Source organism: Bacillus fungorum, from assembly GCF_002746455.1.
In the GTDB taxonomy this organism is placed as follows: Bacteria; Bacillota; Bacilli; order Bacillales; family Bacillaceae_G; genus Bacillus_A; species Bacillus_A fungorum.
This window is the reverse complement of the sequence record NZ_NWUW01000005.1, coordinates 1-57,671: the sequence shown is the minus strand read 5'-3', so window position 1 is coordinate 57,671 and position 57,671 is coordinate 1. Positions and strand designations below refer to the sequence as shown.

The 57,671-nt window shown below is 38.4% G+C and carries 60 protein-coding genes (1 of these 60 running past the window's edge); 7 read left to right on the top strand and 53 right to left on the bottom strand.

From position 1 onward, the window contains the following. The 11 genes in view from nuoN to nuoA are tightly spaced (at most 29 nt apart) and all read right to left on the bottom strand, a layout consistent with a single transcriptional unit that may run on beyond the window. Positions 1-264: the beginning of an NADH-quinone oxidoreductase subunit NuoN gene (gene nuoN / locus CO726_RS08865; RefSeq protein WP_342750524.1), read on the bottom strand. Its footprint begins 1,251 nt before the window's first position; only the first 264 of its 1,515 coding nucleotides appear in the window; its start codon is at positions 262-264; its stop codon lies beyond the left edge, outside the window. 7 nt (positions 265-271) lie between these two features. Next, positions 272-1,774, bottom strand: a complete 1,503-nt coding sequence (locus tag CO726_RS08860; protein WP_099684004.1) for an NADH-quinone oxidoreductase subunit M — start codon at positions 1,772-1,774, stop codon at positions 272-274. Further along, the gene (gene nuoL / locus CO726_RS08855) at positions 1,771-3,633 is read right to left on the bottom strand and encodes an NADH-quinone oxidoreductase subunit L (RefSeq protein ID WP_099684003.1); all 1,863 of its coding nucleotides are present in this window, start codon (positions 3,631-3,633) and stop codon (positions 1,771-1,773) included. The genes CO726_RS08860 and nuoL overlap by 4 nt, the downstream gene beginning before the upstream one ends. Before the next feature lie 29 nt (positions 3,634-3,662). Further along, positions 3,663-3,977 (bottom strand): NADH-quinone oxidoreductase subunit NuoK, encoded by a 315-nt coding sequence (gene nuoK, locus CO726_RS08850; protein WP_099684002.1) that lies wholly within the window; start codon positions 3,975-3,977, stop codon positions 3,663-3,665. Further along, positions 3,970-4,494: an NADH-quinone oxidoreductase subunit J gene (locus tag CO726_RS08845; protein WP_001012824.1), complete on the bottom strand. Its 525-nt coding sequence runs from the start codon at positions 4,492-4,494 to the stop codon at positions 3,970-3,972. The genes nuoK and CO726_RS08845 overlap by 8 nt, the downstream gene beginning before the upstream one ends. Then, complete coding sequence (gene nuoI, locus CO726_RS08840) at positions 4,491-4,910, bottom strand: NADH-quinone oxidoreductase subunit NuoI (protein ID WP_000677191.1); 420 nt, start codon at positions 4,908-4,910, stop codon at positions 4,491-4,493. Before nuoI ends, CO726_RS08845 begins: the two co-directional genes overlap by 4 nt. 25 nt (positions 4,911-4,935) lie before the next feature. Continuing rightward, positions 4,936-5,937 carry an NADH-quinone oxidoreductase subunit NuoH gene (nuoH, locus tag CO726_RS08835; RefSeq protein ID WP_048370068.1) on the bottom strand — a complete coding sequence of 334 codons (1,002 nt, stop codon included), beginning with the start codon at positions 5,935-5,937 and terminating at the stop codon, positions 4,936-4,938. Further along, positions 5,937-7,037 carry an NADH-quinone oxidoreductase subunit NuoD gene (gene nuoD / locus CO726_RS08830; RefSeq protein ID WP_098761411.1) on the bottom strand — a complete coding sequence of 367 codons (1,101 nt, stop codon included), beginning with the start codon at positions 7,035-7,037 and terminating at the stop codon, positions 5,937-5,939. The genes nuoH and nuoD overlap by 1 nt, the downstream gene beginning before the upstream one ends. 3 nt (positions 7,038-7,040) lie before the next feature. Further along, positions 7,041-8,201 carry an NADH-quinone oxidoreductase subunit C gene (locus tag CO726_RS08825; RefSeq protein ID WP_099684001.1) on the bottom strand — a complete coding sequence of 387 codons (1,161 nt, stop codon included), beginning with the start codon at positions 8,199-8,201 and terminating at the stop codon, positions 7,041-7,043. Next, positions 8,198-8,716: an NADH-quinone oxidoreductase subunit NuoB gene (nuoB, locus tag CO726_RS08820; protein ID WP_000236331.1), complete on the bottom strand. Its 519-nt coding sequence runs from the start codon at positions 8,714-8,716 to the stop codon at positions 8,198-8,200. Before nuoB ends, CO726_RS08825 begins: the two co-directional genes overlap by 4 nt. After that, a complete protein-coding gene (gene nuoA / locus CO726_RS08815) occupies positions 8,707-9,075 on the bottom strand; it encodes an NADH-quinone oxidoreductase subunit NuoA (RefSeq protein WP_098761415.1) in 369 nt (122 codons plus the stop codon). Before nuoA ends, nuoB begins: the two co-directional genes overlap by 10 nt. 289 nt (positions 9,076-9,364) lie before the next feature. On the opposite strand from nuoA, the gene CO726_RS08810 reads away from it, so the two are divergent. Beyond that, positions 9,365-12,094, top strand: coding sequence for a putative bifunctional diguanylate cyclase/phosphodiesterase (locus tag CO726_RS08810; protein WP_099684000.1), 2,730 nt, complete (start codon positions 9,365-9,367; stop codon positions 12,092-12,094). Between the two features lie 66 nt (positions 12,095-12,160). Here the strand turns inward: CO726_RS08810 and CO726_RS08805 are convergent, their stop codons facing one another. The 19 genes from CO726_RS08805 to CO726_RS08710 form a co-directional block, all read right to left on the bottom strand. Beyond that, entirely contained in the window at positions 12,161-12,814 is a 654-nt protein-coding gene (locus CO726_RS08805) for a DUF975 family protein (RefSeq protein WP_098761419.1), read from the bottom strand. Between the two features lie 47 nt (positions 12,815-12,861). Next, the gene (locus tag CO726_RS08800; protein ID WP_099683999.1) at positions 12,862-13,653 is read right to left on the bottom strand and encodes a DUF975 family protein; all 792 of its coding nucleotides are present in this window, start codon (positions 13,651-13,653) and stop codon (positions 12,862-12,864) included. Between the two features lie 132 nt (positions 13,654-13,785). Further along, entirely contained in the window at positions 13,786-14,187 is a 402-nt protein-coding gene (atpC, locus tag CO726_RS08795) for a F0F1 ATP synthase subunit epsilon (protein WP_000847211.1), read from the bottom strand. 20 nt (positions 14,188-14,207) lie between these two features. Continuing rightward, on the bottom strand, positions 14,208-15,614 hold the full coding sequence (gene atpD / locus CO726_RS08790) for a F0F1 ATP synthase subunit beta (protein ID WP_099683998.1): 1,407 nt from the start codon (positions 15,612-15,614) through the stop codon (positions 14,208-14,210). A gap of 241 nt (positions 15,615-15,855) precedes the next feature. Next, a complete protein-coding gene (gene atpG, locus CO726_RS08785) occupies positions 15,856-16,716 on the bottom strand; it encodes a F0F1 ATP synthase subunit gamma (RefSeq protein WP_099683997.1) in 861 nt (286 codons plus the stop codon). A 327-nt stretch (positions 16,717-17,043) separates the two neighbouring features. After that, on the bottom strand, positions 17,044-18,552 hold the full coding sequence (gene atpA / locus CO726_RS08780) for a F0F1 ATP synthase subunit alpha (RefSeq protein WP_098761424.1): 1,509 nt from the start codon (positions 18,550-18,552) through the stop codon (positions 17,044-17,046). An 11-nt stretch (positions 18,553-18,563) separates the two neighbouring features. After that, positions 18,564-19,106 (bottom strand): F0F1 ATP synthase subunit delta, encoded by a 543-nt coding sequence (gene atpH, locus CO726_RS08775; RefSeq protein ID WP_000064683.1) that lies wholly within the window; start codon positions 19,104-19,106, stop codon positions 18,564-18,566. After that, entirely contained in the window at positions 19,103-19,609 is a 507-nt protein-coding gene (atpF, locus tag CO726_RS08770; protein WP_001142618.1) for a F0F1 ATP synthase subunit B, read from the bottom strand. The genes atpH and atpF overlap by 4 nt, the downstream gene beginning before the upstream one ends. Before the next feature lie 128 nt (positions 19,610-19,737). Then, positions 19,738-19,956 (bottom strand): F0F1 ATP synthase subunit C, encoded by a 219-nt coding sequence (atpE, locus tag CO726_RS08765; RefSeq protein ID WP_000052064.1) that lies wholly within the window; start codon positions 19,954-19,956, stop codon positions 19,738-19,740. Positions 19,957-20,012: 56 nt separating this feature from the next. Then, positions 20,013-20,732: a F0F1 ATP synthase subunit A gene (atpB, locus tag CO726_RS08760; protein WP_000399870.1), complete on the bottom strand. Its 720-nt coding sequence runs from the start codon at positions 20,730-20,732 to the stop codon at positions 20,013-20,015. 7 nt (positions 20,733-20,739) lie between these two features. Beyond that, entirely contained in the window at positions 20,740-21,132 is a 393-nt protein-coding gene (locus tag CO726_RS08755; RefSeq protein WP_098761427.1) for an ATP synthase subunit I, read from the bottom strand. After that, positions 21,132-21,356: an AtpZ/AtpI family protein gene (locus tag CO726_RS08750; protein WP_001171223.1), complete on the bottom strand. Its 225-nt coding sequence runs from the start codon at positions 21,354-21,356 to the stop codon at positions 21,132-21,134. Before CO726_RS08750 ends, CO726_RS08755 begins: the two co-directional genes overlap by 1 nt. Positions 21,357-21,382: 26 nt before the next feature. Next, entirely contained in the window at positions 21,383-21,496 is a 114-nt protein-coding gene (locus CO726_RS08745; RefSeq protein ID WP_000232962.1) for a DUF4024 domain-containing protein, read from the bottom strand. A gap of 371 nt (positions 21,497-21,867) precedes the next feature. Then, positions 21,868-22,497 (bottom strand): uracil phosphoribosyltransferase, encoded by a 630-nt coding sequence (gene upp / locus CO726_RS08740; RefSeq protein WP_000517539.1) that lies wholly within the window; start codon positions 22,495-22,497, stop codon positions 21,868-21,870. 272 nt (positions 22,498-22,769) lie between these two features. Continuing rightward, a complete protein-coding gene (glyA, locus tag CO726_RS08735) occupies positions 22,770-24,011 on the bottom strand; it encodes a serine hydroxymethyltransferase (RefSeq protein WP_136699483.1) in 1,242 nt (413 codons plus the stop codon). A 228-nt stretch (positions 24,012-24,239) separates the two neighbouring features. After that, positions 24,240-24,857 (bottom strand): TIGR01440 family protein, encoded by a 618-nt coding sequence (locus CO726_RS08730; RefSeq protein WP_136699481.1) that lies wholly within the window; start codon positions 24,855-24,857, stop codon positions 24,240-24,242. Between the two features lie 21 nt (positions 24,858-24,878). Next, positions 24,879-25,322, bottom strand: coding sequence for a ribose 5-phosphate isomerase B (rpiB, locus tag CO726_RS08725; protein WP_060632958.1), 444 nt, complete (start codon positions 25,320-25,322; stop codon positions 24,879-24,881). Positions 25,323-25,419: 97 nt separating this feature from the next. Next, positions 25,420-25,860, bottom strand: a complete 441-nt coding sequence (locus CO726_RS08720) for a low molecular weight protein arginine phosphatase (protein WP_099683994.1) — start codon at positions 25,858-25,860, stop codon at positions 25,420-25,422. A gap of 247 nt (positions 25,861-26,107) precedes the next feature. After that, on the bottom strand, positions 26,108-26,605 hold the full coding sequence (locus tag CO726_RS08710; RefSeq protein WP_002016294.1) for a PTS sugar transporter subunit IIA: 498 nt from the start codon (positions 26,603-26,605) through the stop codon (positions 26,108-26,110). A gap of 385 nt (positions 26,606-26,990) precedes the next feature. On the opposite strand from CO726_RS08710, the gene CO726_RS08705 reads away from it, so the two are divergent. Both CO726_RS08705 and CO726_RS08700 read left to right on the top strand, forming a co-directional pair. After that, the gene (locus CO726_RS08705) at positions 26,991-27,377 is read left to right on the top strand and encodes a DoxX family protein (RefSeq protein ID WP_098761433.1); all 387 of its coding nucleotides are present in this window, start codon (positions 26,991-26,993) and stop codon (positions 27,375-27,377) included. 159 nt (positions 27,378-27,536) lie between these two features. After that, positions 27,537-28,148 carry a flavin reductase family protein gene (locus CO726_RS08700; RefSeq protein ID WP_099683993.1) on the top strand — a complete coding sequence of 204 codons (612 nt, stop codon included), beginning with the start codon at positions 27,537-27,539 and terminating at the stop codon, positions 28,146-28,148. A 313-nt stretch (positions 28,149-28,461) separates the two neighbouring features. On the opposite strand, the gene CO726_RS08695 is transcribed toward CO726_RS08700, so the two are convergent. The 15 genes from CO726_RS08695 to spo0F form a co-directional block, all read right to left on the bottom strand. Next, entirely contained in the window at positions 28,462-28,740 is a 279-nt protein-coding gene (locus tag CO726_RS08695; protein ID WP_099683992.1) for a DUF3935 domain-containing protein, read from the bottom strand. 84 nt (positions 28,741-28,824) lie between these two features. Further along, on the bottom strand, positions 28,825-28,953 hold the full coding sequence (locus tag CO726_RS32795; protein ID WP_281259836.1) for a hypothetical protein: 129 nt from the start codon (positions 28,951-28,953) through the stop codon (positions 28,825-28,827). A gap of 19 nt (positions 28,954-28,972) precedes the next feature. Further along, on the bottom strand, positions 28,973-29,521 hold the full coding sequence (locus CO726_RS08690; protein ID WP_099683991.1) for a manganese efflux pump MntP: 549 nt from the start codon (positions 29,519-29,521) through the stop codon (positions 28,973-28,975). Positions 29,522-29,598: 77 nt separating this feature from the next. Beyond that, complete coding sequence (locus CO726_RS08685; RefSeq protein ID WP_099683990.1) at positions 29,599-30,639, bottom strand: L-threonylcarbamoyladenylate synthase; 1,041 nt, start codon at positions 30,637-30,639, stop codon at positions 29,599-29,601. Positions 30,640-30,747: 108 nt separating this feature from the next. Further along, entirely contained in the window at positions 30,748-31,206 is a 459-nt protein-coding gene (locus tag CO726_RS08680) for a GNAT family N-acetyltransferase (protein WP_099683989.1), read from the bottom strand. A gap of 49 nt (positions 31,207-31,255) precedes the next feature. Next, positions 31,256-32,119, bottom strand: coding sequence for a stage II sporulation protein R (gene spoIIR / locus CO726_RS08675; RefSeq protein ID WP_099684171.1), 864 nt, complete (start codon positions 32,117-32,119; stop codon positions 31,256-31,258). A gap of 112 nt (positions 32,120-32,231) precedes the next feature. Next, a complete protein-coding gene (gene prmC / locus CO726_RS08670) occupies positions 32,232-33,083 on the bottom strand; it encodes a peptide chain release factor N(5)-glutamine methyltransferase (protein WP_099683988.1) in 852 nt (283 codons plus the stop codon). Beyond that, a complete protein-coding gene (prfA, locus tag CO726_RS08665) occupies positions 33,083-34,150 on the bottom strand; it encodes a peptide chain release factor 1 (RefSeq protein WP_136699512.1) in 1,068 nt (355 codons plus the stop codon). The genes prmC and prfA overlap by 1 nt, the downstream gene beginning before the upstream one ends. Positions 34,151-34,417: 267 nt before the next feature. Further along, complete coding sequence (locus tag CO726_RS08660; RefSeq protein WP_099683987.1) at positions 34,418-35,005, bottom strand: thymidine kinase; 588 nt, start codon at positions 35,003-35,005, stop codon at positions 34,418-34,420. A gap of 108 nt (positions 35,006-35,113) precedes the next feature. Further along, entirely contained in the window at positions 35,114-35,359 is a 246-nt protein-coding gene (locus tag CO726_RS08655; protein ID WP_000643433.1) for a type B 50S ribosomal protein L31, read from the bottom strand. A 518-nt stretch (positions 35,360-35,877) separates the two neighbouring features. Further along, the gene (gene rho, locus CO726_RS08645; RefSeq protein ID WP_001053899.1) at positions 35,878-37,149 is read right to left on the bottom strand and encodes a transcription termination factor Rho; all 1,272 of its coding nucleotides are present in this window, start codon (positions 37,147-37,149) and stop codon (positions 35,878-35,880) included. 273 nt (positions 37,150-37,422) lie between these two features. Further along, a complete protein-coding gene (glpX, locus tag CO726_RS08640; protein WP_000442334.1) occupies positions 37,423-38,388 on the bottom strand; it encodes a class II fructose-bisphosphatase in 966 nt (321 codons plus the stop codon). Between the two features lie 116 nt (positions 38,389-38,504). Then, a complete protein-coding gene (gene murA / locus CO726_RS08635) occupies positions 38,505-39,794 on the bottom strand; it encodes a UDP-N-acetylglucosamine 1-carboxyvinyltransferase (RefSeq protein WP_099683986.1) in 1,290 nt (429 codons plus the stop codon). A 331-nt stretch (positions 39,795-40,125) separates the two neighbouring features. After that, positions 40,126-40,983 (bottom strand): class II fructose-bisphosphate aldolase, encoded by an 858-nt coding sequence (locus tag CO726_RS08630; RefSeq protein WP_001131847.1) that lies wholly within the window; start codon positions 40,981-40,983, stop codon positions 40,126-40,128. Positions 40,984-41,193: 210 nt separating this feature from the next. Then, positions 41,194-41,562 (bottom strand): sporulation initiation phosphotransferase Spo0F, encoded by a 369-nt coding sequence (spo0F, locus tag CO726_RS08625; protein WP_000398594.1) that lies wholly within the window; start codon positions 41,560-41,562, stop codon positions 41,194-41,196. A 201-nt stretch (positions 41,563-41,763) separates the two neighbouring features. Between spo0F and CO726_RS08620 the strand changes: the two genes are divergently transcribed. Then, complete coding sequence (locus CO726_RS08620; protein WP_098762544.1) at positions 41,764-42,288, top strand: DUF2529 domain-containing protein; 525 nt, start codon at positions 41,764-41,766, stop codon at positions 42,286-42,288. A 31-nt stretch (positions 42,289-42,319) separates the two neighbouring features. Here CO726_RS08620 and pyrG read toward each other — a convergent pair whose 3' ends face one another. The 8 genes from pyrG to CO726_RS08580 form a co-directional block, all read right to left on the bottom strand. Next, a complete protein-coding gene (pyrG, locus tag CO726_RS08615; RefSeq protein ID WP_099683985.1) occupies positions 42,320-43,927 on the bottom strand; it encodes a CTP synthase in 1,608 nt (535 codons plus the stop codon). A 257-nt stretch (positions 43,928-44,184) separates the two neighbouring features. After that, positions 44,185-44,709, bottom strand: a complete 525-nt coding sequence (gene rpoE, locus CO726_RS08610) for a DNA-directed RNA polymerase subunit delta (RefSeq protein WP_098759089.1) — start codon at positions 44,707-44,709, stop codon at positions 44,185-44,187. A gap of 153 nt (positions 44,710-44,862) precedes the next feature. Beyond that, entirely contained in the window at positions 44,863-45,492 is a 630-nt protein-coding gene (locus CO726_RS08605; protein WP_098759088.1) for a TetR/AcrR family transcriptional regulator, read from the bottom strand. A 66-nt stretch (positions 45,493-45,558) separates the two neighbouring features. Beyond that, positions 45,559-46,698: an acyl-CoA dehydrogenase AcdA gene (gene acdA, locus CO726_RS08600; protein ID WP_099683984.1), complete on the bottom strand. Its 1,140-nt coding sequence runs from the start codon at positions 46,696-46,698 to the stop codon at positions 45,559-45,561. 21 nt (positions 46,699-46,719) lie between these two features. Further along, entirely contained in the window at positions 46,720-47,850 is a 1,131-nt protein-coding gene (locus CO726_RS08595; protein WP_099683983.1) for an acyl-CoA dehydrogenase, read from the bottom strand. A gap of 72 nt (positions 47,851-47,922) precedes the next feature. Continuing rightward, positions 47,923-48,774 (bottom strand): 3-hydroxybutyryl-CoA dehydrogenase, encoded by an 852-nt coding sequence (locus CO726_RS08590; protein WP_071757850.1) that lies wholly within the window; start codon positions 48,772-48,774, stop codon positions 47,923-47,925. A 49-nt stretch (positions 48,775-48,823) separates the two neighbouring features. Further along, positions 48,824-50,107 (bottom strand): acetyl-CoA C-acetyltransferase, encoded by a 1,284-nt coding sequence (locus CO726_RS08585; RefSeq protein ID WP_136699479.1) that lies wholly within the window; start codon positions 50,105-50,107, stop codon positions 48,824-48,826. A gap of 9 nt (positions 50,108-50,116) precedes the next feature. Beyond that, a complete protein-coding gene (locus CO726_RS08580; RefSeq protein WP_097950872.1) occupies positions 50,117-52,228 on the bottom strand; it encodes a (Fe-S)-binding protein in 2,112 nt (703 codons plus the stop codon). Positions 52,229-52,535: 307 nt separating this feature from the next. Between CO726_RS08580 and cls the strand changes: the two genes are divergently transcribed. The 3 genes from cls to CO726_RS08565 all read left to right on the top strand — a co-directional run bounded on the left by cls (position 52,536) and on the right by CO726_RS08565 (position 57,518). Next, positions 52,536-53,729 (top strand): cardiolipin synthase, encoded by a 1,194-nt coding sequence (gene cls / locus CO726_RS08575; RefSeq protein ID WP_099683982.1) that lies wholly within the window; start codon positions 52,536-52,538, stop codon positions 53,727-53,729. A gap of 32 nt (positions 53,730-53,761) precedes the next feature. Further along, complete coding sequence (gene uvsE, locus CO726_RS08570) at positions 53,762-54,715, top strand: UV DNA damage repair endonuclease UvsE (RefSeq protein WP_099683981.1); 954 nt, start codon at positions 53,762-53,764, stop codon at positions 54,713-54,715. A 124-nt stretch (positions 54,716-54,839) separates the two neighbouring features. Further along, positions 54,840-57,518, top strand: a complete 2,679-nt coding sequence (locus tag CO726_RS08565) for a DUF4084 domain-containing protein (protein ID WP_099683980.1) — start codon at positions 54,840-54,842, stop codon at positions 57,516-57,518. The last annotated feature ends 153 nt before the right edge of the window (positions 57,519-57,671 follow it).

Here is a 57,671-nt window from a genome sequence, read left to right as displayed (position 1 = left end):
GACCGCCCCGCCTAATAACAACGTTTTAAACCCTTTTGAAAACCCATCTAGCACAAACGATCCGTTTAAAATATCTCCCGCTGGTTCGCCGTATAACGTGATTAATGACACGATTGCTACTATGACAGCTGCGATTGCACTAAGCGCTACATACCTATGGTTCACCTTAAAAAACAAATCACATATGGAAAGAAGGATGGCAGCTCCGAGAATAATGAATTCTGGCACCATTAGATGCCACGATAAGCTAAGTAACGTATTCATATCCATCCTACTTCACCCCCAATGTTTTCAATGTATTTTGAAGCGGATCCCCTAGTATTTCTGGCATTACTCCAATTGCAATAATGCAAAAGATAAGTAGCAAAATAGGGACATACTCCCATCCGTGTATATCAGCTTTCAATTCCCACTCTTTCTTACCAAATGTTACTTGAAGTGTCGCTCTTAATACGTATACAGCGGTTAAAATGATACCAAGTACTCCGATTGCCGCAATGACTGGCTCTCCTTGGAATAAACCGAGAAAGGCAAGAAACTCGCTAACAAATCCAGACATTCCTGGCAATCCGAGCGATGCCATTCCTCCTGCTAAGAAGAATCCACTAAGTACTGGAACACTTTTTGCGAGTCCGCCAAGCGCTGTAATATCCGACGTTCCAAAACGCTCTTCAATAATGCCAAGTAAGAAGAACAGTAATGCTGCAATTAAACCGTGCGACACAACTTGGAATAGTGCCCCTTGTGTACCTGGGGCATTTAACGCCGCAAGGCCCATTAACACAATTCCCATGTGCGAAATACTAGAGTAAGCGAGCACCTTCCGAAAGTCCGTTTGGATAAGCGCTAAGAAGGCTCCGTACAATAAATTAATGACTCCTAAAATCGCAATTAACGTTGCAAAATCACGAAAGTATTCCGGGAATAGCCCCTGTCCGAAGCGAATCATACCGTATGCGCCAATCTTCAATAAAACGCCCGCATGAAGCATAACGACAGCCGGGTGCGCTTCAATATGCACATTGACCATCCAGCGATGCAACGGGAAAACGGGCAGTTTAATCGCAAAAGCAATCATTATTGCAATGAATACACCGAGCTGTAAGCTACTCGGGATGATTTGTCCTCCCCCCGCATTTACTCCTGCTAATATCTCTTTCAGTTCTGCAATATTTGTCGTACCTGTTTTCGCAAATAAAACCGAGAAAACGATAAGCAAAATAGCGGATCCAATACCGTTATATATTAAATAACTATAAGCAGCCTTTTCACTCGACAATTTCCCCCACTTTCCAATTAATAAAAACATTGGTGGCAACGTAATTTCAAAGAAGATAAAGAACAACATTAAATTTTGAGCAGCAAAGACGCCGAGCATCCCTATTTCTAACATGAGTAACAGCATATAAAAAGCTTTCAAATTTCTTTTAATGGTAAATGCCGCAATTGCTGCAAGCATCGCTAGAAGGGCTGTCAGCACCATCATAACGAGCGATAAACCATCAATACCAAGCTCGTAATAAATGGAAAACCACCTTTTATCCACCGCTGCAAAATCCCCAAATTTAATCCATTTCACTTTTTCATCAAATAGCGATAAACTCTTTCCAGAAGTATATGTACAAGCGAGGACGATAGCGATTCCAAATGGAAGCGCCGTTCCAAATAAACCAAGCGCTCGCACTGTACGCGATTCCTTTTTCGGTGTTAATGCAAGCAAGAGAATTCCTAAAAGCGGGGAAAAAATGAAGAACGTTAATAACAAATCATTCATCGTAAATCCCCTCCCGTATAGAGCAAAATAATGACGAGTACTGCAAGCGAAACAGCTGTTACAGTCCCATACACTTGTACATTTCCGTTTTGGAGTCTAGACCCGATTCCGCTTATCCCTTTAACTAGACTCCCTATTAAAACGGCAATTCCTTCGACTACATACACCTCAAATAAGCGAAGCACATGAGCGATTCCTTTCGTAATAGGAAGCACCGTCATATTGTATAGTTCATCCACATAATATTTTTCTTTCAAAAGATTATAAAGAGGTGTTCCCTCGCCCCCAGCCCAATCTCTAGAAATAGATTTCTTGCCATATATGAAATACGCAAGAGCAATCCCTGCCAAGGAAACGAGCGTCGCAACAATCATAATCCAAACTGGTCCGTGTGCCTCTCGCGCTTTAAATGCTACATCTTTCGTAAGCCAATCCCCGAGAAACGTTCCAAACCACGGTGTATTTATATAACCTGCCACTACTGCAAGGACGCCGAGGACGATCATCGGATACGTCATAATGCGGGGCGATTCATCCACGTCTTCCTTCGTCTTCGCCTCCCCAGTAAAGACAAGGAAGTATAGCCGGAACATGTAGAATGCTGTTAAGAATGCTGCAATTACTGCTAATATGAATAAAACGTAATTGCCGTTCATCCAAGCCTCCGCTAAAATTTCATCTTTACTAAAGAAGCCTGAGAGGAGCGGCACACCACTAATTGCAAGAGTACCGATTAAAAATAGTGCACCGGTTATTTTCATCTTCTTCTGTAAACCGCCCATTTTATTAATGTTTTGCGTATGCACTGCATGAATTACACTTCCTGCCGCCAAAAATAGTAGCGCTTTAAAAAAGGCGTGTGTCGTTAAATGGAAAACACCAGCTACATAACCAGCAGATCCTAACGCAAGCATCATATACCCGAGCTGGCTAACTGTAGAATAAGCAAGCACTCTCTTTATATCCGTTTGTACAAGACCGATAGAAGCCGCAAAGATTGCAGTGAAGGCTCCAACGATGGCCACCGTCTGCATCGCCACCGCACTTGCTGAAAATAGCGGAAACATTGTCGCCACTAAATATACGCCAGCTGCAACCATCGTCGCCGCATGAATAAGTGCCGAAACAGGCGTCGGTCCTTCCATCGCATCTGGTAACCACGTATGAAGCGGGAACTGACCTGATTTGCCCATCGCACCGATAAAAATTAATATTGCCGTTATTGTAATCATAGTAGGGGTAAGATCGCCCGTATGAATCGCTCTAAAAATTGCGTCATATTCAAAACTACCCGCGTGCCAGAAAATTAAGATCATCCCAATAAATAAACCGATATCTCCAATACGAGTCATAATAAAAGCCTTTTTCGCAGCAGCCCTCGCTTCTTCTTTAAAGAAATAAAAACCGATGAGTAAAAATGAACCGAGACCAACTAACTCCCAAAATATATAAAGCTGTAATAAATTCGGTGATATAACGAGCCCAAGCATCGCAAATGTAAAGAGCCCTAAATAGGCATAAAAGGTTGGTAATCTTTCCTCACCTTTCATATAACCTTTCGAATACACATGTACAAGTAAACTCACAAGTGTAACGATAAACAGCATTAAAGCACCTAATGCTGTCACTTCAAAGCCAAACGATATATCAATATCTCCCGTTCTAAGCCATACCCACTTATGCTTCACCGGTACTGTCGAAAGTCTTTCTATTAATACAAGTACCGCAAAGATAAAGGAGAGAAAAACGAAGAAAATACTAAGTACACTGCTTCCTTCTCTAATTTTCTTCCCGAATATAATTAATAACAAAAACGAAACAAGCGGGAAAAGCGGTATAAGCCATACATAATCGATCATTGTTTCCTTCCCCCTTTTCGGTCACAATGTTATCCTTTGAGCGTATCCATTTCATCTACATGAACCGTCGTACGATTACGATACAAAGCAATCAAAATGGCGAGTCCTACCGCCGCCTCCGCTGCTGCTACAGCCATCGTAAACAGAGAGAAAATTTGCCCTGTTAAATTTGGGAACAAACCTAATTTACTAAACGCTACTAAATTTAAATTGGCCGCGTTAAGCATTAATTCGATACAAACTAAGACAATTACTGTATTTCGCTTTGTTAAAGCTCCAAACAAGCCGATGCAAAATAAAATAATCGCAAGCATTAAATACGCAGAAGCCGGAATGCTACTCATTGGAATCCTCCTCTTTCTCATCCTTCTTCGCAAGTATAATCGCGCCAACAAGTGCTACAAGTAAAATAACTGAGGTTAATTCAAACGGAATAATATATTTCGAATAGAGAAGTGTACCGATTTGAAGTGTGTTTTTTTCATGGAGAGGTAAACTTCCTTGTGTGCTTTCATTTGCAAAATCAATGTTGTTAACAGCGAAATACATAACTGCCCCAAATGCTACAACCGCAAAGAAGATAATCCATTTTCGAAGAGTAAGACGCGATTCATTTTCCGCGTTATGTTGCGTTAACATAATGCCAAAAATCATAATAATTGTGATCGCACCAGAGTAAAGTAAAATTTGTGCGACTCCGATAAATTCAGCTGATAAAAGAAAATACAAACCTGCAATACTGAGGAATGTTAGAACGAGAGCTAGCATCATATGCATAACTTTCGTTAAATTCAACATAAGAACACCGCCGATAATTGCAGACAAGGATAGTATAAAGAATGCTACAAACTCGCCATTCATGCTTTATTCTCCTTCCTGACATTTTCGTCGTTTTCATCAAGCCACTGCAAATTTTTAAATAAGTCATCACGTGAATATTCCGCAAGTTCAAAGTTATTTGTCATGACAATTGCCTCTGTCGGACAAACTTCTGTACATAAATCACATAGAATACAAATTTCAAAATTAATATCGTACGTGTCGATAATTTTTCCTTTTTTCGTAGGATCCGGATGTTTTTTCCCCGTTAACTGAATACAATCTGTCGGACAAATGTTGGAACATTGATTACAAACAATACATTTTTCCGGATAAAACTTTTGAATCCCTCGAAAACGGTCTGGCAGCGGTAACGGTTGATTCGGATAATCATATGTCACCTTCTTCTTACTCAAATTGCTTAATGTATATTTTAATCCTTTAAATAGTCCTTTCATCTCTTACTGGCACCCCCCTCATAGATTAGAAGAATAACTCCTTAATCAATGCCGTTAAGAAAATATTTGCAAGTGCAATCGGCAATAATACTTTCCAGCCAAACTCCATTAACTGATCACCTCTTATACGCGGAAACGTGACGCGGAACCAAATTAACAGAAAGACTACACTGCTAAACTTTAAGGCAAACCATACGGCACCCGGGATAAATCCAAGAAACATAACTGGATTCCATCCACCTAAAAAGAGTACTGTGATTAAAGATGCCATCCCGAAGAAATATACGTACTCTGAAAGCATGAAAAACGCCCAGCGAAACCCTGAGTACTCCGTATGATATCCAGAAACAAGTTCTGACTCCGCTTCTGGTAAATCGAACGGTGTCCTATTTAACTCTGCAACTGCTGCGATTAAGAAAACGACGAACCCGATTGGCTGCGCGAAAATGTACCAAACCTTCTCCTGCGCTGCTACAATCTCATTTAAATTCAGGCTACCAGCTAACAAAACAACACCTATTACACTCATTACGAGCGGAATTTCATAAGAAATCATTTGCGCCGCCGCACGCATCCCTCCTAAAAGGGAATATTTATTATTCGATGCCCATCCCCCGGTTACAACACCGATCGTCGTAATACCAGAAACGGCGATATAGTAAAGTAGTCCTACTCCAATATCCGCGAACTGAAATTTATCAGTAAACGGGATAACTGCAAGCACCATAAATGCTGGTGCGAATGCAATGACCGGTGCTAATATAAACAACGGTTTATCTGCCGCCTTCGGAATACTATCTTCTTTCAGTAATAGTTTTAAAACATCGGCTACCGTTTGTAGCAGACCGAACCGGCCCCCAACTTGGTTTGGTCCAATCCGCCCTTGCATAAAACCCATCACTTTCCGTTCTGCCAAAATACCATATGTAACGAAGCCAAGGACTGCAAATAATAGGAGCACCGCTAATCCGAAAAAAATGAAGAAATTCGTCCAGCTTGAAGGTGATTGTAAGAGCGTTTCAATCATTAGCCATCAACCTCCCCAAGTACAATATCAACTCCACCTAAAATCGTAATTAAATTGGCGATATTTTCACCTTTCAATAACTTCGGTAAAATTTGCAAATTGTAAAAAGACGGCCTGCGGAACTTCAAACGGTACGGCTCTTTCTTTCCGTCACTAGCAATATAGCAACCAATCTCTCCGCGCGGCGACTCTATACGGACGAATGCTTCCCCTTTTGGCGCCTTAATAATTTTTGGCACTTTCGCCAGCACAGCTCCTTCTTTTGGGAACTGCTGGACAGCTTGCTCAACGATTTTTAATGACTCCTCAATTTCTTGCATTCGGCAAACGTAGCGATCCCAAGCATCCCCCGCGCTTCCAACTGGAATATCGAAATCAAAACGATCATAAATCGAATATGGCTCATCTTTGCGAAGGTCCCAGTTTATTCCGGTGCACCGCAAATTCGCTCCGCTTAAAGAATACGAAATTGCTTCTTCCGCGCTATATATACCAACGCCTTTCACACGATTTAAGAAAATCTCATTACCGCTAACAAGGTCGTGGTAACCTGCCAATTGCTCTCTCATATAGGGAACAAACTCTTCCACCTTTTCAATCCAACCGTCCGGCGCATCCCATTTCACACCGCCGACTCTCATGTAGTTAAAAGTAAGCCGTGCCCCGCATAATTCGTTTAATAAATTTATAATCATCTCTCGTTCACGAAACGCGTACAAAAATGGGCTGACCGCTCCTATATCAAGAAGATTCGTCCCCCACCAAACAAGGTGACTCGCAATCCTTCCAAGCTCCATTGCAAGCACTCGCAAGTATTCGGCTCGCTCCGGGATTTCAAGTCCCATCATCGTCTCTACAGCATGGCAAATGACGTAATTATTCGTCATGGCCGATAAATAGTCCATCCGATCTGTATAAGGGATAATTTGCGTATACTGTAAGCTCTCTGCAATCTTTTCGGTCCCGCGATGCAAATACCCAATAACCGGTGTAGCTTCTTTAATAATTTCCCCGTCAATCTTAATAACAAGCCTGAACACACCATGCGTACTCGGATGCTGAGGACCTACATTCAAAAGCATTTCTTCCGTACGGATCATTAGCTACACCTCCTCATCATACGGTTCATAATCTTTCCTAAGCGGGTGCCCTACCCAATCATCAGGCATTAAAATACGTGATAAATTCGGATGCCCTTTAAATACAATACCAAGCAAATCATACGCTTCCCGCTCTGGCCAATCCGCCCCTTTCCAAAGCGCTGTCACCGATTCTACTTGCGGCGCTTCCCGGTCTAGCTTCACCTTCACCGCTACTGACTGTTTCTTTCCATATGAAAATAAATGAACATACACTTCCATATGTGTTACAAAATCTGTCGCATGTAACTCTGACAGATAATCAAAAGCAAGTCCCTCATGGAATCGCAGTGACTCCATTACTTCATAATATTTGGAGGGCTCCACTACAAGAGTTGGCACATCTTTTGAAAGTTTATTAATGTAGGAATCTACTAATGTACCCTCTCCTACTTTCCCCTTAATAACTTCAACATACTGATTTAAATACGGTTGATTCACGGATGGTTCTTCCTGCTTCGGCTCTTCTTCCTTCTTACCTTCATCGCCCTTTGTCTTCGCCCTTACAGCCGCAGCCGCTTTTGCCTTCGCTGCTGCAATTGCCTTCGCCTTTTCATCTCCCGAATCTCCATCACCTTGCGAGGCCTTCTGCTTCGCTAATGCCGCTGCTTTTGCTTTCGCGACTGCTGCTGCCTTTGCTTTCGCTTTGGCCTTCTCTTCTTCCGTTACTTCTTCTGTTCCTTTCCTTTTTTGCTTTGCTAACGCCGCCGCTTTTGCTTTTGCGGCCGCTGCTGCCTTCACCTTCGCTTTGGCCTTCTCTTCTTCCGTTACTTCTTCTGTTCCTTCCTTTTTTTGCTTCGCTAATGCCGCTGCTTTTGCTTTCGAGGCTGCTGCTGCCTTCGCTTTCGCTTTGGCCTTCTCTTCTTCCGTTACTTCTTCTGTTCCTTCCCTTTTTTGCTTTGCTAACACCGCCGCTTTTGCTTTCGCGGCTGCTGCATGTCGTTTTGCTTCTTCCACAGTCATATCATCATTTTTTGGTAGCGCTTTCTCTTTTTCTCGATTTTCTTCCTCAAGTTTACTTATTTCTACATCATGTTTCGCAACGAGACGCTTTCTCGCCTCTTCTTTCGCACGCCTAGCTGCTTCTCTTTTCAAGTCCTCTAATTCTTTGTTTGGATTACTCATTTATTCGTCACCTGCTTTCCCGTCTTTGCCTCGTAACGAATTTTTTCTTTCAATTTATTAATTCCATAGATTAAAGCTGCAGGATTTGGTGGGCAACCAGGAATATACACGTCAACTGGTACGATTTGATCTACACCTTTCACAACAGCGTACGAATTTACGTATGGGCCACCTGCTGTCGCACAGGATCCCATTGCAATAACCCATTTCGGTTCAGGCATTTGATCGTATAAACGCCTAACAATAGGAGCCATCTTCTTCGTTACCGTTCCCGACACAATCATAACGTCCGATTGCCTTGGTGAAGTCCGAAAAAATGACCCAAATCGATCTAAATCGTAATGTGATGAACCTACTCCCATCATTTCAATTGCACAGCATGCCAGTCCAAATGTCATCGGCCACAAAGAATTACTTCGCGCCCATCCTTTCAACTGTTCCAATGTAGAAAAAAAGATATTTCGTTCTAATTCCGCTCGCTCATTTGGATGTAATTCCTCAAAATTTATAACCATTGTAACACCTTCTTTTTCCAAGCATACGCTAATCCAACTAGCAACATTACAACAAAGATGAGCATTTCAATCAGTGCAAATAAACCGAGCTTGTCATATGCAACAGCCCATGGATATAAAAATAAAGTTTCTACATCAAAGATGACAAACAATAAAGCAAAAATATAATAACGAGCATGAAACCGAATATTTGCATCATGAAAAGGCTCAATCCCACTCTCATACGTCGTCGCTTTCGCTGCACTTGGTTTGTTCGGGCGCAGCATCCTTCCTAATGTAAGAGCCACTACCGGTAGCAATATGCCTAATAGCAAGAAAATCAAAACGATCATATAACTATTTTCATATACACTTTCCATTGTGAAACCCTCCCCCTGAATTAAGAACAAGTTCACTTAGTAAACAATATGTCCTAGTTGCAGCAATTATTATTTTTAAATTTTTCTAAATAATGAAACTATTTCACTCATTATAGCAAACTTCAAATTCCGATGTCGATATGTTGGGGACAGAAACGAGAATTATTAAAATTTATTTGTATAACTCGCTATACCTGTGCAAAATAAGTATAGAAATTATATATATTTTTTCAAGAAACAATAAAAAATAAAAAGAGGAATTTATATGTATATACCGTGGGTGAGATAAATGAAAAAACAAACACATGTAAGTATTCTTATAAGCATTATATTGTTGTCTATAGCGATTCATTACATGGCAATGCCTTTTCTATATGAATACTCATCTCCTTTTCAAATATTAATTGGAATAAGCACCTTATTAATTGATATTATCGCTTGTAGTTATATACTTTATTTTTCAAACATGAAAGAAGGGTTACCTCGTTTATTTTGGACCATATTATCTGTTGGAACCCTCTCTTATTTCATTGGGGATATCGTTGTTTCCTATAAACGTTTAATTTTAGAGAACTACTATACATTCGTTGATCCGTCCGATTTTTTTTATCTACTTTTTTTAATTAGCTTTGCATTTGCCTTTCTATATGAAATCATTTATAACCGAGATTTATTAGAAAAGCTTTTTATGATATGTGATATTTGTATTATCGTTACAGCACAATTTACTTTAAGTTACTACTTACTTATTGAACGAACCATTCACGTTTTTACGACATCCTATATCGACATATTTGTTCAACTTACCTATCCAATGGCCGATTTACTCTTTTTTCTCATAGGAATCAATCTATTATTCAGACCATTATCCTTATTATCAAAAAAAGTCGGGGTGCTTCTTGCCAGTGCTTTAATTTTATATGCGACTACAGACGCGATTTATGCTTATATCAAATACTTCACACCCGAGTATTCTATGTTTACAGTTACACCCTTCTATCAAGTAACGTTAGTACTAGTAGCAATCGCCTGCATTCTTCATAAAAAAGAACCTGAAAAACAAGAGCAAGTACTATTAACACCTAAACTTGGGGAATCAATTAGATTATCATTACCTTATATTTCTGTAGTAATGCTTATTGTTTTTATATTAGTTGAATACGTTTTTGCACCTATTGTAGTAATTGGGCTTATGATAACTTTCTCCTTCGTTCTCATACGCCATAGTTTAGTTCGAAAACAAAATAAAATATTATTACTAGCCCAAATGCAATTCAACTCAGAACTCGAAAAACAAATTGAACTACGTACAGAAGATTTAGTAGAACAAAAAAATGAACTATATCATAACCAACAAATGTTTAAGTCTCTATACGAGCATCATCCAGATCCAATCTTCACATTAGATTTGTATGGTAACTTTCTCAAAGTGAATAACGCCGGTACGACTTTACTCGGCTATCAAACAAACGAATTATTAAATCAACCTTACTACTCACTCATATACGAAGAAGATTTAGAAGAAATTATTAACACCTTTCATCGCGTAAAAAAAGGGCATTCTATCTCTTTAGAAATACGGGCTTATCACAAAAATAGAGATATTTACTACTTGCATGTTACGGCTGTTCCTATCTTTTTAAAGGATCATATTTCGGGAGTTTATTTAATGATTAAAGATATTACGGAAAGCAAACAACAACAAGAGCAAATTAACTTTCTAGCATATCATGATACTTTAACAGAGCTTGCAAACCGCCGTGCATTTCACCAATATGTAGAACAAGCAATTGCTCGATCTGAAATATCCAAAAGACCTTTTGCTGTTATGTTTCTCGACCTAGACCGCTTTAAAGTTATTAATGATACCCTCGGTCATAGGGTAGGGGACCTTCTATTAATTGCAGTAGCAAAAAGACTCGAAAGAATAGCGACACCAAATATGAAACTTGCCCGGCTAGCTGGGGATGAATTCACAATCCTTATCGAAAATTATAAAAAAAGGCCAGATGTAAAAAAAATAGCTGATACAATTGTAGCGATCATGAACGAACCATTCGAAATCGAAAATCAGCATTTACAAATCTCACCGAGCATCGGAATTGCAATATATCCTGAAGCAGGTGAAGATCCATTATCAATTTTGCAGCATGCTGATATGGCCATGTACGAAGCAAAAAATAAAGGAAAAAACGGTAGCTCTTTGTACACGAAAGAATTATATAAAAAAATGGAACGAAAAGCTCGAATTGAAAAAGATTTACCACTCGCTTTAGTAAACAAAGAATTTTATCTCGTCTATCAACCACAAATTGATATTACGACGAAAAAGATTATTGGTGCTGAAGCATTAATACGCTGGAAACACCCACTCCTAGGTGACATTCCGCCATGTGAGTTCATCCCAATTGTAGAAGAGACTCCACAAATCATCCCACTTGGTCATTGGGTATTAAGTGAATCTTGTCTTCAGCTAAAAATATGGCATACTTTTGGTTACAAAGATTTAAAAATAAGTGTTAACTTATCAGCAAAAGAGTTTCAGCAAGATCATTTAATCGAGAACATTTCACAAATAATAACAGACGTTAACGTCGACCCAAAGTATGTAACACTTGAGTTAACAGAACGAATTGCGATGATTGATGAAAAAGAAACCTTATCACGGCTAAAGCAATTAAAGGAATATGGTATTCAAACGTCCATTGATGACTTCGGTACCGGCTATTCTTCTCTCGCTTATTTATCCATTTTCCCTATCGATACATTAAAAGTACCGAGAGAATTTACACAACTCGCCGATCATCGGCCGGAAGAAAGAGCCATCGTTTCCACTATCCTTTCCCTTGCAAATACTTTAAACCTTTCTGTCGTTGCTGAAGGAATTGAAACAGAAAAACAACTTAAGTTTCTACAAAAGAATAACTGTAAATATATGCAAGGTTACTATTTCAGCAAACCACTTACTAGTCATCAATTTATAAAATTCCTACAAAAAACACCCAGTATGAACCAATAGCTCATACTGGGTGTTTTTATCAAACTATTTGCCGACAGTAAAACTAGTCACCATTACAGTTTCACTTTATAATGTCGGAATTTTTTTCTCGTAATATTCCTCTGCAATCTCTTCATAAAAAGCTGCTGACGTCGTATAAAAATATGGAATTAGCCATAGGAATCCGATCCCTAATGTAATACAACTTAATATAAACCAACCAATAAAGCTTAAACATAAAATGAAATACTCCATCTTATGTCCATCCATCATACGACGGCTTTCTGTAATAGCTTGATTTATAGAATACTCAGGATGGTCATTTATTATAAAATACGTCATCGCATAAGAAAATGATTTAATAATACCTGGAATAATGAACAGTAACGTCCATAAGAAAAGATAAAGATTCACTAATAAATATAATAAAAATGATTTCAGAAATCTTTTTCCCTCTGAAAACCAAACAAATACATTACCGATACTAGCTTGCTTTTCACGAAGGATATTTAAACCAAGATAATATCCACCTAAAGTTAACGGTCCAGTAACAAAAAATGTAATTATATTCATTGAAAGTGAACGACCTGTTTCTTGCCAACCAAAAATCAAAGAAAATCCCGACTCAACACTAAAACTAAAAGCTGTGATAAGAATTGAAATAAGTAGTGTAGCTCCAACAGCTAATCCCCATTTCCCCTCTAATGAATCTAGCGCTTCTCCTTTTAAATCACTAATCATATTTTTCCTCCTATACGAAATAACTCTATTAGTATAGCATGTTCCTACTACAATTCATCTTTTGAAAGATAGCGATAAAAATGTGCTGTCGTTGTGCTCACGTACGGACTAAGCCAAAGAAAACCTATTCCAAGTGTAAGAATCGATAAAATTGCCCAACCTATAAAGCTCAGCCATAAAAGAAATAAATCTAATTTATGCCCCTTCATAAGATTCTTACTTTCTTTCATTGCCTGCGAAACACTATATTCTGGTTTTTCAACCATCACATAATATGTCATCGAATATGAAAAATACAGAATAGCCATTACAATAAACGAAATAGCTAATAAAACAAAGAAAACGATTATGAACGATGGATTTGCATTCTCATCAAAGAATCCTAATATCCCAAATACAATTGTTCCTAGCATTGGAACCCATGTACCTGTATATAACAAAATTGCAAGCATAGCCCACATCGTTTTCATCATTCTTTTAAAACCACGAAACCCTTCAAATAAATAATCCACTCTAGCATCTTCCCGTTTACTTATTTGTAGAAACACATTCGTGTAACCGTATGAGGTAATGCCATAAGCCGCATAACTTAAAATTATCATAAGACAGTAAAAAAAACCAAACGTAATAACAGCTCCAATTGACATCACGTCTTCTTCAATTGAACCAGTTGAAATAGACACTAAAAGAAATATTATAACTCCTGGAATTAATAGTATAAACATTACAGCCATCGAAACGACGTAACTTATAATATGATATAAAATCGTTGATCCAACACCTAGTCCCCAATTTCCCTTTAAAGAGTGCAACGCTTCTCTTTTCATTTCACCGATCATTTACTCATCTCCTTTATAAATTGTTGTACATTCTCTACTTATACAAGCATCAATATAATTATACCATTTTTGTAAAATTATCCATAAACTACACAAAAAAATCCGTAAAGGCAAGAGCCCTTACGGATTTTTTTACTTCATATCAGAAACGTTTAAACGGTTCACGGCACGTTGTAATGCCATTTCTGCACGTTTAAAGTCAACATGCGCTTGTTTATCTTGCAGACGTTGCTCAGCGCGACGCTTCGCTTCGTTTGCACGATGGATATCGATATGGTTTGCTTCTTCAGCAGATGATGATAATACAGTCACTTTATCTGGACGAACTTCGATAAAGCCACCGCTTACTGCTACATAATCAGTGTGTCCACCATTTTTCAGACGAACTGCACTAATCTTTAATGGTGCAACAGTTGGAATGTGACCTGGTAAGATCCCCATTTCCCCACTCTCTGCTTTTACACTTACCATCTCTACTTCTTTTTCGTAAACCGGTCCATCAGGAGTTACAATACTGACTGGAAATGTCTTCATACTTCGTCCCTCCTAAGGCCTTACGCCATCATTTTCTTCGCGTTTTCAATAACTTCTTCAATGCCACCAACAAGGCGGAATGCATCTTCTGGAAGGTCATCATATTTTCCTTCTAGAATTTCTTTGAAACCACTAACTGTATTTTTTACAGGTACATAAGAACCTTTTTGACCTGTAAACTGCTCAGCTACGTGGAAGTTTTGAGATAAGAAGAATTGAATACGACGAGCACGATGTACAACTAACTTATCTTCTTCAGATAACTCATCCATACCTAAGATAGCGATGATATCTTGAAGCTCTTTGTAACGCTGTAAAGTTTGCTGTACTTGACGAGCCACTTCATAATGCTCTTCTCCTACGATTTCTGGAGAAAGTGCACGAGATGTAGATGCTAATGGATCTACGGCTGGGTAAATACCCATTTGTGTTAAACGACGCTCTAAGTTTGTTGTTGCATCTAAGTGAGCGAACGTTGTAGCTGGTGCTGGGTCAGTATAGTCATCGGCTGGTACATATACCGCTTGGATAGACGTGATAGACCCTTTATTTGTAGATGTAATACGCTCTTGTAATTGACCCATTTCTGTTGCAAGTGTTGGCTGGTACCCTACCGCAGATGGCATACGACCAAGAAGGGCAGATACTTCAGAACCCGCTTGCGTGAAACGGAAGATGTTATCGATGAACAATAGTACGTCTTGTCCTTGCTCATCACGGAAATGCTCAGCCATTGTTAAACCTGTTAATGCAACACGTTGACGTGCTCCAGGTGGCTCATTCATTTGTCCGAATACCATCGCAGTTTTCTTGATTACGCCAGAATCGCTCATTTCGTGGTATAAGTCATTACCCTCACGAGTACGCTCACCTACACCAGCGAATACAGAGATACCACCGTGCTCTTGTGCGATGTTATTGATTAATTCCTGAATTAATACTGTTTTACCTACGCCGGCACCACCGAATAGACCGATTTTACCACCCTTAATGTAAGGAGCAAGTAAGTCTACTACTTTAATACCAGTTTCAAGAATTTCTACTTTAGTAGATAATTCTTCGAATGCAGGTGCTTGACGGTGAATTGGATCACGGTGTACATCCGCAGGAACTTCACCATCTAAGTCAATTGCATCACCTAATACGTTAAATACACGACCAAGTGTTACATCACCAACTGGTACTGAGATCGCTTTACCAGTATCTTCTACTTCTGTGCCACGAACAAGTCCATCTGTGGAAGACATCGCAACTGTACGAACTGTGTCATCACCTAAATGAAGTGCAACTTCAAATGTTAAGTTAATGCTTCCGTTTTCGTTGCTTTGTTTTACCGTAAGGGCGTTGTAGATTTCTGGTAGCTTTCCGCCATCAAACTTAACGTCTACAACCGGACCCATGATTTGCGTAACGCGCCCTTTATTCATCGGGTTCCCTCCTAGCTTTCTTTTAATTAGCCAACTCGCTACGAGCAGTTAGCTTTTAATTTTTTATTAGTTTATAGCTTACGCGACTCTTTTGACAGAGCCGCCTACGCTTTTTATTGAATCCAGCTCCAGCGGTTAGAATGTTCGGTGGCTTCGCTTTTTCCTACGAGGCACAAATCGCCTCTACGTCAAAAGCCCCATCCCCCTCTCATTCTGAACAAACCGCTTCCGCTTTTTAATACTATTCTAACGCTGCTGCTCCACCAACGATTTCCGTAATTTCTTGCGTAATCGCTGCTTGACGCGCACGGTTGAATGAAAGTGTAAGTGAATCGATAACTTCCATTGCGTTGTCTGTAGCACTCTTCATTGCTGTCATACGCGCTGCGTGTTCACTTGCTTTACCGTCTAGTAATGCACCGTACACTAAGCTTTCTGCGTATTGTGGCAATAGTACTTTTAAAATTTCTTCTTCAGAAGGTTCGAATTCATAAGCTGTCGTCGTTTTATCAGACGCCACATCAGTAAGCGGTAAAATTTTATTTTCCGTTACTTCTTGTGAAATTTTACTTACGTAATGGTTGTAGTAAATATACAGCTCATCATAAGCACCATCTGCAAACATCGCAATTGCTCGAGAAGCAAGTTCTTTAATATCAGTAAATGATGGGTGGTCAGATAATCCAACTACTTCATCAATGATGTTAAAGCCGCGACGTTTTAAATAATCACGTCCTAGTCGTCCAAGCACAATAATTGAATATTGGTTTGAATCCATATTATGACGTTCACGAATTACGTTACTCACTGTACGTAATACGTTACTGTTATAACCACCTGCTAGTCCGCGATCAGATGTAATAACGATGTATCCTGTACGCTTTACAGGACGCTCATTTAGCATCGGATGATTAATTCCTTTACTTCCTTGCGCAATGCTCGCTACTACTTCTTGAATCTTTTCCATATACGGAACGAAAGATTTAGCATTTTGCTCTGCACGGTTTAACTTAGATGCAGATACCATCTCCATCGCTTTCGTAATTTGACTCGTTTTCTTTGTCGAGTTAATCTTCGCTTTTATATCGCGTAAAGATGCCACAGGTTTTCACCACCTTTTTTCCGGAAGTTGGCACGATTAGTAAGAATCCTCTTCCTAATCTACGTTGCAAGATATTCTTGCTCATGATTGAAGGAAAAGAATAGGTGCACCTACTCTTTTCCTTTACATAACCGTCAGCAATCTCAGAAATTGAGATGCCTTATATATACTATCTAGCTCCAGCGACTTGAATGTTCGGTGGCTTCACTTCTTCCTCACATTCAGAACGAGCCGCTTCCGCTTTTATTAATCTAGTTCCGCCTCCTAGCCCCTTTCGTCTAAGAACCTTAGACGATGGGGCTGAACAGTCGGCTTCACTTTTTATTATTATTCAGAAGCTACGAATACTTTTTTAAATCCGTTAATTGCTGCTGCAAATTTGTCGTCATCCGCAAGTTTCTTAGTTGTGCGGATTTCTTCTAATAAGTCAGTCGCATTAGAATCTAACCAAGCATGGAATTCTTCTTCGAAACGAGTGATATCTGCTACTGGGATATCATCTAGGAATCCACGTGTTAAAGCGTAAAGAATGATAACTTGTTTCTCTACACGTAACGGTTTGTGTAATCCTTGTTTTAATACCTCAACAGTACGAGCACCACGGTTTAGTTTCGCTTGAGTTGCTTTATCAAGGTCAGAACCGAACTGAGCGAACGCTTCTAACTCACGGTAAGATGCAAGGTCAAGACGAAGTGTACCTGATACTTTACTCATTGCTTTAATCTGAGCAGATCCACCTACACGAGATACAGAAGTACCCGCATCAATCGCTGGACGTACGCCAGAGAAGAATAGGTCAGATTGTAAGAAGATTTGTCCATCCGTAATCGAGATTACGTTTGTTGGGATGTAAGCTGATACGTCCCCTGCTTGTGTTTCGATGAAAGGTAGTGCAGTTAAAGAACCGCCGCCTTTTGCATCACTTAATTTTGCTGCACGCTCTAATAAGCGAGAATGTAAGTAGAATACATCCCCTGGATAAGCTTCACGACCTGGAGGACGACGTAATAGTAATGACAGCTCACGGTAAGCTGCTGCTTGTTTTGATAAGTCATCATATACTACTAATACGTGTTTACCATTGTACATGAACTCTTCACCCATTGTTACACCAGCGTAAGGAGCTAAGTATAATAATGGAGCTGGTTGAGAAGCAGATGCAGTTACAACGATTGTGTACTCTAATGCACCGTGCTTACGTAGTGTTTCTACTACGTTACGTACAGTTGATTCTTTTTGTCCGATTGCTACGTAGATACAAATCATATCTTCATCTTTTTGATTAATGATTGTATCAAGTGCAACTGCTGTTTTACCTGTTTGACGGTCACCGATGATTAACTCACGTTGACCGCGGCCAATTGGTACAAGAGCATCGATTGCTTTAATACCTGTTTGAAGTGGCTCATGAACAGATTTACGATCCATTACACCTGGTGCTGGACTTTCGATTGGACGAGTGTTTGTTGTATTAATTGGGCCTAAACCATCAACTGGTTGACCTAATGGGTTTACAACACGACCAATTAGTTCTTTTCCTACTGGTACTTGCATGATGCGACCAGTACGACGAACTTCGTCACCTTCACGGATTTCTGTGTAAGGTCCTAAAATGATAATACCTACGTTATTTTCCTCTAAGTTTTGTGCTAGTCCCATAACGCCGTTAGAGAACTCTACAAGTTCACCAGCCATAACGTTATCAAGACCATGAGCACGCGCGATACCGTCACCAACTTGGATAACTGTACCAACATCACTAACTTCGATTTCAGACTGATAGTTCTCGATTTGTTGCTTTATCAGTGCGCTAATTTCTTCAGCTCTGATGCTCATGTGCTTCACCCCTATCTATTCTTCATTAATTCACGCTGAATACGTGCTAATTTTCCTTGTAAACTTCCGTCATAAATGCGATTTCCAATACGTACTTTAATGCCGCCTAGTAAATCTTCATCTACAACATTTTTTACGCGAATTGCATCTTTTCCCGTTCTCTTCGCAAATGCTTCTGCAATGTTAAGCTTCTCTTCTTCTGATAGAAGACGAGTGGAATATACAGTTGCGTCCGCTACGTTACGTTCTTCATTAGCAAGAACAACATATTCATCTGCAATTTCAGGCAAGATATCAATGCGTTTGTTATCAATTAAAATATATAACGTATTTAAAATAGATTCAGAAACAGATCCGAATACGTTTGCAAGAAACGTTTTCTTTTGTTCCTTTGAAATGTTCGGTTGCGTTAAAAAGCTATGTAGTTCTCCGTTCTTTACATAAACGTTTTGTACAAGGCGTAATTCCTCTTCAAACATTTCTAATACGTGTTTTTCTTTTGCAATTTTAAAAAGAGCGACAGCATAACGTTTTGCTACAATCCCATTGCTCATCGCGCTTCTCCTACTTCTTTAATATAATCGCGAATTAACTTCACTTGATCTTCTTCTTTTAATTCTTTTTCAATTACTTTAGAAGCAATTTGAACAGATAAAGAAGCAACTTGTTCTTGTAAAGCAGCAATTGCTTGCTCTTTTTCGCGTTGAATTTCTTGTACAGCAGATGCTTTAATTGACTCTGCTTCTTCTTTCGCAGCAGCAACAATAACATCTTTTTGATCTACAGCTTGCTTTTTCGCTCTTTCAATTAACTCTTGTGCTTCAACACGTGATTGTTTTAACATCTCACGTTGTTCTTCCACTAATTTCTTCGCTTCAGCGTTACTTCTTTCTGCAGCGTCGATTTCATTAGTAACGTGCTCTTCACGTTCTTTCATAATTCCCATTAAAGGACCCCACGCAAATTTGCGTAGCATTACTAATAGAAGTAAGAAAATGAACAATGTGTAAGCAATCGTTCCAAATGGAATGGCAGCTCCTAATAATAAAGTTGGCACAAGGATTCACTCCCTTCAAAATATCTAAATTGATCATATGAAAAAAAAGACATACGTTTCATTCATAAAGCAATGGCGAAGAAAGTTCGGAAAAACACTCTTCGCCATCTATGTAAGGGGAGTCTCCCTTATTTGTTCATTACGATGAATGCAATAACTACACCGATGATTGGAAGTGCCTCAACTAAAGCAACCCCGATGAACATAATTGTTTGAAGTGCGCCTTTTAATTCTGGTTGACGAGCAACACCTTCGATTGTACGTGATACGATAAGACCGTTACCAATACCTGCACCTAATGCTGATAAACCAATTGCAATTGCAGCTGCGATTACACCTAAACTCATTTAATTTGTCCTCCTTTGTATTATAAAAAAATAATTTTTTTCTTACTTAAATTATATTAATGGTCATGGCTTACTTTATGAGCCATATAAACCATCGTTAACATTACGAAAATAAATGCCTGGATTGAACCAACGAATACACTGAATCCCATCCATGCTAACATCGGTACAAGTGCACCTAATGCTCCAAGGAATGATGCTCCGCCTAACTTAGCAAGTAATCCTAATAAAATCTCACCTGCATAAATGTTACCGAATAAACGAAGACCTAACGTTAATGTGTTAGCAAACTCCTCAATAACCTTTAATGGGAATAAGAATTTCATAGGTTGGAAATAACCTTTTACGTATTCTTTCGTACCCTTCATCTTAATTCCATAATAATGGGTGAGGGTAACTACCATCACGGCTAATGTTAATGTAACTGCTGGATCAGACGTTGGTGATCTCCACCATGCAATATGTTCGCCAGCTTCAGTTGCTGAATACATGAATGGTAAACCAAGGAAGTTCGATACGATAATAAACATGATAAGCGTAACGCCAAGCGTTAAGAAACGTCCACCCGTTTTCCAGTCCATCGTACTATTGATAATCCCTTTCACGAAGTCAAACACCCATTCCATGAAGTTTTGCATTCCTGTTGGGCGAAGAGCTAAGCTGCGAGTTCCGATAACAGCGATTAAGAAAACAATAACTGCTGCTACAGTAACCATCATAACTGACGACAAATCGAACGTTAAACCTAGAAATTCAACTAATTTACCGTGTTCCACTAGTAATTCACCTCTCTTCCCTGCTCTTATACTCTAAATAAAGAAAATCTATGATCATGACAAGGTATCCTGTCAGCAATCCTACACCTAAGCCCCACATCGCAATTAACTCTTGATATTTGGCTGCAAATAAAATCAATAATCCAATCGTAGCGAATCTTGAATATGTACTTACCGCTGTTGCCTTAAACTTCACGTTTTCTCCATTTGTTACGCGATCCAACAGCTTGTCTGTTCTACGTGCAATGATGCGCAAACTAAGAAAACTGAAAATCGTCCCGATAATCAGTCCAAGAAATACATCCTTGTAAGAGGTGAATCCCCATCCTAGCACTAGAATCGCAAGCAAGTAGTACATATATTTCTTTTGTCTTTGGACAAGTCCATGTACGTCTATCATCATTGCTCTCCCGAATAGTAATGGCGAATGAGTCGAATCATTGCGTATACCCCTGTTCCTAATCCGAGTAATAACCCTATAATAAGAAACAACGGGAACGTTCCAACCTTATTATCAATCCACTGCCCACCAAAGATTCCAACGAGAATAGAACCGACTAACTGAGCAAGAATACCTGACATTAAAGCATAAGCTTTTATATGGCTGCGATCGTTTTTTTGCAAGGATTCATCCCTCCAATATGTAACCCTCATTCACGATGTGTTAATAATAACTCATTTTTTTGCATAAATCCTATACAAAATAAAAAGTTTACATTTTCGTCACGGAATAGATGTAATTTTGTCACTGAAAGCCCTACCATCTATCCCCGTTGTTAGCATACAATAGGGTATTAACAGTGTCAACGAGAAATCGTAAAAAATCAAAAAATTTGAGTATTAGTCATTTCCTCCCAAAAATGAAAACGTTCCCCTTCTAAATACTGGTTAGAGATATGCAATTTCTAACATTTTTCTCTTTATAATAGAAGAAAATGTTCACAAGTTTGTCACCATTATATTTTTACGATATAACGCTTTCCTTCCATAATATAGTGCTCTTTAGACGTAAGACTTCTATATTATATGTGATGTGCATGCAACTTATGTTGTATATACTATGTATATTTATCCCCCTCCCCTACCTCATCAAGGTACAAAAAAACGAGAGGGGAATCCCCTCTCGTCAGTTGTCTTACTTCGTTCCGAATAAACGGTCACCAGCATCACCAAGACCTGGCACTACATATCCGTGGTCATTTAATTTCTCATCTAATGCTGCTACATAAATATCAACATCAGGATGTTCTTCTTGTACTACTTTTACTCCTTCTGGAGCTGCAACGATACACATTAATTTAATTTGTTTCGCACCGCGCTTTTTCAGAGAGTTAATTGCTTCAGCTGCAGAACCACCTGTTGCTAGCATCGGATCTAGTACGATAAAGTCACGCTCTTCTACATCCGTTGGAAGTTTCACATAGTATTCTACCGGTTGCAATGTTTTAGGGTCACGGTATAAACCAACATGTCCTACTTTTGCTGCTGGAATTAATTTCAGAATTCCATCAACCATTCCTAAACCTGCACGTAAAATCGGAATTAAACCAAGTTTTTTACCAGCGATCACTTTTGTTGTCGCTTTGCTTACAGGCGTTTCAATTTCAATGTCTTTAAGTGGAAGATCGCGAGTAATTTCGAAAGCCATTAAGCTTGCTACTTCGTCCACTAATTCACGAAAATCTTTCGTACCTGTATTCTTATCGCGAATATATGTAATCTTATGTTGAATTAACGGGTGATCAAATACATACAGTTTTCCCATGTGAATCTCTCCTTTAGATGATATTCATGCGTTTGCACGCTTTTTTACACTATTTACGATTGTAAAGAAAACGCTACTAATATTCAAGGGCAAATTTGGCAAAATCATGATTTTACGATGAATCTATCTAGTATCTTTACCAATTATGGAAGCTGTATCCTTCATTATATTGCCAAAATTTATTCATCATTTGTATACATACTTAAAGAACAATATATGTCCAAAAAAAAGACTGCTAAAACAATTACGTTTTAGCAGTCTTCTTCAATCTATTATAGACTTGGATACATTGGGAATTTGCTCGTTAACGCTTCTACACGCTTACGTGCTTCTTCTAATGCAGCTTCATTTTCATGATTTTTTAATGTGTAAGCAATAAGTGACGCAATTTCATCCATTTCTTCTAAACCGAAACCACGAGATGTTACAGCTGCCGTACCGATACGTACACCGCTTGTTACAAATGGGCTTGCTGTTTCAAATGGAATTGTATTTTTGTTCACTGTAATACCAACTTCGTCTAATACGTGCTCTGCTACTTTACCTGTGATTTCTAAGTTACGAACATCAATCAAGATTAAGTGATTGTCTGTTCCACCAGAAACAAGTGTAAGTCCTTCTTTTTGAAGACCTTCAGCTAAGCGATTCGCATTGTTAATGATATTTTGTGCATATGTTTTAAAATCTTCTTGAAGTGCCTCACCAAACGCAACAGCTTTTGCAGCGATTACGTGCATAAGTGGACCACCTTGAATACCAGGGAAGATTGATTTATCAATTTGTTTTGCAAATTGCTCTTCACATAAAATCATACCACCACGTGGACCACGTAATGTTTTATGTGTTGTTGTTGTAACGAAATGTGCATGTGGCACTGGATTTGGATGTAAACCAGCGGCTACTAAACCAGCGATATGTGCCATATCAACCATTAAGTATGCGCCCACTTCATCTGCAATCTCACGGAATCGTTTGAAATCGATAACACGAGGGTATGCACTTGCACCTGCAACGATTAATTTTGGTTTATGTTCTTTCGCTTTTGCTAATACATCATCGTAATTAATACGGTGAGATTCAGCATCCACGCCATATTCTACGAAATTATATTGTACTCCACTGAAGTTAACAGGGCTTCCGTGTGTTAAGTGACCACCATGAGATAAATTCATACCAAGTACTGTATCGCCTTGCTCTAAAATCGTGAAGTATACTGCCATGTTCGCTTGTGCACCAGAATGCGGTTGAACATTTACGTGCTCTGCGCCAAAAATTTCTTTTACGCGGTCACGTGCGATATCTTCTACTACGTCTACGTGTTCACATCCACCATAGTAACGTTTTCCAGGATATCCTTCAGCATACTTATTCGTTAAAACAGAACCTTGCGCCTCCATTACTGCTTCACTTACGAAGTTTTCCGAAGCGATTAACTCAATCTTTGAACGCTGTCTTCCTAGTTCTGCCTCAATTGCAGCAAATACCTTTTCATCTTGACGTTTTAAATGATCCACCAAAATCCCCCTTTTCTGAACGAATTACATCGATTCCCAACAGTTTTTTCTTATTTATTCAGAAAAAACGAAAATTCAGGTTGTAATTCTTTCGAACCTTCATGTTTTCAACTACATTCTAACATGACTTTCTATATCATAAAAGAAAAAAAAGACCGAAAATCGGTCTTTTCTTTCTTCTATGATAAAGTCAGACAACATACCTTGTTCGTAGGATAAAGTGAAATTTTAACGGCAAGTGATAGTCTCTTCAGCCGCCGCATAAACAGCACGTGCTCCACCAATTAGTTTTCCACGTGTTGTTGCCATTGTTACATGTGCACTTCCAATCTCCTTCACACTTGTACGAACCGGAACAGCTACATGCTTTAAATGCATACCGATAAATGTATCACCAATATCCATTCCTGCATCTGCTTTAATAAACTCAATTACTACCGGATCTTTCAAATTGTGATAAGCATATGTTGCTAATGCACCACCTGCTGATCTAACAGGCGTAACTGTTACAATTTCAAATTGATATTTCATCGCTAACTCTCTCTCAACTACTAAAGCACGATTTAAATGCTCACAACATTGAAACGCCAATTCAATACCTGTTTGCTGTTGAAATTGTTTTAACTCAGAAAAAATCGCCTCTGCTACTTCCATCGTTCCTGATGTTCCAATTCTTTCTCCTAGCACTTCGCTCGTACTACACCCCACTACAAAAATTTGACCACTTTGTAATGAAGCTTGTTCTTGGAAATCAGAAAGCGAAATTTGTAGCTGTTCTCTTACCTTTACGATTTCTGTCATTACGCCTCTTCCTTTCACAGGTTGGTTCACCAAATTATATTTCATACTGCTTCTAGTTAGAAGCTATTACTTTGCTTCGTATGTTTTAATTTTTCCTACGCGGTTTTCGTGACGGCCACCTTCATAGTCAGTTGTTAACCAAATTTTTGCGATGTCACGAGCTAGACCTGCACCAATTACACGCTCGCCCATTGCTAACATGTTCGTATCATTATGCTCTCTCGTTGCTCTCGCGCTGAAAGTATCATGAACTAGTGCACAACGAATACCATTTACTTTGTTTGCAGCAATTGACATACCGATGCCTGTCCCACAAACTAAAATACCACGATCTACTTCGCCATTCGCTACCATTTCCGCTGCGGGAAACGCAAAATCAGGGTAATCAACAGAACCAGCTTCACATTCACAACCTAAATCAATATATTCAATGTTTAACTCTTCTAATAAACTTACAAGTTCTTTACGGATATTCATACCGCCGTGATCAGATGCTACTACTACTTTCATTTTTACCCCTCCAAAGTTTCAATCAATTATCTTCATTTCTCACTCGCTGCCTTTAATGGAACGAAATGATCTCCAATATCGTATTATACACGAAACATCAACCTTCTGAATGTTTTTTCAGTAAAGTTTGTACAAGTTCTTCCATCTCTTCTAACGTTTCTTTATAAATCGAAAGTGAGCCGCCAAACGGATCTGAAATATCCTTACTTATCCCCTCGGTTACCCCATATAATGTATCTACTTTCTTTTCACAGCTCGGATAATGTCCTAGAACAATTTGCCTATGGTTTTCCGTCATTGTTACTACAATATCAGCCCAATCAAGCAAAGCTTCGTTTACTTGCTGCGCGGCATGATCGATTGCAATTCCCTTTTCAGCTAAAGCTTCCTTTGCGTGTATCGACGCGTCACTTCCAGGATAGGCAAAAACACCAGCAGATTGCACTTCAAACTTACCTTCCCCATGATGACGAAGTAATGCTTCAGCCATCGGGCTACGGCATGTATTTCCCGTGCAAATAAATAATACTCGTTTCATCTAAACCCACCCCTTTTCTCTAGTTTCCTACCCTTTATCATAGCGTACATTAGAATAGAACAAAAGAAATGTGAATATACGAAAGGCGCATTTCTCTTATATTTTTTCTAAGAAAAATGCGCCTTATCCACATATATGTGAAACCCTATTTCCAAGTGCCCAAAGTATTTTACCATACATAAGGAACAGACTACAAAACAAAATAAGGAATCCATTTCATACGAAACGGATTCCTTTCATGTGATAATTATTTCATTGTAACCTTCATTACTTCTGTTGAACCTTTTGTAGCAGTTACACCTACAGTTGTCTTAATAGACTCAGCTGCATCTGTGTTTGTAATAACGATTGGAGTAATTGTGCTTTTCGCTTTTTCACGAATTAATTCTAAGTCGAATGAGATTAATTTATCTCCAGCTTTTACAGCTTGTCCTTCAGAAACGTGAGCTTCGAAACCTTCACCTTCCATTTTTACAGTTTCTAATCCAACGTGGATTAAAATTTCTGTACCGTTTTTCGCTTTAATTCCAATCGCATGTTTTGTGTGGAATAATTGTACGATTTCACCATCAACTGGAGATACAACTACGCCTTCAGTAGGATCGATTGCAACACCGTCACCCATCATACGACCAGCGAATACTGGATCTGGTACTTCTTCAATATTTTTCACTGCTCCAGTTAATGGAGCTACGATTGTTTCTTCATTTGTTTTTGAACCAAAACCGAATAATTTTTTAAACATAGGATAGTCCTCCTTATAATTTACCTAAAAGTTTATAGGGCAATCTCTATTAAAGATCGGAATAAACGTAAGACCTCATACTTCGAATATTATACTGTAAAAACGCTTTCGAAATAAATTACGTCATTACTACTAGACTCTTATTGTAGCGCCTCACAAAATTCCAGTCAATTCTGATTGTCTGAATAACAATAAGAAGTTAACTTCTACTTATATTTTCTCTTTTTTTACGTAACTTGTCTAGAGGTCTTTACTACATTTTGTTTTTTATTGTTAATTTGTAAAATTTTTTCAAACTTTTTTAAAATCCACTTGACTAAAGTAAGTAACTATTTTATTATTGCTTACATAAGATAAGTTAATAACTTTTAGGGGGTTTTCAAAAATGATGGATTTCGGTCTTCTTATTATTCGTCTTATTATAGGTATTACATTCATGGGTCATGGTGCTCAAAAATTATTTGGTTGGTTCGGCGGTCACGGTTTAAAAGGAACAGGTGGCTGGATGGAATCAATCGGCTTACGCCCTGGTGTATTTATGGCATTTATGGCTGGCGCAACTGAATTATTAGGTGGTTTCTTATTCGCATCAGGTATTTTCACTGCAGTTGGTTCATTATTTATCGTTGGAACAATGTTAATGGCAATCTTCACTGTTCACGGAAAAAATGGTTACTGGATCACACAAAACGGATTTGAGTATAATTTAATGTTAATTGCTGTCGCTATTGGGGTAGCTTTAATTGGACCTGGCGCATACGTTTTACTATAAATTTCATCTTGAATTCGAGATTATTTAGACGGAACTTACTTCAATCACAATGAAGTAAGTTCTTTTTATGTAATAAAAATATTATTTTCAGCAGGAGTTTTCCACTAACATCTTGTAAACAAACAATAAGTCGTCATATTTAGAAAGGGGATTTCAAGCATGCTATCCATTAATCCAAATGAGCAAACGGAAAAAGAGAATTACAAATTATTAACGGGAAGTATCATTCCACGCCCTGTCGCATTCGTTACTTCTGTAACAAAAGACGGCGTATTAAACGGTGCACCATATAGTTATTTCAATATTGTCGCTGCTAATCCACCACTTATCTCAGTTTCTGTACAACGAAAAGCAGGAATACCGAAAGATACTTCTCGAAACGCAATTGAAAAGGGGGCGTTTGTCGTACATATTTCTGATGAATCTTACGTAGAAGCAATTAACGAAACAGCAGCTAACCTCCCGCCAAATGAGAGTGAAATTAAACTAGCGAAACTAACACCAATTGAAAGTGATGTCATCTCCGTTCCAGGTGTAAAAGAAGCAAACATTCGAATGGAATGCGTACTAGAACGATCAATCCCTCTTGGCGGAACAGAAGACTCACCAGCTTGTGATTTGCTAATCGGACGCGTCGTTCGCTTCCACGTCGCAGAACACCTATACGAAAATGGCCGCATTCATGCAGAAGAGCTAAAACCAGTAAGCCGCCTAGCAGGACACAACTACGCAAAACTAGGAGAACAATTTGAATTGGTTAGGCCAGTTTAAAAGTGGAAGGGGCCCGTTTAGCTCTGACCAGCTAAGGTTCTCTCGCACAAAAGGTGCTTTTTACCTTTAGTGAGGGAGGTTCTTAGATGCGAAGAGCTGGCCACTGGAACTGGATAATATATAAAAGCGGAAGCGGCTCGCTCAGAATCGCAGGGCATTGGAGCTCTCTCGCATGAAGCGCTTTTTGCTTCATGCGAGAGAGCGAAATGACTGGAGATTCCCGCTGGAACTGGATAATATATAAAAGCGAAGGCTACTCGATTCCTTCCACCACTTAAACATAAAATCCCCTGCTACTAAGCAGGGGATTTTATTATTGTAATTCTTCCTTCTTCTCTTCTAAAGTAGGCATCTTCTCTTTTTTCGGTTTCCCAAGCTTAATGACTAAGAAATATAGGGAAAGCAATGTAATAAGAAAAACGATTATAAATGGATACGGAGAATAAAAAGCACGCGCCGCCTCCGTTTTTCCCGCCACAAACTTCAATGACTCAATATCTAAAAACTCAGCAAACATTTGTACACCGAGCATACTAAACCAAAAAACAAAAAAACTAATAATAATACCAAAAACTTGCTTCAATCTCGTCATCCATCTCATCCTTTCTATATGTGTAATTTTTTAGCGCAATCAGTATAGTACAAACAAAACTATGCACAGAAAGGAACCCTCTTATCATTCACGAATTAACTTAATCCAACCTAAAATTGAAATTTGCAAAACAATACCCCAAATAATAAGCAGTCGTAACCATCTAGGAAAGAAAGTTACAAATCGAATATACCATTCCAATAACCTGTTCATAACGTCCTCCTCCTTAAAATTATATAGGAAAAAGGAGATATAATCCAAATCCAACCAAAATGATACCACCTACTATCTCACCATATGTACCGAGCATATCTTTCGCATGTCTACCAATTAATAAACCAATCCACGCTAATAACATACTAACAAATCCAAAAAGTAATATCGTAATAATTGTCTGTGCTCCGTAAATACCAAGACTAAGCCCTACTGAAAAACTATCTATACTAACGCCAAATGCAAATACGAATAAGCTAATTCCGATAGGAGCCGTTCTAGCCTCTTCATTCTCTAAAATAGAGGAATATACAATATAGAATCCTAGTCCAATTAATAAAATAGCACCTGCAAAATGTGCAATGTCTCCATACTTCTCTGATAAAAAACGACCTAATACCATCCCTATAAATGGCATGATAATATGAAATATCCCTATCGTCATACCTATATACAGGATTTGTCTTATCTTTAAGGTCATCATTCCCATACCAAGACTCACCGAGAATGCATCCATCCCTAAGGCGAATGCCATAATTATTAAAGGTATTAGCTGTTCAAGCGTCATTCATGTCCCTCCTCGGACGTGCTACTTCACAATATGCTTATCCGAGGAGAAATATTCTGTTTGCTAATCTTGCCTTATCATTCAGTAATAATATGATGTCCCGCTGCTTTTGTTAAACGGTTCATAATGGCATTCCCTATTCCTTCATTCGGGAATGATTCACTAAAAATAACATCCACTTCACTTGCATCAAACGTTCTAAGTACATCATATAATTTAGTCGCAACGCTAGCTAAATCGCTTCGAACACCGCAAGATAATATAACATCTGCGCTATATACATGCTGATACTCTTCTGTCGTTAATACGCCTACTTTGAATCCTTCTTCCTTCTTCTCATCCACAAGACGCTGAATAAACTCACGTGATCCTTCAACAATACTGAGCGGCGCTTTCGGTGCATAATGTGTATATTTCATTCCAGGTGATTTCGGTTTTTCTTTCTCGTCCTTTAAAGCCGGATCTATAGAAACCGTACCAATCACTGCTTCCAATTGTTCTTTCGTAATCCCGCCTGGGCGTAATATCGTTGGAACAGCGCTCGTACAATCAATTACAGTTGATTCAACACCTACTCCAGTTGCACCACCATCTACAATACCTGCGATTTTCTCATTTAAATCTTCATATACATGAGACGCTAACGTCGGACTTGGACGCCCCGAACGGTTCGCACTCGGTGCTGCAACAGGTACATTTGCCTCCTCAATAAGAGCAAGCGCTACCGGATGATCGGGCATCCTCACTCCAACTGTATTAAGTCCTGCCGTCACTTTCTCTGAAATTCCTTCTTTTCTAGGTAAAATAATTGTTAACGGCCCTGGCCAAAAATGCTCCATTAACTTCTCTGCAACTAGCGGAATTTCCGTCACAATCCCATCTAACTGAGATTTTGTACCTATGTGCACAATAAGTGGATTATCACTCGGTCTTCCTTTCGCTTCAAAAATTTTCGCAATCGCTTCATCATTCATCGCGTTCGCACCTAGTCCGTATACCGTTTCTGTAGGGAAGGCAATCGCCTCATTTTCCCTTAATAATTTTGCAGCTTCTTGTAACTGTGGATAATATTTTTTTCTTTCCACAACATTATCCACAACCCACATATTTGTATGCATTTTTTCCCACGTCCTTTTCTACCCTGAAATACTTGTCTATTTTTAGTTTACTATGAGATTTATCCAAAAGACAAACAAGGTTTATCCACAAAATGTGGATAAACCTAATTAATCCGTGGATAACTTTGTGAATAGCTGACAATTTAGTATTATTGCATTTGGCTCTTTTATATTTTTACAAAAGTGTTCTAACTGTCGAATTCCCTCTGGTATGTTTTCTTTCTCTATAGTAACAAAGTCAAAAAACTGAAAGATTGTTATAGATTGTGGATGATTTGTTAGTAAGTACAATTGTCGAATATTTTTTTCTTTCATATACTGCAAAAACATTTCAAAAAAATATAAGAAAGTCTGTTTATCCACATTAGGTGTGAATAAACAAGAACGAATAAGTGCGTTTTCTTCACTTTGTTCATATCCAATGACAGCTCGTATTTCTTCCGCCTCTTCCAAAATCATAAATTGCGTGTACAACTCATTTATTTTATCATCTTTTTTATTAGCTTGTCCGAAAAAAGAATGCAATCTTTCCACATCTGCTTTCGTAGCAAAATATACCGTCTTCATAGTAAATCCCTCCTCTTTTTTATATATGAGAAGGGGTCTACTAATAGTACTATTTAGGGAATAAAGATGTAAAAGCTTCTACAATAAATAACTTAACTTCTGGCTTTTCTTCTTCCTCCTCTACTTTTACATACTCATTTTGTTTTTCTTGTTTTTGTTCCACAGGTTTCTCCACTTTTTCCACAGTTTTTGTTTCTTCTTTACTTACAGGTTGTTCTTCTACTTTCTTTTCATTTTTTACTATTTTCTTTTCAGAAGCTGTTACTTTTTTTGCGACTTCCTGCTTTACAACTTTCTTTTCTTTCACCGCATCCTCTTTTTTCTCTTGTGTATCCACTACTTCCTCATCTATTTGTTTTACCTGCTCCTCCTCAGGCGATTCAGCCTTCACAACATGTTCTTCTTTCCTTACAGCTGTACCACTTGAAAAATCTAAGAAACACATCGGCGGAAATAATACACACCACCAGTTTGCCCCTTCACCTTTCCCAATTGTAATCAACACCGCCTCATATTCCCCTGCTGGATAAATAAAATTCCCATATACCTTCGTAGGAAACTTTACATTCTTACTGAATTTCACTTGAAATGAATCTTTACTTCCTTCTTTTTTCAACGTATTTCCTACTGTTTTTTCGATTTCTGGAATATGACTTTGAATAACTTTACGCGCCTCTTCAAATGAAGTTAAATCCGCTACCCATCCATCAATTTGCGCTTTTACTTCATCACGTACTTTGCGCTTTAACGCCTGATCTTTATCTGAATCACTATTTGCTAAAATCCGTAATCGAACGGCCTCTTTCGGAATAACCGAAGGTCCTTTCGCATCAGCTTTCATATATCCAAACTGCACAAGCAACTGTGCACCAATTAATAATAGAAGAAGATAAGCAATAACTTGTTTTTTCATTTCCTCCACCGTCCCTTCTACAAACAGTGTGGACAGACTTTCATCATTCTAAACTATTAAATTCAAAATCTATATGAATTTTTCCACAAAAAAATAGAGTAAGGTGTGAACCTTACTCCATCTCTGCAAATACCATACGATCTTTTCCATTAATATCAAAAACAACCTCAACATGAGCATGTGGAAAAGCTTGTTGTAACAACCCTTTCACGTCCTCACCTTGCCCTACTCCAATTTCAAATGCCACAATCGCTTTCTTCTGCAACACATTCGGCAACTCTTCCATAAAACGACGATAGAAATCTAATCCGTCGTTACCGCCAACAAGTGCTCTCTTTGGCTCATGCTCTTTCACCACAGGAGAAAGACAACGCCAATCTTCTTCCGGTATATATGGAGGATTTGAAACAACAACATCTAACCTTTGACCTGTTTTATAAAATGGCGATAATAAATCACCGTGATAGAACGTTACTTCTGCACCCAAAGTTTTTGCATTTTCTTTTGCAACTTCAATCGACTCCTGCGCAATATCTACCGTATACACATGAAGATTTTTATTTTCTAAAGCGAGCGTAATAGAAATTGCTCCGCTACCTGTACCGATATCTGCTACATGTAGTTTCTCATCATCAAAATGGCGCTCGATTCTTTCTAATACTCCCACTATAAGTTCTTCTGTTTCAGGTCTTGGTATTAATACTTCTTCATTCACAAAGAACGATCGTCCATAAAACATTTCATAACCAATCATATATTGAATCGGAATACCTTCTACATGCTTGTGGATAAACTCTGCAAAACTTGTTTCTTGTTCCACAGTTATTTCTTCACGCATATTCATCAATAACCCTGTTCTGTTCGTCTTTAATACATGACAAAGGACAATTTCTCCCGCATTTTCATCTCGTCCATTTTCCTGTAAAAAAGAAGAAGCCCATTTCAGGGCTTCATAGACACGCATTACTCAGCTGCCTCCATCTTTTGAGCCTGATCTTCCATCACTAAGGCATTGATGAAATCATCTAACTTACCTTGTAAGATTTGATCTAGCTTTTGAATCGTTAAACCGATTCGATGGTCTGTAACGCGGTTTTGCGGGAAGTTATACGTACGAATACGCTCTGAACGATCCCCCGTACCAACAGCTTGTTTACGGTTTTGATCATACTCAGCTTGTGCTTCTTGTCTAAACTTATCATAAACACGTGCGCGTAATACTTTCATCGCTTTTTCTTTATTCTTAATTTGTGATTTCTCATCCTGACACGATACAACTACACCAGTCGGTAAATGCGTTAAACGCACCGCTGACATCGTTGTATTAACGCTCTGTCCACCAGGTCCACTAGAAGCGAATGTATCAACACGAACGTCTTTCTCATGAATGTCAATTTCTACTTCTTCTGCCTCTGGTAATACAGCTACAGTTGCTGTAGATGTATGGATACGTCCACCAGATTCCGTTTCAGGAACACGTTGTACACGGTGAGCACCATTCTCGAATTTCAGCTTCGCGAAAGCACCTTTACCATTAATCATAAAGATAATCTCTTTATATCCACCTAATTCTGTATAGCTAGCCTCGATAATCTCCGTTTTCCAACCTTGTACCTCAGCATAGCGGCTATACATACGGTATAAGTCACCAGCAAATAAAGCGGCCTCGTCGCCACCAGCAGCTCCACGAACCTCAACGATAACGTTCTTATCATCATTAGGGTCTTTTGGAACAAGTAAAATTTTCAGACGCTCTGATAATGTTTTATCTTGTGATTCTAACTCAGAAACCTCTTCTTTTACCATTTCACGCATTTCTGCGTCTAACTTATCTTCTAACATTGCTTTCGCATCTTTTAATTGCTCACGAACATCCTTATACTCACGATACACCTCTACCGTTTCCTGTATATCAGATTGTTCCTTTGAATATTCACGAAGCTTATTTGTATCGCTAATAACCTCCGGGTCACTTAACAATTCATTTAACTTCTCATAACGATTTTCTACAGCTTGCAAACGATCTAACACATCATTCACCTCTACATCCTAGTATCTAATACAAATAGTATATGGTACTTACTCAAAAAAACGCAAATTATATTTAAAAGTGGAGGTGGCTTGCCCAGCTCTGACCAGCTAAGGTTCTTCCGACCTAAAGGTGCTTTTTACCTTTCGGGCGGAAGGTTCTTAGATGCGAAGAGCTAGCCACCGGAACTAGATATCATTTAAAAGCGCAAGCGGCTTGCACCACTCATTCTCTCTATTCTGAAAAAAACCCGCCCTACATAGCGAGTTTTACTTATCTTTGTTTGTAGGAATTGCATGACAATGACGACAGCGTGGTTCATACGATTCTGAAGCCCCAACTAAAATAATCGGATCATCAAATGCCGCTGGTTCTCCATCAATTAATCGTTGTGTACGACTTGCTGGAGATCCACATGCAGAACATACTGCTTGTAGTTTTGTTACATGTTCAGCAATCGCCATCAGCTGAGGAACTTGTCCAAATGGTAGACCACGGAAATCTTGGTCTAAACCAGCTACAATGACACGATAGCCACGATTTGCCAATACTTGCACCACTTCCACAATGTCCCCATCAAAGAATTGCACCTCATCGATTGCAATTACATCCATATCTTCAGTGATATGTTCAAATATATCTTTTGAAGCTGAAACAGGAACTGCTTTTACCTTTAATCCGTTATGTGATACAACGTCTTCTTCACTATAGCGATTATCAATACATGGTTTAAATACAATTGCATGTTGTTTCGCAAATTGCGTACGACGCACACGGCGGATAAGCTCTTCTGATTTACCAGAAAACATACTACCGCAAATCACTTCAATCCAACCGTTCTGATTTATTAAGTACATGAAGCTCTCCTTTCGTCTACTTTTTAGTTAAAAGTAGGGTAAAGGTATAATATTTTCGCAAAAAAAACAGACAAGCGAATAGATACACTTGCCTGTTTTATGTTTTTATTACTTAAGACCGTATTTCTTATTGAAGCGGTCAACGCGTCCGTCTGCAGTAGCAAACTTCTGACGTCCAGTGTAGAATGGGTGAGAATCAGAACTGATCTCAACTTTTAGTAATGGATAAGTGTTACCATCTTCCCACTCAACAGTTTCGTTAGATCCTTTAGTAGATCCGCTTAAGAATTTGAAGCCTGTGTTTGTGTCCATGAATACAACTTTCTTGTAATCTGGGTGAATTCCTGCTTTCATTCTTTTCATCTCCTTCCGCCCTGAATCATTTTCGAAACAGAGTTTTTCATCTTCAGCTGCATACACAACTATATTGATGAAACACATATGATGAAATTATAACAAGGCTAACTTCATTTTGCAACTACCTGTTTTTGTCTTTTTAAATTTAAAAGCGCAAGCGGCTCATTCAGAATGGGAGGGGGATGGAGCTTCTGACATAGAGGCGCTTTTTGCCTCGTAGGAAGACGCGAAGCCACCGACCATTCTAGCCGCTGGAGCTGTGGAGGTGGCTCGCTCAGCTCTGACCAACTAAGGTTCTTTCGGGCGAAAGGTTCTTAGATGCGAAGACCTAGCCACCGGAACTGGATATTACTTAAGAATCCAGGACACTTCAAGCTCTCGACCTTGAAGCGCTTTTTGCTTCATGCGAGAGAGCGAAATGACCGGAGATTCTTCCACTTATCTCTCTTTAACATCACCTAAAAAACATAAAAAACTCGCTTACCACAAAATAAGCGAGTCCCAATCTTTTCCCTTTACTTAGTTGTTACATATCTTTTCGAATCTGCAACAATGTTTTGTAAAAATTCTTCATTTGTCTTTGTTTGACGAAGTTTACGTAAGAAACTTTCAACAAAGTCTGGTGTATCGCGCATTGTTTTACGAATACCCCATAACTTGTCTAAATGTTCTTTCGGAATTAATAGATCTTCTTTACGTGTACCAGAACGGCGAATATCAATTGCCGGGAAGATACGACGCTCAGCTAATGAACGATCTAAGTGAAGTTCCATATTTCCAGTTCCTTTAAATTCTTCGTAAATTACATCGTCCATACGAGATCCTGTATCAACAAGCGCTGTTGCTAAAATCGTTAAGCTACCGCCTTCTTCAATATTACGCGCAGCTCCGAAGAAGCGCTTCGGTCTATGGAAGGCAGCTGGATCGATACCACCCGATAATGTTCTACCACTTGGCGGAATAACAAGGTTGTAAGCTCGCGCTAAACGGGTAATACTATCCATTAAAATGATAACATCTTTTTTGTGCTCTACAAGACGCATTGCACGTTCTAATACAAGTTCCGCTACTTTAATATGATTTTCTGGTACTTCATCAAAAGTAGAACTTACAACATCTCCTTTAACAGAACGTTCAATGTCTGTTACTTCCTCTGGACGCTCATCAATTAAAAGTACAATTAATTCAGCTTCCGGATGATTTGTTGTAACACTGTGTGCAATTTCTTTTAATAGACTTGTTTTACCAGCCTTTGGAGGCGCGACAATTAAACCACGTTGTCCAAATCCAACTGGTGCAATTAAATCCATGATGCGTGTCGGTAACTTTTTCGGTTCCGTTTCCAACTTCATTTGGCGATCTGGGTATAATGGTGTTAATGCAGGGAAATGCACACGCTCTTTTGCTGACTCTGGATCATCTCCGTTTACAGCTTCAACTTGTAATAATCCAAAATAGCGTTCATTTTCTTTCGGAGGTCGTACTTTACCAGAAACTTTGTCTCCATTACGTAAATCGAAACGACGAATTTGCGAAGCTGAGATATAAATATCTTCTGAGCTTGGAGAATAGTTGATAGGACGTAGGAATCCAAATCCTTCTGATTGAATAATTTCTAATACGCCTTCCATGAAGAAGAAACCTTCTTTTTCTGCTCGAGCTTTCAAAATGGCGAAGATTAACTCTTTTTTCGTTAATTTGCTATAATACGAAATCTTAAATTCTTTCGCAAGCTCGTATAACTCTTTTAATTTCATGTTTTCTAATGCTGCAATTGACAAATTCATTCAGACACCACACTTTAACGTTATTCTCTTTTCACATGGGTAAAGGGAAAAAATACGGAAGGCAAATAATTAATAATGAAAGGCAATAAGTTCAAGTAGGGTAATATTCACTATTGTAACCCTTTTATCTAGTTTTAATCAATACGTTGAAACACAAATACAAGAAGCGAAGACAAGAAAATTTGTCTTCGCTTTTTATTTAATCTAGTTTCAGCAGCTAGAAGGGCCGATAACTCCAATGCCCTGCGATTCTGAGCGAGCCGCTTCCACCTTTTACTTAATAACCAAGTTCGGTTTTTTATTCAAGCTATGACGTCCGTCTACGAAGCGTACTGTGCCTGATTTTGCACGCATAACAAGAGATTGTGTTGTTCCTACGCTACCTTTAAATTGAACGCCGCGTAATAGTTCTCCGTCTGTTACGCCTGTTGCTGCAAAGATTGCATCATCACCTTTTACTAAGTCCTCCATGCGAAGGATACGGTTGATGTCGTCTATGCCCATCTTTTTGCAACGCGCCAATTCAGCTTCATTTTGTGGTAATAGTTTCCCGTGAATTTCGCCGCCTAAACATTTTAATGCAACTGCCGCTAATACACCCTCAGGTGCACCACCAGAACCGAATAAAATATCTACACCTGTACGATCAAATGCAGTATTAATTGCGCCAGCTACGTCTCCATCATTAATCAATTTAATGCGAGCACCAGCTTTACGAATTTCTTCAATAATCGCTTGATGACGTGGACGGTTTAAAACTGTCGCTACAACATCTTCAATATCTTTATTTTTCGCTTTCGCAACTGCACGTAGGTTATCAATAATAGGCGCATCGATATCGACCGCCCCAACCGCTTCTGGGCCAACCGCGATTTTATCCATGTACATGTCAGGAGCATGTAACAAATTTCCATGATCTGCAATTGCAATAACAGCAAGAGCATTCCATCCACCAGCTGCCACGATATTTGTCCCTTCTAAAGGATCAACCGCAACGTCTACACGTGGACCATATCCTGTACCTAATTTTTCTCCGATATATAGCATTGGTGCTTCATCCATTTCACCTTCACCAATTACAACTGTACCTTTCATCGGAATTGTATCAAATACATCACGCATAGCTGATGTTGCTGCACCGTCTGCTTCATCCTTTTTCCCGCGTCCCATCCAACGCGCTGATGATAATGCTGCAGCCTCTGTTACACGTACTAACTCCATAGATAAACTTCTTTCCACGATAATCCCTCTCCTTTAAGCCTTTATATTTCTGCCGTATTTTGTGAACCGTGTTTTTCTATAAAGTGTACTTCCGCAAGTAGTGATGCTTCGCTTCCCCCTTGCGGAAGTATCACTTATGCGTTCTTCATTTCTTCAATTTCCTGCTTTGTCATTTGTTCTCGCCAAATGTTTGCACCAAGCCCTTTAAGCTTGTCTACTATATTTTCATAACCTCGATCGATATGCTCAAGTCCGGTTACTTCTGTAATTCCATCTGCCATTAACCCTGCAATAATAAGGGCCGCTCCAGCTCGTAAATCACTCGCTTTCACTTTTGCACCTTGCAATAAAACAGGACCAGTTACAATAGCTGAACGACCTTCTACTTTAATTTGCGCATTCATACGACGTAATTCATCAATGTGTTTGAAACGTGCACCATAAATTGTATCTGTAACAACTCCCGTACCGTGCGCCTTTGTTAAAAGTGTTGTAAACGGCTGTTGTAAATCTGTTGGGAAACCTGGATATACAAGTGTTTTTATATCCACTACTTTTAACCTTCCATTACCGTTCACTGTAATTTGGTCATCGTTCGTTTCAACTTGAACACCAGCTTCTCTTAACTTCGCCGTAACTGACTCTAAATGCTGAGGAATAACATTATCAACTGTTACTTCTCCTCCTGATGCAGCTCCTAAAATCATATACGTACCCGCTTCAATACGATCCGGAATGATAGTATGGTGACAACCGTGCAGTGAATCCACACCATCTATTCGAATTACATCTGTACCAGCACCTTTAATGCGTGCACCCATGCTCGTTAACAATGTAGCTACATCAATAATCTCTGGTTCTTTCGCTGCGTTTTCAATAACAGTTCTACCTTTCGCTCGCACAGCTGCTAGCATAATATTAATCGTAGCTCCTACACTAACAACATCTAAATAAATACGTGCCCCGCGTAACTCATCTGCTCTTAAATAGATAGCACCTTGTTCATTTGTAACATGTGCTCCTAACGCTTCAAACCCTTTAATATGCTGATCAATCGGCCTCGGTCCTAAATGACATCCACCTGGAAGCCCAATAACAGCTTTTTTAAAACGGCCAAGCATCGCACCCATTAAATAATAAGAAGCACGCAATTTTTTCACTTTTCCATTTGGTAAAGGCATTGCAACCATGTTAGAAGGATCGACTACCATCTCTTCCTCCTGTCCATAAGTTACTCTTCCTCCAATTTCCTCTAGTAAGTCTCCTAACATTTTCACGTCCGAAATATTAGGGACACCACCAATAGTTACTGGAGTATCTGCTAAAATTGTCGCTGGAATTAGTGCAACGGCGCTGTTCTTTGCACCACTCACGCGAATTGTTCCATTTAAAGCTCTTCCGCCTTCAATTAGCAATTTTTCCATATTGAGCTCCCTTCTTGTGAATGTATTTACTTTCTATATTTTTATAGAAAGCTCCCCTTAAGAATCTCAATCACTCTTTCCACCCTAACACTCGATAAATAGGAACCCATTATCTTCATTTCTCCTATAATACAAAAAGATAAAGATTAACTATTCATCGAATTCACTTTATCAATTTAGATACGTTATCACATTTATTAATAGGACTATGCACATTATTTTCTATTTCAAAAACAAAATGATAAAATCTTTAGACTTGTTCACGCTTTCATTATACAACGAAAGGAAACCGTCTAAAAGACTAGACGGTTTCCAAAACGGAATTTTATTCTTACGCTTTACCGTTAGAACCGAACTCACGCATTTTACCAGCAACAGTTGCTTTAATAGCGTCGCGGCCAGGTCCGATAAATTTACGAGGATCGTAAACTTCTTGGTCTTTGTTTAATACTTCACGAACAGCTTTTGTAAACTCGATTTGGTTCTCAGTGTTTACGTTAATTTTTGAAGTACCTAAAGAGATAGCTTTTACGATATCAGCAGTTGGGATACCAGTACCACCGTGTAATACTAAAGGTACGCCAGTGAAGTCACGAACTTGTTCCATTTCAGCGAATCCTAAGTTAGGCTCACCTTTGTAAGGACCGTGTACAGAACCTAAAGCTGGAGCTAGGCAATCGATACCTGTTGCTTCAACAAGGTGCTTACACTCTGCAGGATCAGCGTAAATTACGCCTTCAGCGATTACGTCGTCTTCTTGTCCGCCAACTGTTCCAAGCTCAGCTTCAACAGATACGTTACGAGCGTGTGCATATTCTACTACTTTTTTAGTAGTTTCAACGTTTTCTTCGAATGGGTGGTGAGAAGCGTCGATCATTACAGATGTGAAACCTGCATCGATTGCTTCTTTACATTTTTCGAAGCTTGAACCATGGTCAAGGTGAATCGCTACAGGAACAGAGATGTTCATTTCTTCGATTAACGCTTTAACCATTGCTACAACTGTTTTGAAACCAGTCATATGACGAGCTGCACCCTCAGATACACCTAGGATTACAGGAGATTTTTCTTCTTCCGCAGCAGCTAAGATAGCTTGAGTCCACTCTAAGTTGTTCATGTTGAATTGACCAACTGCGTATTTTCCTTCTAGTGCTTTGTTTAGCATTTCTTTCATAGAAACTAAAGGCATGGTGAATCCTCCTAAAAAACGTTTTTTGTATCCGATAAGTTCTTATCGCTGGTAGTATGACCAGAATAAGGTAAAATATGTATATCTACATACCGGACTTTTTTCTACACTCAATAGGATAACAACTTGTACTAAAAAACTCAACCGTATTCACCTGCTCAACAGTCCATGTAAACGCTTTTTTCCATATTTTTTATAAAAATTTCATTTTTACGCCTCTACAGCGAGCTCATTTCTCACCGCTTGACGAATTTCATCAATATCAAATGGTTTCGCAAAATGCATTAAAGCACCTAAATCTTTTGCTTCTTGGATCATATCAAGCTCTCCATAAGCAGTCATTAAAATTACTTTAATACTCTCGTCAATTTCCTTTACATGCTTTAAAATCTCTATACCATCCATGCCTGGAATTTTCATATCTAACACTACTAAATCTGGATTATCTTTTTTCACGATATCTAGAGCTTGAAATCCATTCGCTGCTTGGAATGTCTGATAACCTTCTTTTTGGAACACTTCATGTAATAACACACGAATGCCATATTGATCATCAACGATTAAAATTTTACCTTCCATAACTCCCAACCTTTCTGTGTAAATACAAGATTTAAAGCTTCTTATATCTTAACGATTTATTTTCGCTATTCTTTGGCAAATTCCTTCCTATTCTTTCTTATTTTACCGTTTCCTATTTTGTTATGCCACCTTTCGATTTCACCTTTCTAAAAAAATGAACTATAATGAAAGCCGGCAAACACGTACGAAGGGAGTAACAGTATGTTAAAAATTTTTTCAACTCAATTAAGTGGTTATTTCTCCAGAGTTTCTCAAAAAGAGGAAATGAATATAGAAGATAGCGCCCGTCTACTTGCTCAAGCATTAGTTGGCGAAGGTTTCATTTATCTACATGGTACAAATGAAATGGAGGGCGTTGTTGCTGAAGCACTGTTCGGGGCTGAACCAATGAAGCAAGCAAAACGATTATTTGAAAATGGTAAAGAAGTAGAAGTAACTTCTGCAGATCGTGTACTTCTTATTAGCCGTTTTTCAACAGATGAAGAAGTTGTAGCAACAGCAAAAAAACTTCAAGCAGATGGACACTCTATTGTCGGCATCTCTGCTATTCAAGAAGGTACTGAATCACTAGAACAATATACAGATGTACATATTGATACAAAGCTGTTAAAAGGTCTTATTCCAGACGATGAAGGTAATCGCTACGGATTCCCAAGCTTAATGATAGCTCTATTTGCATATCACGGAATCAAATTTACAATCGATGAAATGTTAAATGAATATTAAAAAAAGCGCCCTATTTCAGGCGCTTTTTTTATTACTTGCTCTCTTTATTCGTAATAGAAGCTCTTACGAAGTCATGGAACAATGGTTGTGGGCGGTTTGGACGAGAAACTAGTTCTGGGTGGAACTGTGCTGCCACGAACCAAGGGTGATCTTTTAATTCAATGATTTCAACTAGACGACCATCTGGGCTTGTACCAGAGAATACAAATCCTTCTTTTTCCATATCCGGACGGAATTGATTATTGAACTCATAACGATGACGATGACGCTCATATACAACTGGCTCATTGTAAGCACTGTATGCATTTGTTTCTTCAGCAAGCTTACATGGGTATAGACCAAGACGAAGTGTACCACCTAAGTCTTCTACATCTTTTTGTTCTGGTAATAAGTCAATGATTGCATAAGGTGTGTCAGGATTAATTTCAGAAGAGTTAGCTCCTTCTAATCCTAATACGTTACGTGCGAATTCGATTGATGCAAGTTGCATACCTAAGCAAATTCCTAGGAATGGAACTTTATTTTCACGAGCATATTGAATTGCAACGATTTTACCTTCTACACCACGATCACCGAAGCCACCTGGTACAAGAATACCATCTGTGTCTCCTACTAATTCTTGTACATTCTCTGCTGTTACGTGCTCAGCGTTTACCCATTTCACTTCTACATCTGTGTCGAATGAATAACCCGCATGACGAAGTGCTTCTACAACAGAAATGTATGCATCTTGAAGCTCTACGTATTTACCAACAAGTGCGATTTTCGTTTTCTTAGAAAGGTTACGTACTTTATCAACTAGCGCAGTCCACTCTGTCATATCTGCAGCTGGATTGTCTAATTTTAAGTGATCGCAAACGATTTGGTCCATATTTTGCTCTTGAAGAGATAATGGCACCGCATATAAAGTATCTGCATCGCGTGCTTCGATAACTGCTTTTGTATCAATGTCACAGAATAATGCAAGCTTGTCTTTCATATCTTGAGAAACAGGCATTTCTGTACGAACAACGATAATGTTTGGTTGAATACCTAAGCTGCGAAGCTCTTTTACACTATGTTGCGTTGGTTTTGTTTTCATTTCACCCGCTGCTTTTAAGTACGGGATTAATGTACAGTGAATGTACATTACATTGTCACGACCGATGTCGCTCTTAATTTGACGGATTGCTTCTAAGAATGGTAGAGACTCGATGTCACCAACAGTTCCACCAATTTCTGTAATAACAACATCCGCGTTTGTTTCGCGACCAGAACGGTATACGCGCTCTTTAATTTCGTTAGTAATGTGAGGAATAACTTGAACTGTTCCTCCTAGGTATTCACCACGACGCTCTTTTTGAAGAACTGAAGAGTAAATTTTACCTGTTGTTACGTTGCTGTATTTGTTTAAGTTGATGTCGATGAAACGCTCATAGTGACCAAGGTCTAAGTCAGTTTCTGCACCATCATCTGTTACGAATACCTCACCGTGTTGGTATGGGCTCATAGTCCCTGGGTCTACGTTAATGTATGGATCAAACTTTTGAATCGTTACGTTTAAACCACGATTTTTTAAAAGTCTTCCAAGAGATGCTGCTGTAATACCTTTTCCTAAAGACGATACTACACCGCCTGTTACAAAAATATACTTAGTCATGAAAAAGCTCCCTTCTATTTTGCTGTTATATAATCACCGTTGCAAAGCGCAACGTATGTAGATAACACTGTATCCATATTATTGTTAGACTCTTTTTATTTTCTAAACAAAAAACAAAAAAGAAAATTGCTCCCCTCATCACATAAAGTAATAAGTAGGGAGCAATTTTCTTTTATATTTACACTTTAAAAGTATTATCGTCCTTTTTTAAAGAGCCCAAAAATGATTCTACATGGACGATAATGAAAAGTCAAGAACTACAGTTCTTCCTCTTCTTCTTCAGTTTCATCGTACTCAAGTTCTTCTTCAGCGAAGTCATCATCTTCATCTTCATCTAAATCATCAAGATCATCGTCGTCTCCGTCTTCTTCTTCAAGAACCTTGTCCAAATCTTCTACATCTTCATCTTCATTTCCATCTGCATCGTCGAAGTCTTCATCTTCTTCAATGTAGTCGTCAAAACCGTCTTCTTCAACTTTACGTTTCTTCTTCGGTTTTGGTTGAGGTAAGATTTCTTCATCAATTTGCTCATATGGGTACCAGCTGCGTAGCCCCCAACGATTTTCTCCTAAATTAATGAAACGTCCATCGATGTTTAAGTCTGTATAAAATTGTGCGAGTTTCGCATTAACTTGCTCTTGAGATAGTCCCAGCACTTGAGCGATTTCTTGAACCAACTCGTTGAATGTCGTTGCTTGTCTTTTATCCCCTAAAACGCTATGTACAACTTCAATCATTGAACATTCTTTTAGCTCTTCTGGTGAATATTGCTTAAAATTCACTTATGCGGCACTTCCTTTCATCAAATATAACCTTATATATAACGGTCTGCTTAAAAAAATCCATACTATTCATTATAAACAAAAGTCGCACAAATATGCTACAAAAAAAACGGGAAACTTTATACAGCAATAAAATTATAATTTGTCCCTTCCTTATTTCGGAAGCATATGGGCTCCTTGCAGCACATACCTAATTTGCATTTCTGTATATTCTTCGAGCGTATATAGTTTTTGCAGCGCCCAACGTCTAAATCCCCACATCTGTCCTTGTATAAAAATATTATGTGCAAGAAGCTGTATTTCTTTTTTATTTAATGTAAATGTTCCATTTTCCGTACATTGTTCTAAAATGTCCTCGAACATTCCTACCATTTGAAACTCTTTTTCTAATACGTACGGGAGTGATTCCTTCGGTAAAAAGCGTACCTCTTGATACATTATTAATACTTCTTCCTGCAATTCGTCCATCACTTTAAAGTAATTCGTTATTGCTACCTTTAAACTTTCTATACTCCCTTTTTCTGTACAAACTACTTTCTCTAATCTTTCTTTTACATGTTCATAAATACTATCACAAACTAAATACAAAACATCATCTTTTGTGCGAATATACTCATAAAGTGTTCCGATACTAAACCCAGCAGCCTTTGCAATCTCTCTTGTTGTTGTACGCGGAAATCCTTTTTGCTTAAACAATTGCACCGCACCTTTAATCATTTGTTCCCGTCTTAATGCGACTAATTTTTCATCTTTCACGGATGCCTGTACATTATGTTTAACCATTCCCTTCACCTCTCTCTATTATTTTTTGGAAGGAAAAAGCGTAGGAAAATACCTACGCTTTTGACCCTACTTCGTTAACATACGAGAAATTACGAGCCTTTGAATCTCTTGTGTTCCTTCATAGATCTGTGTAATCTTTGCATCTCGCATATAACGCTCTACTGGATAATCTTTCGTATAGCCGTAACCACCAAATACTTGTACCGCTTCCGTCGTCACCTTCATCGCTGTATCTCCTGCAAATACTTTTGACATCGCTGACTCTTTCCCGTACGGAAGACCTTCCGATTCAAGCCAAGCCGCTTGGTATGTTAGAAGACGCGCCGCCTCCACATCCGTTGCCATATCTGCAAGTTTAAAGCCAATCCCTTGCTGCGCTGCAATCGGCTTCCCAAACTGATGACGCTCTCTTGCATATTCTACAGAAGCGTCTAAAGCCCCTTGTGCAATACCGACCGCTTGTGCCGCAATACCATTACGACCACCATCTAATGTTTGCATCGCTATCTTAAACCCGTGTCCTTCTTCCCCGAGTAAATTCTCTACAGGAATACGGCAATCTTCAAACATAATTTCAGTTGTTGGTGAAGAGCGAATCCCTAACTTACTTTCCTTCTTCCCAACTGAAAATCCTGATGTATCACTTTCCACAATAAACGCGCTCGTACCGCGCTGCTTCGATTCAGGATCTGTTAAAGCAAAAACAACATAAATATCGGCAATACCGCCATTTGTAATAAATATTTTCGATCCATTTAAAATGTAATGGTCTCCATCTCTTTTTGCGATCGTCTTCATTCCACCAGCATCCGAACCAGATCCTGGCTCTGTTAAGCCGTATGCACCAATTTTCGTTCCTTCAGCCATCGGTCGTAAATACTTCTGCTTTTGCTCTTCTGTTCCAAATTTAAAAATCGGCCATCCAGCAAGTGAAGTATGCGCAGATAGTGTTACACCTGTAGAAGCACATACGCGTGATAATTCTTCAATGGCAATTACATAAGCTAAGTAATCGCTTCCAATTCCGCCGTATTCTTCAGGCCACGGAATGCCGGTTAAACCAAGCTCTGCCATTTGATCAAATAGTGCACGATCAAATCTCTCTTCTTCATCACGTTCAGTTGCCGTCGGTGCTACTTCGTTCTTAGCAAAATCTCGAACCATTTTTCGGATCATTTCATGTTCTTCTGATAGTTTAAAATGCATTCCCGTCTCCTCCTTGTTCTTTTATAAAGATCGACTAATAACAAGTTTCTGTATTTCACTCGTTCCTTCATATATTTGCGTGATTTTCGCATCACGGAAAAATCTTTCTACTGGATAGTCTTTCGTATAACCGTAACCACCAAATACTTGCACCGCTTCAATCGCAACTTCAACTGCTGTTTTAGAAGCAAATAATTTCGCAATAGATGCTTCTTTACCGCATGGTAATCCTTGTGCTCTTAGCGATGCAGCTCTATATACGAGTAATCGCGCTGCTTCTACACTAGTTGCCATATCTGCAAGTTTGAAGCCAATCCCTTGCTGCGCCGCAATTGGCTTCCCGAATTGCTCTCGTTCTTTTGCATAATCAATTGCACAGGCAAGCGCCGCTTCAGCAATCCCTAAAGCCTGCGCACCAATTCCAATTCGTCCAACATCTAAATTCGCCATCGCTACCTTAAATCCTTGTCCTTCTTCACCAAGTAAATTCTCAGCCGGCACTTTCATATCTTCGAACGTAAGTTGTACTGTGCGAGAACCGAGAAGTCCCATTTTATGCTCGTCTTTGCCGATAATTAAGCCCGGTGTATCTTTCTCTACTATAAATGCAGAAATCCCACTTTTTCCTGCCTCTGGATTTGTAGAAGCGAATACAATATATGTACTTGCTTCACCGCCATTTGTAATGAACACTTTCGATCCATTAATAATATAATGATCGCCTTTCTTCACAGCTCTTGATTTCAAACTTCCTGCATCTGATCCTGCATTTGGTTCTGTTAATGCAAATGCACCTAAATATTCACCAGTCGCAAGTTTAGAAACATATTTCTGCTTCTGTTCTTCTGTTCCAAAATATAAAATCGGGTTCATTCCAACTGACGTATGCACAGCTAAAATTACACCAACTGTTGCGCTTACCTTTGAAATTTCCTCAATCGCTAAAATGTAAGAAATAAAATCCATCTCTGCCCCACCGTATTTTGCAGGCGCTGGAATTCCCATTAATCCAAGCTCACCCATCTTCTGCAAAATCTCTTTTGGGAACACCCCTTGTTCCATACTAGGAACAAAGGGAGCAATTTCCTTCTGTGCAAAATCTCGAACCATTTTCCTCATCATTTGCTGCTCTTCATTAAAACGAAAGTTCATATACTCCGCCTCCATTTGCTATATATCCTTTAAATAATTTGGTAAGACCACTATTTTGTAACAAAGGGGGATTTATTCGTAAACGTAGAAACCACGACCTGTTTTACGTCCTAACCATCCTGCATTTACGTACTTACGTAGTAATGGACATGGGCGATATTTACTATCACCTAAACCTTCATGCAACACTTCCATAATATATAAACATGTATCTAAACCGATAAAATCAGCGAGCGTTAAAGGGCCCATCGGGTGATTCATACCGAGTTTCATTACTTCATCAATCGCTTCTTTCGTCGCTACACCTTCATATAACGTATAGATCGCTTCGTTAATCATCGGTAATAAAATACGGTTCGATACAAACCCTGGGAAATCATTTACTTCAACTGGTACTTTCCCAATTTTCTTCGTAATATCTTCAATCGTTTCATATACCGCATCATCTGTAGCCAAACCACGAATAATTTCAACAAGCTTCATAACCGGAACGGGATTCATAAAGTGCATACCGATTACCTTTTCCGGACGTTTCGTTACCGCTGCAATTTCTGTAATTGGCAGAGATGACGTATTTGTCGCTAAAATTGCGTGTTCTGGAGCGATTTCATCTAGATTCGCAAAGATTTTCTTTTTAATATCCATTTTCTCAACAGCTGCTTCAATAATAAGATCCGCTTCCTTTACACAATCTAAATCAAGCGTTACTGTAAGACGATTTAACGTTGCTTCTTTCTCTTCTTCCTTCATACGTCCTTTTTCTACTTGGCGCGCTAAGTTTTTCGTAATGATAGCCAATCCTCTATCTAATTGCTCTTGTTTTAAATCTTGTACCTTCACATCATATCCTGCCATTGCACATACTTGCGCGATTCCCGATCCCATTTGTCCCGCACCAATTACAACAATTTTTTGTACACTCATTTCTTCTTCCCCCTTAATTTTTAATGAACTATATACCTTCTAATCTTAATTAGTGAACTTCAATCATCACTGCATCGCCTTGACCGCCACCGCTACAAATAGAAGCAATTCCAATTCCGCCGCCGCGCTGCTTCAGTGCATGAATCAGTGTAACGATAATACGCGCTCCACTTGCTCCAATTGGATGTCCCATCGCCACTGCGCCGCCATTTACATTCAATTTCTCTGGGTCAATTCCTGCAATTTCTGTACTTGCAATTGCTACCGCTGCAAATGCTTCATTAATCTCGAATAAATCAATGTCTTCAATTGTCTTGCCTGTTTTTTTCAACAATGCGTTAATTGCATAACCTGGCGTTCTTGGGAAATCTTTAGATTCCACTGCAATTGCTGTATGCGCCAAAATTGTCGCTAATGGCTTTCTTCCTTCTTGCTTCGCTCTGTCTTCGCTCATTAATACAAGTGCAGCACCACCATCGTTTAGTCCTGGCGCATTACCAGCTGTCACCGCCGCTGTCTTATCAAATACAGGTTTTAACTTTGCTAACTTTTCAATCGTTGTATCTTCACGTGGCGCCTCATCCTTTGCAACGACAATAGGATCGCCTTTTCTTTGCGGGATCGTTACTGGCACAATTTCCTCTTCAAAACGTCCTTCTTTATGCGCTGAAACCGCACGCTGATGGCTACGATATGCCCATTCATCTTGTGCTTCGCGAGAAATTCCATCTTCCTTAGCTACTTCTCCGCCATAAACACCCATGTGTGTACCTGAAAATGCGCATGTTAAACCGTCAGCAACGTTTAAATCAATAACTTCGTTGTTGCCCATTCTGTATCCCCATCTTGCTCCGCGTAAAATGTAAGGACTGTTACTCATCGACTCCATACCGCCAGCTACAATCAGTGATTGATCGCCAGTACGAATAATCTGATCCGCTAACGTAACCGCACGAAGTCCTGATGCACAAACTTTATTCACTGTTTCCGTCTGCACTTCCCAAGGGATTCCAGCAGCCCTCGCAGCTTGGCGCGATGGAATTTGTCCCTGTCCACCTTGAATAACCGTTCCAAATATAACTTCTTCAACATCACTAGCCGCCACATTTGCTCTTTCAAGCGCTGCTTTAATTGCAATTCCTCCAAGTTCCGTCGCTTTTACATCTTTCAAAGATCCTCCAAATTTTCCAACTGGTGTTCTTGCAGCACTTAAAATAACTGTTTTACTCATGTTTCTTTCCCCCATTTCATTTTTTAACACTGAGCGCTCGCTCGGTATTCCTACGTTGAGAAGAGGTGCAATCATTGCACCTCTTTCTAAAGTTGTATACATTCTTATAAACTACATCGCTTCTTTTTTCTGTCCGATAACAGATCGTTCTAAAATCTCTGTCACATCAAGAGTTTGAACTTTCTCTTCTACCTCTTTTGCTTTCGTTCCATCACTGATCATCGTTAAGCAATATGGACAACCTGTACCGATAATGGATGGTTGCACAGCTAGTGCTTGTTCTGTACGAGCAACGTTAATACGAGAGCCTGCTGTCTCCTCCATCCACATTAAGCCGCCACCTGCGCCACAGCACATTCCCGTTTCACGGTTACGTGCCATTTCTACAAGGTTCACACCAGGAATCGCTTTCAAAATATCGCGTGGTGCTTCGTATACTTCGTTGTATCTTCCTAAGTAACAGGAATCATGGTACGTAACTGTTTCCTCAATAGCATGAACAGGTTTTAAGCGTCCTTCTTTCACCCACTGAGCTAACAATTCTGTATGATGATAGACTTCTGCTTGCAAGCCAAAGTCTGGATACTCATTTTTAAATGTGTTATAAGCGTGAGGATCGATCGTAACGATTTTCTTTACTCCTGCTTTTTCAAATTCCTCGATATTTTTTGTCGCCATCTCTTGGAAGACAAATTCATTTCCAAGACGACGTGGCGTATCCCCAGAGTTCTTTTCTTTATTACCAAGAATCGCGAATGAAATGCCTGCTTCGTTCATTAACTTCGCAAACGATATCGCAATCTTCTGACTACGATTGTCGTATGATCCCATCGAACCAACCCAGAATAAATATTCGAACTCCTCACCAGCTTTCGATTTTTCTTTTACAGTTGGCACCGTTACTTCATCATCGCCTTGGCGCCACGTTTCACGCTCTTTACGGTTTAGCCCCCACGGATTCCCTTGACGTTCGATATTTGTCATCGCACGCTGCGCTTCTGCGTCCATCTTTCCTTCTGTTAAAACAAGGTAGCGGCGTAAATCAATAATTTTGTCAACATGCTCATTCATAACTGGACACTGGTCTTCACAGTTACGGCACGTTGTACAAGCCCAAATCTCTTCTTCTGTAATAACATCTCCGATTAAACTCGGATCGTAAGCGAGCGTTGTAGCTGCTGATTCTTGTTGCCCTTTCCCAGCTGCCATCATCGCTAACTGATTTCCTTGTGTATTATTAAAAGCAACGACTGGAACCCACGGTGCTTTTGATGTTACTGCTGCTCCTTTATCAGTTAAATGATCGCGAAGTTTTAAAATTAAATCCATCGGCGATAACATTTTTCCTGTACCTGTTGCCGGGCACATATTTGTACAACGACCACATTCTACGCAAGCGTATAAATCGATAAGCTGATTTTGTCTAAAATCTTCGATTTTACCGACACCAAATGTTTCTTGTGTTTCATCCTCAAAGTCAATCTTTTCAAGTTTCCCTGGATTTGAAAGACGACCGAAGAATACGTTAGCTGGTCCCGCAATTAAATGCGCGTGTTTTGATTGTGGAACATAAACTAAAAACGTTAACAAAATTAGTAGATGCACCCACCAAGAGAAATAGAACACAGAAATGGCTACGGTTTCATTTATCCCCGAGAAAACGTAAGCGATTGCAGAAGCGATTGGTTCACTCCATGAAAGCTCCTCGCCGTGCCATATAATTCCCATTCCATTACCGAGTAGCACAGAAATCATTAAGCCACCAATAAAGATAAGAACAAGGCCTGATTTGAAATTACGTTTTAAACGAACTAGCTTCTCAACATAACGTCTATGAAAAGCCCAAAAGACTGCAATTAAAATAACAAGTGTGACAATTTCCTGGAAGAATGTAAATGCAGGGTATAGTGGTCCAAGTGGAAGATGTGATCCTGGTGCGAGTCCTTTCCAAACGAAGTCAATTGCTCCAAATTGGACAAGAATAAATCCGTAAAAGAACATAACGTGAATAATGCCGCTCTTCTTATCTTTCAGCAGCTTTTTCTGACCGAAAACATTGACCTTAAGGAGATCCCAACGCTCTTTAAAACGACGGTCAAATTCAATCTTTTTTCCTAACTGTATGTAGGCCATCCTCGTTCGTATAAGATACACAAACAAATATCCCGCATAAGCAATAACAGCAATGGCAGCCAGCCAATTAATGATCAATAAGCTATTCATTTTTATGCTACCCCTCTCTTTGTAAGCCCTCTTTCTTTTTTAGAATCTTCAAAAACATATAATTTTCTGAATTTTATCCCCTACCTTCATTATATAATGAGTGAGCATTCAGTCAACAGTTTTTTGTTATACAACAACATATTTTTTCATAAAAATGTTTATTTCGGTGAAACTATAAAGTGAAACTTTAATGAGTAAGAAGCTGTTCATTCCCTACTCATTATTAGCCCGCAAGTAACGGAATAAAACGAAAGTTTGATTTATAAAAAACTGATGGTGAAAAGACCGTGAAGGAGGGAATTTACTCATGTTCTTCTTATCTCTCTTGTTAATAGGCAGTGCTCTCTGGATTGTAATCGATCTTTCTTATGGGAGAATTGTTCATTTAAAGCGTGTACGTTCTCGTTCTTTCCCTTTACGTCAAAGTGATTTTCACCTTTATACATACGGAAAAGATTTGTATGACGCCCTATTTACTGATATAAAACAGGCGAAACACCATGTGCACGTTTTATTCTTCATTGTAAAAAACGATAAAATCAGTCGTGAATTTTTAAAGTTACTTATCGATAAGGCAAAGGAAGGAATTGAAGTAAGACTTTTACTCGATCGATTGGGAAGCCACCATTTATCAAATGAGGCAATTCGCTCCCTGCAAAAACATGGTGTCTCTTTTTCATTTTGTCACAAAGTAAAGTTTCCTTTTCCTTTCTTCTCTGCAAATCAAAGAAACCATAGAAAAATTACAGTCATTGACGGGAAAATTGGTTATATCGGAGGATTTAATATTGGTGAAGAGTATTTGGGACATAATGAACGATTAGGATTATGGAGAGACTATCATTTACGTCTTACAGGCGAAGGAGTACAAGATTTACAAAAACAATTTTTACATGACTGGTTTGATGATACAAACCAAAATTTATTGGGTGCTTCTCTTTATTTTCTGAAACAGCAACCGGGTACTATCCAACATCAATTTATTCCGACTGATGGTGCATATTTACAACATACCTTTTTACATTTAATTGAAGGGGCAAAAAAGGAACTCTTTATCGGTACACCATATTTCATTCCTGGAAAAGAAATTATGAACGCATTATTAAACGCACGCAAACGTGGGGTTCAAATTACGATTCTCGTTCCAGAAAAAGCTGATCATGCCCTTGTTCGAGAAGCGAAATTCCCATATTGCCGAAAGTTAATACAAGCCGGGTGTAATATTTACGCATTTCAACAAGGTTTTTTTCACGCTAAAGTTATTATAGCGGACGATTATATTTGTGATATCGGAACTGCAAACTTTGATATGAGAAGTTTATATATTAACCATGAAATCAACTGCATTTTATATGATAAACATTTTATACAAATAGTAAAAAACAAATTCCATGAAGATCTAGAAAACTCATCGTTACTTTCCTTTAAAGATGTTAGCCCCCTTTCTCCTATTGATAGAGGAAAAGAATGGATAGGAACGATACTTTCTTTCTTCTTATAAGAAAAATAATGAATAAAAGGGGTGGATTACATATGATTATGCGGTTCGGATATGTCTCACATGCAATGGCACTTTGGGACTGTTCCCCTGCCAAAACGATGACATTCACAAGCTTTAAAAAACTCAGTAAACAAGAACGAGAAAATAAATTGTACGATGTTACAAGGCAGAATCTTGAGCATACAATACGTATTCTTCATTACAATATAGCGCATGAAATTCCGTTATATCGCATGTCGTCTTCCATTGTCCCACTTGCAACACACCCCGAAGTCGAATTTGATTATATCGGGGCACTTGCACCACTTTGGCTTAAGATTGGAGCATTAATTAAAGAACATAATTTACGAGTAAGTTTTCATCCAAATCAATTTACGCTATTTACAAGTGATAAACCACATATTACAACTAACGCTATTACAGATATGACCTATCATTATAAAGTATTAGATGCAATAGGAATTGCAGATACTTCTTACATTAACATTCATGTCGGTGGAGCCTATGGAAATAAAGAAAAAGCAATTGAACGTTTCCATGAAAACATAAAAAGACTTCCTCCACATATAAAAAAACAAATGACTCTCGAAAACGATGATAAAACATACACAACCGCAGAAACTTTATCTATTTGCCAAAAAGAAAAGATTCCATTCGTATTTGATTATCATCATCACATGGCAAACCTTTGCGAGGAACCGCTAGAAGAGTTACTTCCTGCAATTTTTGAAACTTGGTCACATACAAATATCCCTCCTAAAGTTCACATCTCCTCCCCTAAATCAAAAAAAGAATTTAGAGCTCACGCTGAATATATTGATTTAGAGTTTATTAAACCTTTCTTACACATTGCAAAAAAAATCAATCATAATTTCGATATTATGATTGAAAGTAAACAAAAAGATTTAGCAATGTTACAATTAATAAGCGAATTATCTTCTATAAGAGGAATAAAAAGGATAAAAAGCGTAACGTTACAATGGTGAATTGTAAAATTACGCTTTTTTTTTAAAAGTAACTTTTTATAGTAAAAAACACCCTATTTTATATGCTATTATTGGAATTAGCATTTCCCCCTGTGATTTAACTTTATTGAAACGGAGTCATAATATGATTAATCAAAAAAAATATGTACAATTTGTCATGATATATATAATTATATTTTCTCTTTGGATATTTCTTATTCCTAAAAATTTGAATATAAAAGAACTTGGAATTATTTTCTTGTTTTTTTTCGCTACACTCTTTTCTTGCTATTGCCTATATAAAACAATTAAGAAAATGAAGTACGGTGACAAACTATTTTGGGTTTTAATACTATGCACTTGCCTATGTGGATTAACAATGGAGATAACTTTATTTCTTCATTCACTTTCTATATATGACCAAGTTATATTCTCATATAAAGCGTTGCCCTTTTTCATCGTACAATACATTTTGCTCTTTTCTGGCTTTGCTATAAAGTTCGTAAAACATTACTCTATTAGAGGCCTTGCTCAATTTTCCTTTGATAGCATCTTTATTGTTATTATGAATATTTATTTTACTTTAACTTTTATTTTGGATCTTTCAAGCTTTCGTATGTTAACAACAGATACCTGGGTTTTAATTGGATACTTTATTGCACAATCATTAGTAATTTATGCCGTTATTAGCCTATATAGAAGAGAAGAATATTCTTCTAGCAGAATTTCATTAATTATTGGCTTTACTATCATACTTGTGTACGGATATATACATCTGTTTCAATTAAACGCAGGAATGGAAACTTCTTCTGAAGTCTATTACTTAATACATACTACTTCGATTTTATTAATTGGTTTATCGTCCATACTATACATTTTGGATAAACCAATACAGCATGAAACGAAAACAAAGTATTATCGATTTGATTATGTGCGCTTTATATTACCTTATTTTAGTATAATTATTACTTTTTCTTTTATTGTCTTTCAACCTTGGGATGATAAGTTCATGTTAATCGGTCTCGTATTATCACTCATCTTATTATTCCTACGACAACTTTATATGTGGAAAGATAATCAAGCTCTAATTGATACGTATGAGCAATTGACTACACAACTAGAGGGAAAAGTAGAAGAAGGTGCATCTGCGTTATCAAAAAGTGAACAGCGCTATAAATCTTTATTCGAAGATCATCCCGATGCTGTTTTCTCTTTAAATATGGATGGTATTTTCCAACAATCTAATACAGCTTGTGAAAGCTTATTTACTGCCTACTATTGTGAAGTAGAAAGCTATTCCCTTTTACACTTTATTGACTCAAAAGATCATGATCTACTAAAGAAAGCTTTACAAATAACGAAAGAAGGTAGACCACAAACTTTAGAAGTTCGCACAAAAGAAAAAGAAGGTTACTACTACTACCTTCATATTACGCTCATCCCTATCTTCATAAACAAAGCAGTTGTTGGGATGTTCGGTATAGCACGTGACATTACAACTTTATACGAAAAACAAAAGCAAGTAGAACATTTAGCCTTTCATGACGCACTTACTGGATTACCAAATCGCCGAAAGTTTGAAAAAGATTTAAAAAATATTTTAAATACAGCTCAAACTAGCGCAAATGATGTTGCCGTCATGTTCCTTGATTTAGATCGATTCAAAAAAATTAACGATAGACTTGGTCATGACGTCGGAGACTTATTATTAATGGAAGTAGCAAAAAGGTTACGCGGTTGCTTACGTTCAAAGGATGTCGTTGCTCGCCAAGGCGGAGATGAGTTTACAATTCTATTACCAGATATGTACTCAGAAAAAAGTGCGGCTTTTATAGCTGAACAGATTTTAAATATTTTAAACAAACCATTCTTCATTAAAGATGAAGAACTGTCTATTACACCAAGTATCGGAATTGCCATGTACCCTGATTGTGGAACAGATGTAACAGAATTAATGAAAAATGCTGATATGGCTATGTATCGAGCGAAAGCAAATGGAAAAAACAGATTTGTTTTCTTCTCAAAAGAAATGAGTATCGCACAAAATGAGATTGAATTTTTAGAAGGTGAACTTTCTAAAGCATTACAACAAAATGAATTTTTCCTTGAATACCAGCCACAAGTAAGCACAAAAACAAAAAAAATAATTGGTTTTGAAGCATTGATTCGTTGGAAGCACCCAAAACTCGGCATCGTGTCTCCTGCCCAATTCATTCCTCTAGCGGAGGAAACCGGATTTATTATTGAACTTGGAAATTGGATTTTACGCACTGCTTGTTTAGAGGCAAAAAGATGGCATAATCAAGGTTTTTCTCACTTGAAAGTTGGTGTGAATTTATCTGTTGTTCAATTTAACCATGCAGATTTAATCCCTACTATTTCAAAAGTGTTAGAAGAAACAGAACTAAAACCAGAAGCACTAGATATCGAAATTACAGAAAGTATCGCGATTAATCAAAATCAATCTGTTGTTTCCAAACTAGAACAGCTTCAAAATCTCGGTATTCAAATTTCAATTGATGACTTTGGAACTGGTTATAGTTCTTTAGCTTATTTAACAAAATATCCAATTAACACATTAAAAATTGCTCGAGAATTTATTTGCGGAATTACAACTAGCCCTTTAGAGGAAGCGATTATTTCTTCCATTATTACACTATCAAAAGAACTACATTTAGAAGTTATTGCAGAAGGTGTAGAGACCGAAGAACAATGGAAGTTTTTATATGAGCAAAACTGTGACCACATTCAAGGATTCTTTATTAGCAAACCTGTTTCTAGTAAAGACGTTTGGATGTTACTCCACAAAAAAACAACCGTCTAAGTAAGACGGTTGTTTTTTCAGAGTGTTGAAAAACAACTCTGTCAATACAATTTTTAAATAAAACACTTTAAAAATGTCTCCTTTTCTAGAAGAATAAAAAGAAAGGAGGCGTTTTTATGTTTTATAATCAACAAAATCTTGAGATTACACAAA

Coding starts and splice junctions, on each gene's coding strand:
- CO726_RS08860 (WP_099684004.1), bottom strand. CDS start 1,774: ATGAATGATTTGTTATTAACGTTCTTCATTTTTTCCCCGCTTTTAGGA.
- nuoL (WP_099684003.1), bottom strand. CDS start 3,633: ATGATCGATTATGTATGGCTTATACCGCTTTTCCCGCTTGTTTCGTTT.
- nuoK (WP_099684002.1), bottom strand. CDS start 3,977: ATGAGTAGCATTCCGGCTTCTGCGTATTTAATGCTTGCGATTATTTTA.
- CO726_RS08845 (WP_001012824.1), bottom strand. CDS start 4,494: ATGAATGGCGAGTTTGTAGCATTCTTTATACTATCCTTGTCTGCAATT.
- nuoI (WP_000677191.1), bottom strand. CDS start 4,910: ATGAAAGGACTATTTAAAGGATTAAAATATACATTAAGCAATTTGAGT.
- nuoH (WP_048370068.1), bottom strand. CDS start 5,937: ATGATTGAAACGCTCTTACAATCACCTTCAAGCTGGACGAATTTCTTC.
- nuoD (WP_098761411.1), bottom strand. CDS start 7,037: ATGATCCGTACGGAAGAAATGCTTTTGAATGTAGGTCCTCAGCATCCG.
- CO726_RS08825 (WP_099684001.1), bottom strand. CDS start 8,201: ATGAGTAATCCAAACAAAGAATTAGAGGACTTGAAAAGAGAAGCAGCT.
- nuoB (WP_000236331.1), bottom strand. CDS start 8,716: ATGGTTATAAATTTTGAGGAATTACATCCAAATGAGCGAGCGGAATTA.
- nuoA (WP_098761415.1), bottom strand. CDS start 9,075: ATGGAAAGTGTATATGAAAATAGTTATATGATCGTTTTGATTTTCTTG.
- CO726_RS08810 (WP_099684000.1), top strand. CDS start 9,365: ATGAAAAAACAAACACATGTAAGTATTCTTATAAGCATTATATTGTTG.
- CO726_RS08805 (WP_098761419.1), bottom strand. CDS start 12,814: ATGATTAGTGATTTAAAAGGAGAAGCGCTAGATTCATTAGAGGGGAAA.
- CO726_RS08800 (WP_099683999.1), bottom strand. CDS start 13,653: ATGATCGGTGAAATGAAAAGAGAAGCGTTGCACTCTTTAAAGGGAAAT.
- atpC (WP_000847211.1), bottom strand. CDS start 14,187: ATGAAGACATTTCCAGTCAGTATTGTAACTCCTGATGGACCGGTTTAC.
- atpD (WP_099683998.1), bottom strand. CDS start 15,614: ATGAATAAAGGGCGCGTTACGCAAATCATGGGTCCGGTTGTAGACGTT.
- atpA (WP_098761424.1), bottom strand. CDS start 18,552: ATGAGCATCAGAGCTGAAGAAATTAGCGCACTGATAAAGCAACAAATC.
- atpH (WP_000064683.1), bottom strand. CDS start 19,106: ATGAGCAATGGGATTGTAGCAAAACGTTATGCTGTCGCTCTTTTTAAA.
- atpE (WP_000052064.1), bottom strand. CDS start 19,956: ATGAGTTTAGGTGTAATCGCAGCTGCAATTGCAATTGGTTTATCAGCA.
- CO726_RS08755 (WP_098761427.1), bottom strand. CDS start 21,132: ATGATAGACGTACATGGACTTGTCCAAAGACAAAAGAAATATATGTAC.
- CO726_RS08745 (WP_000232962.1), bottom strand. CDS start 21,496: ATGGTAGGGCTTTCAGTGACAAAATTACATCTATTCCGTGACGAAAAT.
- upp (WP_000517539.1), bottom strand. CDS start 22,497: ATGGGAAAACTGTATGTATTTGATCACCCGTTAATTCAACATAAGATT.
- CO726_RS08730 (WP_136699481.1), bottom strand. CDS start 24,857: ATGAAATATAATTTGGTGAACCAACCTGTGAAAGGAAGAGGCGTAATG.
- rpiB (WP_060632958.1), bottom strand. CDS start 25,322: ATGAAAGTAGTAGTAGCATCTGATCACGGCGGTATGAATATCCGTAAA.
- CO726_RS08720 (WP_099683994.1), bottom strand. CDS start 25,860: ATGAAACGAGTATTATTTATTTGCACGGGAAATACATGCCGTAGCCCG.
- CO726_RS08710 (WP_002016294.1), bottom strand. CDS start 26,605: ATGTTTAAAAAATTATTCGGTTTTGGTTCAAAAACAAATGAAGAAACA.
- CO726_RS08705 (WP_098761433.1), top strand. CDS start 26,991: ATGATGGATTTCGGTCTTCTTATTATTCGTCTTATTATAGGTATTACA.
- CO726_RS08700 (WP_099683993.1), top strand. CDS start 27,537: ATGCTATCCATTAATCCAAATGAGCAAACGGAAAAAGAGAATTACAAA.
- CO726_RS08695 (WP_099683992.1), bottom strand. CDS start 28,740: ATGACGAGATTGAAGCAAGTTTTTGGTATTATTATTAGTTTTTTTGTT.
- CO726_RS32795 (WP_281259836.1), bottom strand. CDS start 28,953: ATGAACAGGTTATTGGAATGGTATATTCGATTTGTAACTTTCTTTCCT.
- CO726_RS08690 (WP_099683991.1), bottom strand. CDS start 29,521: ATGACGCTTGAACAGCTAATACCTTTAATAATTATGGCATTCGCCTTA.
- CO726_RS08685 (WP_099683990.1), bottom strand. CDS start 30,639: ATGCATACAAATATGTGGGTTGTGGATAATGTTGTGGAAAGAAAAAAA.
- CO726_RS08680 (WP_099683989.1), bottom strand. CDS start 31,206: ATGAAGACGGTATATTTTGCTACGAAAGCAGATGTGGAAAGATTGCAT.
- spoIIR (WP_099684171.1), bottom strand. CDS start 32,119: ATGAAAAAACAAGTTATTGCTTATCTTCTTCTATTATTAATTGGTGCA.
- prmC (WP_099683988.1), bottom strand. CDS start 33,083: ATGCGTGTCTATGAAGCCCTGAAATGGGCTTCTTCTTTTTTACAGGAA.
- CO726_RS08660 (WP_099683987.1), bottom strand. CDS start 35,005: ATGTACTTAATAAATCAGAACGGTTGGATTGAAGTGATTTGCGGTAGT.
- CO726_RS08655 (WP_000643433.1), bottom strand. CDS start 35,359: ATGAAAGCAGGAATTCACCCAGATTACAAGAAAGTTGTATTCATGGAC.
- rho (WP_001053899.1), bottom strand. CDS start 37,149: ATGAATTTGTCAATTGCAGCATTAGAAAACATGAAATTAAAAGAGTTA.
- murA (WP_099683986.1), bottom strand. CDS start 39,794: ATGGAAAAATTGCTAATTGAAGGCGGAAGAGCTTTAAATGGAACAATT.
- CO726_RS08630 (WP_001131847.1), bottom strand. CDS start 40,983: ATGCCTTTAGTTTCTATGAAAGAAATGCTAAACAAAGCACTAGAAGGA.
- spo0F (WP_000398594.1), bottom strand. CDS start 41,562: ATGGAAGGTAAAATTTTAATCGTTGATGATCAATATGGCATTCGTGTG.
- CO726_RS08620 (WP_098762544.1), top strand. CDS start 41,764: ATGTTAAAAATTTTTTCAACTCAATTAAGTGGTTATTTCTCCAGAGTT.
- pyrG (WP_099683985.1), bottom strand. CDS start 43,927: ATGACTAAGTATATTTTTGTAACAGGCGGTGTAGTATCGTCTTTAGGA.
- CO726_RS08605 (WP_098759088.1), bottom strand. CDS start 45,492: ATGGTTAAACATAATGTACAGGCATCCGTGAAAGATGAAAAATTAGTC.
- acdA (WP_099683984.1), bottom strand. CDS start 46,698: ATGCATTTTAAACTATCAGAAGAACATGAAATGATCCGAAAAATGGTT.
- CO726_RS08595 (WP_099683983.1), bottom strand. CDS start 47,850: ATGAACTTTCGTTTTAATGAAGAGCAGCAAATGATGAGGAAAATGGTT.
- CO726_RS08590 (WP_071757850.1), bottom strand. CDS start 48,774: ATGAGTGTACAAAAAATTGTTGTAATTGGTGCGGGACAAATGGGATCG.
- CO726_RS08585 (WP_136699479.1), bottom strand. CDS start 50,107: ATGTATACAACTTTAGAAAGAGGTGCAATGATTGCACCTCTTCTCAAC.
- CO726_RS08580 (WP_097950872.1), bottom strand. CDS start 52,228: ATGAATAGCTTATTGATCATTAATTGGCTGGCTGCCATTGCTGTTATT.
- cls (WP_099683982.1), top strand. CDS start 52,536: ATGTTCTTCTTATCTCTCTTGTTAATAGGCAGTGCTCTCTGGATTGTA.
- uvsE (WP_099683981.1), top strand. CDS start 53,762: ATGATTATGCGGTTCGGATATGTCTCACATGCAATGGCACTTTGGGAC.
- CO726_RS08565 (WP_099683980.1), top strand. CDS start 54,840: ATGATTAATCAAAAAAAATATGTACAATTTGTCATGATATATATAATT.